The organism is Aedoeadaptatus ivorii, from assembly GCF_030815095.1.
Taxonomy (GTDB): Bacteria; Bacillota; Clostridia; order Tissierellales; family Peptoniphilaceae; genus Aedoeadaptatus; species Aedoeadaptatus ivorii.
The window spans coordinates 172387-228757 of sequence record NZ_JAUSWF010000001.1; the positions used below are offsets into that span (position 1 = coordinate 172387).

The 56371-nt window shown below is 52.8% G+C and carries 63 protein-coding genes (2 of these 63 running past the window's edge); 58 read left to right on the plus strand and 5 right to left on the minus strand.

Annotated features, from left to right (window positions below; all coding sequences use genetic code 11):
- The 6 genes in view from QO008_RS00880 to QO008_RS00905 are tightly spaced (at most 14 nt apart) and all read left to right on the plus strand, a layout consistent with a single transcriptional unit that may run on beyond the window.
- Positions 1–551: the 3' portion of a s-methyl-5-thioribose-1-phosphate isomerase gene (locus QO008_RS00880; protein WP_307383456.1), read on the plus strand. Its footprint begins 508 nt before the window's first position; the window shows 551 of its 1059 coding nt (coding positions 509–1059); the start codon falls outside the window, past its left edge; it ends in the stop codon at positions 549–551.
- 3 nt (positions 552–554) lie between these two features.
- Entirely contained in the window at positions 555–1124 is a 570-nt protein-coding gene (locus QO008_RS00885; protein WP_307383459.1) for an HD domain-containing protein, read from the plus strand.
- Between the two features lie 14 nt (positions 1125–1138).
- Positions 1139–1843, plus strand: a complete 705-nt coding sequence (locus tag QO008_RS00890; RefSeq protein ID WP_126465305.1) for a response regulator transcription factor — start codon at positions 1139–1141, stop codon at positions 1841–1843.
- The gene (locus QO008_RS00895; RefSeq protein ID WP_307383463.1) at positions 1840–3246 is read left to right on the plus strand and encodes an ATP-binding protein; all 1407 of its coding nucleotides are present in this window, start codon (positions 1840–1842) and stop codon (positions 3244–3246) included. The genes QO008_RS00890 and QO008_RS00895 overlap by 4 nt, the downstream gene beginning before the upstream one ends.
- A complete protein-coding gene (locus QO008_RS00900; protein ID WP_307383466.1) occupies positions 3243–3776 on the plus strand; it encodes a hypothetical protein in 534 nt (177 codons plus the stop codon). Before QO008_RS00895 ends, QO008_RS00900 begins: the two co-directional genes overlap by 4 nt.
- 9 nt (positions 3777–3785) lie before the next feature.
- Positions 3786–4139, plus strand: coding sequence for a cytochrome C biosynthesis protein (locus tag QO008_RS00905; RefSeq protein ID WP_126465311.1), 354 nt, complete (start codon positions 3786–3788; stop codon positions 4137–4139).
- Positions 4140–4196: 57 nt separating this feature from the next.
- Here the strand turns inward: QO008_RS00905 and ychF are convergent, their stop codons facing one another.
- Positions 4197–5282, minus strand: a complete 1086-nt coding sequence (ychF, locus tag QO008_RS00910) for a redox-regulated ATPase YchF (protein WP_307383470.1) — start codon at positions 5280–5282, stop codon at positions 4197–4199.
- A gap of 118 nt (positions 5283–5400) precedes the next feature.
- Between ychF and QO008_RS00915 the strand changes: the two genes are divergently transcribed.
- The 31 genes from QO008_RS00915 to QO008_RS01065 all read left to right on the plus strand — a co-directional run bounded on the left by QO008_RS00915 (position 5401) and on the right by QO008_RS01065 (position 32548).
- Positions 5401–6693, plus strand: coding sequence for an ATP-binding cassette domain-containing protein (locus QO008_RS00915; protein ID WP_307383474.1), 1293 nt, complete (start codon positions 5401–5403; stop codon positions 6691–6693).
- Positions 6693–7505 (plus strand): ABC transporter permease subunit, encoded by an 813-nt coding sequence (locus QO008_RS00920; protein ID WP_307383477.1) that lies wholly within the window; start codon positions 6693–6695, stop codon positions 7503–7505. Before QO008_RS00915 ends, QO008_RS00920 begins: the two co-directional genes overlap by 1 nt.
- Positions 7506–7547: 42 nt before the next feature.
- Positions 7548–8384, plus strand: coding sequence for an HAD-IIB family hydrolase (locus QO008_RS00925; protein WP_307383479.1), 837 nt, complete (start codon positions 7548–7550; stop codon positions 8382–8384).
- Entirely contained in the window at positions 8381–9244 is an 864-nt protein-coding gene (gene ylqF, locus QO008_RS00930; RefSeq protein ID WP_307383482.1) for a ribosome biogenesis GTPase YlqF, read from the plus strand. Before QO008_RS00925 ends, ylqF begins: the two co-directional genes overlap by 4 nt.
- A complete protein-coding gene (locus QO008_RS00935; RefSeq protein ID WP_307383486.1) occupies positions 9225–9836 on the plus strand; it encodes a ribonuclease HII in 612 nt (203 codons plus the stop codon). The genes ylqF and QO008_RS00935 overlap by 20 nt, the downstream gene beginning before the upstream one ends.
- Before the next feature lie 83 nt (positions 9837–9919).
- Complete coding sequence (locus QO008_RS00940; protein ID WP_126465324.1) at positions 9920–10294, plus strand: Asp23/Gls24 family envelope stress response protein; 375 nt, start codon at positions 9920–9922, stop codon at positions 10292–10294.
- Positions 10294–10800 (plus strand): transcription antitermination factor NusB, encoded by a 507-nt coding sequence (gene nusB, locus QO008_RS00945; RefSeq protein WP_307383490.1) that lies wholly within the window; start codon positions 10294–10296, stop codon positions 10798–10800. The genes QO008_RS00940 and nusB overlap by 1 nt, the downstream gene beginning before the upstream one ends.
- Positions 10797–12128, plus strand: a complete 1332-nt coding sequence (xseA, locus tag QO008_RS00950; RefSeq protein ID WP_307383494.1) for an exodeoxyribonuclease VII large subunit — start codon at positions 10797–10799, stop codon at positions 12126–12128. Before nusB ends, xseA begins: the two co-directional genes overlap by 4 nt.
- Positions 12118–12324 (plus strand): exodeoxyribonuclease VII small subunit, encoded by a 207-nt coding sequence (gene xseB / locus QO008_RS00955; RefSeq protein WP_197721113.1) that lies wholly within the window; start codon positions 12118–12120, stop codon positions 12322–12324. Before xseA ends, xseB begins: the two co-directional genes overlap by 11 nt.
- Positions 12321–13097, plus strand: a complete 777-nt coding sequence (locus QO008_RS00960; protein ID WP_126465331.1) for a polyprenyl synthetase family protein — start codon at positions 12321–12323, stop codon at positions 13095–13097. The genes xseB and QO008_RS00960 overlap by 4 nt, the downstream gene beginning before the upstream one ends.
- Before the next feature lie 4 nt (positions 13098–13101).
- Positions 13102–13896 (plus strand): TlyA family RNA methyltransferase, encoded by a 795-nt coding sequence (locus QO008_RS00965; RefSeq protein WP_307383498.1) that lies wholly within the window; start codon positions 13102–13104, stop codon positions 13894–13896.
- Entirely contained in the window at positions 13896–15563 is a 1668-nt protein-coding gene (gene recN, locus QO008_RS00970) for a DNA repair protein RecN (RefSeq protein WP_307383501.1), read from the plus strand. The genes QO008_RS00965 and recN overlap by 1 nt, the downstream gene beginning before the upstream one ends.
- Positions 15560–16111: an NUDIX hydrolase gene (locus QO008_RS00975; protein WP_126465337.1), complete on the plus strand. Its 552-nt coding sequence runs from the start codon at positions 15560–15562 to the stop codon at positions 16109–16111. Before recN ends, QO008_RS00975 begins: the two co-directional genes overlap by 4 nt.
- Positions 16095–16892, plus strand: a complete 798-nt coding sequence (locus tag QO008_RS00980) for a purine-nucleoside phosphorylase (RefSeq protein ID WP_307383505.1) — start codon at positions 16095–16097, stop codon at positions 16890–16892. The genes QO008_RS00975 and QO008_RS00980 overlap by 17 nt, the downstream gene beginning before the upstream one ends.
- Positions 16893–18203, plus strand: coding sequence for a thymidine phosphorylase (locus tag QO008_RS00985; protein ID WP_307383508.1), 1311 nt, complete (start codon positions 16893–16895; stop codon positions 18201–18203).
- Positions 18193–18813, plus strand: a complete 621-nt coding sequence (locus tag QO008_RS00990; protein ID WP_307383510.1) for a site-2 protease family protein — start codon at positions 18193–18195, stop codon at positions 18811–18813. The genes QO008_RS00985 and QO008_RS00990 overlap by 11 nt, the downstream gene beginning before the upstream one ends.
- Positions 18797–19534: a segregation and condensation protein A gene (locus tag QO008_RS00995; protein WP_164715209.1), complete on the plus strand. Its 738-nt coding sequence runs from the start codon at positions 18797–18799 to the stop codon at positions 19532–19534. The genes QO008_RS00990 and QO008_RS00995 overlap by 17 nt, the downstream gene beginning before the upstream one ends.
- Positions 19524–20051, plus strand: coding sequence for an SMC-Scp complex subunit ScpB (scpB, locus tag QO008_RS01000; protein ID WP_307383513.1), 528 nt, complete (start codon positions 19524–19526; stop codon positions 20049–20051). Before QO008_RS00995 ends, scpB begins: the two co-directional genes overlap by 11 nt.
- Complete coding sequence (locus QO008_RS01005; RefSeq protein WP_307383515.1) at positions 20048–20758, plus strand: pseudouridine synthase; 711 nt, start codon at positions 20048–20050, stop codon at positions 20756–20758. The genes scpB and QO008_RS01005 overlap by 4 nt, the downstream gene beginning before the upstream one ends.
- Positions 20749–21306 carry a tRNA (mnm(5)s(2)U34)-methyltransferase gene (locus QO008_RS01010; RefSeq protein WP_126465352.1) on the plus strand — a complete coding sequence of 186 codons (558 nt, stop codon included), beginning with the start codon at positions 20749–20751 and terminating at the stop codon, positions 21304–21306. The genes QO008_RS01005 and QO008_RS01010 overlap by 10 nt, the downstream gene beginning before the upstream one ends.
- A gap of 1 nt (position 21307) precedes the next feature.
- On the plus strand, positions 21308–22519 hold the full coding sequence (locus QO008_RS01015; protein ID WP_307383521.1) for a BaiN/RdsA family NAD(P)/FAD-dependent oxidoreductase: 1212 nt from the start codon (positions 21308–21310) through the stop codon (positions 22517–22519).
- Positions 22520–23176 (plus strand): (d)CMP kinase, encoded by a 657-nt coding sequence (cmk, locus tag QO008_RS01020; RefSeq protein WP_307383523.1) that lies wholly within the window; start codon positions 22520–22522, stop codon positions 23174–23176.
- Positions 23166–23753 (plus strand): lysophospholipid acyltransferase family protein, encoded by a 588-nt coding sequence (locus QO008_RS01025; RefSeq protein WP_307383527.1) that lies wholly within the window; start codon positions 23166–23168, stop codon positions 23751–23753. Before cmk ends, QO008_RS01025 begins: the two co-directional genes overlap by 11 nt.
- On the plus strand, positions 23734–25806 hold the full coding sequence (locus QO008_RS01030) for a bifunctional 4-hydroxy-3-methylbut-2-enyl diphosphate reductase/30S ribosomal protein S1 (RefSeq protein WP_126465358.1): 2073 nt from the start codon (positions 23734–23736) through the stop codon (positions 25804–25806). Before QO008_RS01025 ends, QO008_RS01030 begins: the two co-directional genes overlap by 20 nt.
- 52 nt (positions 25807–25858) lie before the next feature.
- A complete protein-coding gene (locus tag QO008_RS01035) occupies positions 25859–26431 on the plus strand; it encodes a DUF5317 family protein (RefSeq protein WP_126465359.1) in 573 nt (190 codons plus the stop codon).
- Entirely contained in the window at positions 26415–27206 is a 792-nt protein-coding gene (gene cdaA, locus QO008_RS01040) for a diadenylate cyclase CdaA (RefSeq protein ID WP_126465360.1), read from the plus strand. Before QO008_RS01035 ends, cdaA begins: the two co-directional genes overlap by 17 nt.
- A 2-nt stretch (positions 27207–27208) precedes the next feature.
- Positions 27209–28408, plus strand: a complete 1200-nt coding sequence (locus QO008_RS01045) for a CdaR family protein (protein WP_307383532.1) — start codon at positions 27209–27211, stop codon at positions 28406–28408.
- Between the two features lie 70 nt (positions 28409–28478).
- On the plus strand, positions 28479–29936 hold the full coding sequence (gene guaB / locus QO008_RS01050; RefSeq protein ID WP_307383534.1) for an IMP dehydrogenase: 1458 nt from the start codon (positions 28479–28481) through the stop codon (positions 29934–29936).
- 85 nt (positions 29937–30021) lie between these two features.
- A complete protein-coding gene (gene purE / locus QO008_RS01055) occupies positions 30022–30540 on the plus strand; it encodes a 5-(carboxyamino)imidazole ribonucleotide mutase (RefSeq protein WP_269471184.1) in 519 nt (172 codons plus the stop codon).
- Position 30541: 1 nt separating this feature from the next.
- Positions 30542–32209: a formate--tetrahydrofolate ligase gene (locus tag QO008_RS01060; RefSeq protein ID WP_307383756.1), complete on the plus strand. Its 1668-nt coding sequence runs from the start codon at positions 30542–30544 to the stop codon at positions 32207–32209.
- A gap of 9 nt (positions 32210–32218) precedes the next feature.
- Positions 32219–32548 carry a YerC/YecD family TrpR-related protein gene (locus QO008_RS01065; protein ID WP_126465364.1) on the plus strand — a complete coding sequence of 110 codons (330 nt, stop codon included), beginning with the start codon at positions 32219–32221 and terminating at the stop codon, positions 32546–32548.
- A gap of 86 nt (positions 32549–32634) precedes the next feature.
- Here QO008_RS01065 and QO008_RS01070 read toward each other — a convergent pair whose 3' ends face one another.
- Complete coding sequence (locus tag QO008_RS01070) at positions 32635–34398, minus strand: Rqc2 family fibronectin-binding protein (RefSeq protein ID WP_307383539.1); 1764 nt, start codon at positions 34396–34398, stop codon at positions 32635–32637.
- Between the two features lie 74 nt (positions 34399–34472).
- Here QO008_RS01070 and QO008_RS01075 point away from each other — a divergent pair, with 74 nt between their 5' ends.
- From QO008_RS01075 to QO008_RS01145, 15 genes are read left to right on the plus strand one after another with little or no spacing between them, the layout of a single operon-like run.
- Complete coding sequence (locus QO008_RS01075) at positions 34473–35336, plus strand: YicC/YloC family endoribonuclease (RefSeq protein ID WP_164715210.1); 864 nt, start codon at positions 34473–34475, stop codon at positions 35334–35336.
- A 20-nt stretch (positions 35337–35356) separates the two neighbouring features.
- Entirely contained in the window at positions 35357–35974 is a 618-nt protein-coding gene (gmk, locus tag QO008_RS01080) for a guanylate kinase (RefSeq protein ID WP_126465367.1), read from the plus strand.
- On the plus strand, positions 35971–36255 hold the full coding sequence (gene rpoZ / locus QO008_RS01085) for a DNA-directed RNA polymerase subunit omega (protein WP_126465368.1): 285 nt from the start codon (positions 35971–35973) through the stop codon (positions 36253–36255). Before gmk ends, rpoZ begins: the two co-directional genes overlap by 4 nt.
- On the plus strand, positions 36242–37441 hold the full coding sequence (coaBC, locus tag QO008_RS01090) for a bifunctional phosphopantothenoylcysteine decarboxylase/phosphopantothenate--cysteine ligase CoaBC (RefSeq protein WP_307383544.1): 1200 nt from the start codon (positions 36242–36244) through the stop codon (positions 37439–37441). Before rpoZ ends, coaBC begins: the two co-directional genes overlap by 14 nt.
- A 42-nt stretch (positions 37442–37483) precedes the next feature.
- Positions 37484–39793 carry a replication restart helicase PriA gene (gene priA, locus QO008_RS01095; RefSeq protein WP_307383546.1) on the plus strand — a complete coding sequence of 770 codons (2310 nt, stop codon included), beginning with the start codon at positions 37484–37486 and terminating at the stop codon, positions 39791–39793.
- A gap of 20 nt (positions 39794–39813) precedes the next feature.
- A complete protein-coding gene (gene def / locus QO008_RS01100) occupies positions 39814–40302 on the plus strand; it encodes a peptide deformylase (RefSeq protein WP_307383548.1) in 489 nt (162 codons plus the stop codon).
- The gene (gene fmt, locus QO008_RS01105) at positions 40302–41216 is read left to right on the plus strand and encodes a methionyl-tRNA formyltransferase (protein ID WP_307383551.1); all 915 of its coding nucleotides are present in this window, start codon (positions 40302–40304) and stop codon (positions 41214–41216) included. Before def ends, fmt begins: the two co-directional genes overlap by 1 nt.
- Positions 41216–41902, plus strand: a complete 687-nt coding sequence (locus tag QO008_RS01110; RefSeq protein ID WP_307383553.1) for a zinc metallopeptidase — start codon at positions 41216–41218, stop codon at positions 41900–41902. Before fmt ends, QO008_RS01110 begins: the two co-directional genes overlap by 1 nt.
- The gene (gene rsmB, locus QO008_RS01115; RefSeq protein ID WP_126465374.1) at positions 41902–43155 is read left to right on the plus strand and encodes a 16S rRNA (cytosine(967)-C(5))-methyltransferase RsmB; all 1254 of its coding nucleotides are present in this window, start codon (positions 41902–41904) and stop codon (positions 43153–43155) included. The genes QO008_RS01110 and rsmB overlap by 1 nt, the downstream gene beginning before the upstream one ends.
- Positions 43156–43157: 2 nt before the next feature.
- Positions 43158–44183 (plus strand): 23S rRNA (adenine(2503)-C(2))-methyltransferase RlmN, encoded by a 1026-nt coding sequence (rlmN, locus tag QO008_RS01120; protein ID WP_126465375.1) that lies wholly within the window; start codon positions 43158–43160, stop codon positions 44181–44183.
- Between the two features lie 4 nt (positions 44184–44187).
- Complete coding sequence (locus tag QO008_RS01125) at positions 44188–44892, plus strand: Stp1/IreP family PP2C-type Ser/Thr phosphatase (protein ID WP_307383557.1); 705 nt, start codon at positions 44188–44190, stop codon at positions 44890–44892.
- Positions 44893–44905: 13 nt separating this feature from the next.
- Positions 44906–46873, plus strand: coding sequence for a Stk1 family PASTA domain-containing Ser/Thr kinase (gene pknB, locus QO008_RS01130; RefSeq protein WP_164715211.1), 1968 nt, complete (start codon positions 44906–44908; stop codon positions 46871–46873).
- Positions 46874–46878: 5 nt separating this feature from the next.
- A complete protein-coding gene (rsgA, locus tag QO008_RS01135; protein ID WP_126465378.1) occupies positions 46879–47757 on the plus strand; it encodes a ribosome small subunit-dependent GTPase A in 879 nt (292 codons plus the stop codon).
- Positions 47748–48389 (plus strand): ribulose-phosphate 3-epimerase, encoded by a 642-nt coding sequence (gene rpe, locus QO008_RS01140; RefSeq protein WP_307383562.1) that lies wholly within the window; start codon positions 47748–47750, stop codon positions 48387–48389. The genes rsgA and rpe overlap by 10 nt, the downstream gene beginning before the upstream one ends.
- Positions 48386–49018 carry a thiamine diphosphokinase gene (locus tag QO008_RS01145; RefSeq protein WP_307383565.1) on the plus strand — a complete coding sequence of 211 codons (633 nt, stop codon included), beginning with the start codon at positions 48386–48388 and terminating at the stop codon, positions 49016–49018. The genes rpe and QO008_RS01145 overlap by 4 nt, the downstream gene beginning before the upstream one ends.
- A gap of 83 nt (positions 49019–49101) precedes the next feature.
- Here the strand turns inward: QO008_RS01145 and QO008_RS01150 are convergent, their stop codons facing one another.
- Entirely contained in the window at positions 49102–50049 is a 948-nt protein-coding gene (locus QO008_RS01150; protein ID WP_126465381.1) for an NAD(P)-dependent oxidoreductase, read from the minus strand.
- A 61-nt stretch (positions 50050–50110) separates the two neighbouring features.
- Positions 50111–50302 carry a 50S ribosomal protein L28 gene (rpmB, locus tag QO008_RS01155; protein WP_126465382.1) on the minus strand — a complete coding sequence of 64 codons (192 nt, stop codon included), beginning with the start codon at positions 50300–50302 and terminating at the stop codon, positions 50111–50113.
- Positions 50303–50445: 143 nt separating this feature from the next.
- Here rpmB and QO008_RS01160 point away from each other — a divergent pair, with 143 nt between their 5' ends.
- Genes QO008_RS01160 through QO008_RS01185 form a run of 6 tightly spaced genes read left to right on the plus strand, consistent with a single transcriptional unit; the run spans position 50446 to position 56044 of the window.
- Complete coding sequence (locus tag QO008_RS01160; protein ID WP_126465383.1) at positions 50446–50799, plus strand: Asp23/Gls24 family envelope stress response protein; 354 nt, start codon at positions 50446–50448, stop codon at positions 50797–50799.
- 9 nt (positions 50800–50808) lie between these two features.
- Positions 50809–52446, plus strand: a complete 1638-nt coding sequence (locus QO008_RS01165; RefSeq protein ID WP_307383572.1) for a DAK2 domain-containing protein — start codon at positions 50809–50811, stop codon at positions 52444–52446.
- Between the two features lie 38 nt (positions 52447–52484).
- Positions 52485–54515, plus strand: a complete 2031-nt coding sequence (recG, locus tag QO008_RS01170) for an ATP-dependent DNA helicase RecG (RefSeq protein WP_307383575.1) — start codon at positions 52485–52487, stop codon at positions 54513–54515.
- A gap of 48 nt (positions 54516–54563) precedes the next feature.
- Positions 54564–55118 (plus strand): 16S rRNA (guanine(966)-N(2))-methyltransferase RsmD, encoded by a 555-nt coding sequence (rsmD, locus tag QO008_RS01175; protein WP_126465386.1) that lies wholly within the window; start codon positions 54564–54566, stop codon positions 55116–55118.
- A gap of 3 nt (positions 55119–55121) precedes the next feature.
- Positions 55122–55601 (plus strand): pantetheine-phosphate adenylyltransferase, encoded by a 480-nt coding sequence (gene coaD, locus QO008_RS01180; protein WP_126465387.1) that lies wholly within the window; start codon positions 55122–55124, stop codon positions 55599–55601.
- A gap of 2 nt (positions 55602–55603) precedes the next feature.
- A complete protein-coding gene (locus QO008_RS01185) occupies positions 55604–56044 on the plus strand; it encodes an ATP synthase subunit B family protein (RefSeq protein WP_126465388.1) in 441 nt (146 codons plus the stop codon).
- Between the two features lie 32 nt (positions 56045–56076).
- Here the strand turns inward: QO008_RS01185 and QO008_RS01190 are convergent, their stop codons facing one another.
- Positions 56077–56371, minus strand: the end of a protein-coding gene (locus QO008_RS01190; protein WP_307383579.1) for a nucleotidyltransferase family protein. 854 nt of this gene lie beyond the right edge of the window; the window shows 295 of its 1149 coding nt (coding positions 855–1149); the start codon falls outside the window, past its right edge; the stop codon is at positions 56077–56079.

Genomic DNA, 56371 nt, shown 5'->3' on the forward strand with positions numbered 1-56371 from the left:
CGATTATCGGCATGTTGGCGCGCGAGATTCGAAAGCGCGGAAAGGACATCTCGTTTGTCTGCCCCGAAACCCGGCCCTTTTTGCAGGGTGCGCGGTTTACCGCTTCGGTGCTTCAGGACATGGGCATCGACGTTACGGTCATCACCGACAATATGGTCTGCGCCTATATGGAAAATGTCGGCGTTGATATCTTCACCTCGGCCGCCGATTCCATCTGTATGGACGGCAGCATCGTAAACAAGGTGGGCACCCACCAGATCGCCATCGTGGCAAAGCACTTCGGCGTGCCCTATTATGCGACGGGCATTCCCGATATGGACATTGAAAATGCCGATGCGGTGACGATCGAGATGCGCGATCCCGAAGAGAGCCTAAGCTGCCACGGCATAAAGCATACGCTCGACGGGGTAAAGGGATGGTACCCGGCTTTTGACATCACGCCGCCGGAGGCGGTAACGGGCATCGTCACCGATTTGGGCATCTACGCCCCCGAAGATCTACAGCGCTATAAGGAAAGAAAGGGAGAGGGCGATTTTTATTTCGCCGTGTAGAGAATGAAAGATACACAGTTAGAAGAGAAGATCGAATTTATATATACGCTGGAACGGATGAAAAACGTCTATCGCCGCACGAAACTCTTGCACGAGGCGCGCTACGAAAACGACGCGGAACACAGCTTTCACATCGCCGCCATGGCGCATATTCTACGCGACTTTGCGCCGGAAGACGTGGATTTTGAGCGCGTGCTCCTATTGCTCTTGTACCACGATGTGGTGGAGATCGAGGCGGGAGACACCTTCGCCTACGATGCCGAGGGCAACAAGTCGAAATTGGAGCGGGAAATTCGCGCGGCGGACAACCTATTCGGCATCTTGCCGGAGGCGTCGGCGCGCAAGACGCGGGCGCTTTGGGACGAATTCGAAGCCCAAGAGACGCCCGAGTCCCATTTCGCCTTGGCGATGGACCGCATGCAGCCGATCCTTTTAAATGTCGCCACCGGCGGAAATTCCTGGAACGAACACGCCGTCAAGATGGAAGATGTACTCGTTCGCATGGAGCCCATTAAGCGGTATCCGGCGCTGTACGACTATATGTACGAGAAGGTATCCGCATTTTTCGAATAAAGGGGGCACAGAATATGACCAAAATTTTGTTGGTGGAGGACGAGACCTCTATCCGCAAATTTATTAAAATCAATTTGGAACGGGAAGACTATACGGTCTTCGAAGCGGCAAGCGGCGAAGACGGCTTAGAGATTGCAGAGCAAGAAAAGCCCGATATCGTGCTCTTGGATATTATGCTTCCGGGGATCGACGGCTTTGAGGTCTGCGACCGGCTCCGCAAATCCTTTCCCAATCTGGGAATCATTATGTTGACCGCAAAAGCAGAGGACTACGACAAGATCATGGGCCTGCAAAGCGGCACCGACGACTATTTGACCAAGCCCTTTAACCCCACCGAGCTTACGCTCCGCATAAAGAGCTTGGAACGCCGCCTTATCGGCGATGCCGTCGACGAAAAGGAAGAGCGCTTTATCGAAAGCGGAATCTTTCGCGTCGACGTCTACGGACATAAATTTTATCGCGACAAGACGGAAATCGAGCTCACGCCGACGGAACACGAAATCGTAAAGCTCTTTATGAACAATGTAAATCGCGCCTTAAGCCGCGACGAAATCTTAAATGCGGTGTGGGGCGAGGAATTTTTGGGCGACAGCAAAATCGTCGATGTGAACATCCGCCGCCTCCGCTCAAAAATCGAAGACGATGCGGCACACCCACGCTATATCGAGACCGTCTGGGGGGTCGGTTACCGCTGGAAGAGTTTTGAAGAGGAGCAATGAAACATTCCATTCGAAAGACCATGACGCGAAATTTCGTGCTCTTGGTGCTCCTTACGGTCACGCTGTTGGATTTGGCGTTGATATTTGGATTTCGCCAGTACACCTATAACGGATTAAAATATTTTTTGGATCAACAACTCAACAGCTCGATGTATACCTATTCGAAATATTTCAAAAATATGACCCCCGAAAAGTTGATCGAGCGGGACTATGAAATGTTGTTCAATCAATTTGAAGGCCAGGTGCAATTGGTCGATGCAGGCGGCGGGCTGATATATGACTCCATCGGCGGGATCAACGATCCCGTACGGGAATACACCGACGTGCAGACGGCGCAAAAGGGGAAGAAGGGCGTGCGCATCGGCAAAGTCCCCTTCTCCGACACCTCGGTGATGTCCGTCTCCCGCCCGCTCGTTTCCGATGACGGGAAGGTACTCGGCGTCTTGCGCTTTACCTCTTCTTTGGGACCGGCGCAGCGATCCGTCTTAAAGCTCAGCCGCTACCTTTTGCTCTTGACCGCCATCGTCGCGGCGATTGCCACCTTGATCAGCCGCCTGCTCGCCAAGACCATCACCCAACCCATCGAAGAAATCCAGTCCATCGCCATTCAACTCGCCGACGGACAGTATAAAAAGCGGATCGAGATCGATCGGGACGACGAATTGGGGCGCCTGGCGCGCTCGATCAATACCCTGGCGGCGGAGATTCTGCGAAAGGAGCAGGTCAAAAACGACTTTATCTCCTCTATATCCCACGAGCTGCGTACGCCCCTGACTTCGATCAAAGGCTGGGCGGCGATCCTTGAAGACACGGAAAAGACCGACGAGGTCGTACTAAAAGAAGGGCTCGAAATCATCGAGGGGGAGGCGGATCGGCTGTCGAAAATGGTCGAAGAGCTCCTGGATTTTTCGCGCTATATTTCCGGTCGCATTACGCTTAAAAAAGACCAATTCGACATCACCTCCACCTGTACCGAAGTGCTTCGGCAGATGAAGCCCCGGGCGGCCAACGAAGAGATTCGCCTGATGGATGAGATCAACGACGAAGTCGTCGTCGTAACCGGCGACGAGGACCGCTTGCGTCAGGTGCTGATCAATCTGATCGACAATGCGATCAAATTTACAGAGGCCGGCGGTTGGGTCGTGCTCGAGGCGCGCAAAAACTTTCCGTATTATGAGATGCTCGTCTCGGACAACGGCGTCGGCATGGACGAAGAGGAATTAAAGCTCGCCAAAGAGAAGTTCTACAAGGGCAAACACTCCAATTCCCATTCCGGCCTGGGCCTTTCCATCGCCGAAGAAATTATCAAACTCCACGACGGAGAAATCCGCATCACGTCGGAAAAAGGGACGGGAACCACCATACGCGTGCGCATTCCCCTGGAAAAAGAGGTGCAAGGATGAAGAAATTCTGGGTACTCCTATTGTTGTTTCTCGTCGCCTGCAGCCCCGCCAAAGAAGAGAATTACCAGACCATAGAAAAACCCGAAATGAATCGCGCGCCGCTGCAGGGCCGCTGGATCGTCACCAATGTCCAGTATTTGGCGGATGACTCCAAAGATCCGGCCGCGATTGTCGGCTCGGACGCGTTTTTTTCCTCGAATGTCGCGTTGTTTCACGATCAAAGGACCGACTATCCGAGCTATACGGTGCGAAAAGGCAGCACTGACTATTTTATGAAATTGCGATATAATATGACGAAAGAACAGGTGGGGATCACCGCCGAAAAACTGTTCGTCATCGATGTATACGACGGGGATACGCTCTTGTTCACCGTATTTCGGGAAAAAGAAGACATAGCCTATATCGACCTGTACGGCAATTTGATGCAGCTGGTAAAGACCAAAAAGAGCTTGGACGATCGGCAGGTCGAGGATCTGCTGGACGGCGCCGTGCCGGAAAAGAAATACTATTCCAGCAATCCCGGCAAGTAGGAGGAAGCAATGGTACAAAAAATTTCAAACAGTTTAAACGGAAACCTGCAGTATATCGGCATACTCTTGATCGCCGTCGTCGTGGCGTTGATCATTACCTTTATCATGAATATGATGGGAAAACGCATGAAATTCCTGCGCTACATTCCCGGTCTCGTGCTGGTCTTTGTCGGCATGTTTTCTCTGATCATGGTCCTGAATCGACTGTTTGAGCGCGCGAGTTTAAACAATATTTTTATCTCTTTGGTTTGCATCACCGCAGGCATTTGCTCGCTTCTGTGCGCCCTGTGCATCGGCATCTACAACAAAGATCGCTATCCCGCACCGCGTCCGCAAGACGAGCGCCGACGAAGAGAATCCTAATCCATACAATAAAAAACGGCTATACACCGCACGATGCGGGTATAGCCGTTTTTGTATTTACACATTGAACTTAAAATTGACGACGTCGCCGTCTTGGATTACATAGTCCTTGCCTTCGCTGCGGATCAGTCCCTTGTCGCGCGCTTTGGCGACGGACCCCGCTTCGACGAGGTCTTCATAGGCGATGGTGTCGGCCTTTATAAAGCCGCGCTGTATGTCGCTGTGGATTTTTCCGGCAGCCTCCGGGGCCTTAGAACCCGCCTTGACGGTCCAGGCGCGGGATTCCATTTCGCCGGTGGTCAAAAAGCTGATCAGCCCCAGTAGGCTATAGGAAGCCTTGACGAGTCGATCGAGTCCGGAGTCGCGAAGCCCCAGCGCCTCGAGAAATTCCGGCTTGCTTTCCTCGTCCAAAGCCGCGATTTCCTCCTCGATGGCCGCGGAGATGACAATGGTTTCGTCTCCTTCGGCGTCGGCATACGCGCGCACCGAATCGACATAGCGATTGCCGTCTGCCACGTCTTCTTCGGAGACATTGGCGGCGTAGATAACGGGTTTCATGGTCAGTAAGCTGAACGAGGACAAGAGCTTTCGCTCGTCTTCGGTATAGTCCAAAGATCTCGCCGGTTTCTCTGCGTGTAATGCGTCGAGGATGCGTTCGATCAGCTCTTTTTCCGGCAGGAGGCTCTTATCGCCTTTTAACTGTTTTTTGACTTTCTCCAGGCGTTTTTCCAGCACTTCGAGGTCCGAGAAGATCAGCTCCAATGTGATCGTCTCGATGTCTCGAAGGGGATCGATACCGCCGTCTACGTGGATGATGTTTGAATCTTCGAAGCAGCGGACGACGTGGATCAATGCGTCGACTTCTCGGATATGAGAAAGAAACTGGTTGCCGAGACCCTCGCCCTTGCTCGCGCCCTTGACGAGTCCCGCGATATCGGCGAATTCGATGGTGGCATAGACGATGCGCTCAGAATGGCTCATTTCGCTCAGTACGCTGAGGCGCGGGTCCTTGACCGTGACCATGCCCACATTGGGCTCGATGGTGGCGAAGGGATAATTGGCGGCTTCGGCACCGGCCTGTGTAATGGCGTTAAATAATGTGGACTTGCCGACATTGGGCAGTCCGATAATTCCTAATTTCATAAACTCTCCCCTTTACGATTTCCCGGCTATTATATCATAGTTTTACGGGGCGTTTTCGTCCATAGATTCCATTTTATCAGGCGATCATGTATAATGGTAAAGTAAAGCGAGGTGAATCATGAGTGCTATTGTAGTGCGGGAACTCTCTAAAAAATATCGAAAAAATGTAGTTTTAGACGGTGTAAATTTAGAGGTTTTCGACGGAGAAATTTTTTCTTTAATGGGCTTAAAAGATTCCGGTAAGACCACTTTGGCTCGGATTCTCTTTAAGTTCTTAAAACCGACCGCGGGCAGCGTATCCATTTTTGACATGGACGCCCAAAAAGAAGATCGGTCCGTAAAAGAATTTACGGGATATGTACCGGAAGATGTTTGGATTTACGATAACCTGAAGCCGATGGCGATTTTTAAGACCACCTTGGGTTTTCACGGTTTAAAAAATACCGACGAGATTCAATCGTTAATGGATTATTTCGAATTGGACAATCGGCATAAATTCGTCGACTTGACGGATTCTCAGCGCAAACGCGTTGCCATTATCAACGCTCTGATTCCGAAACCGAAGCTGATCGTAATCGACGATCCGACCAAGGACCTCAGTCCGCCGATGATCGAGAAATTGTTTACTCATCTGAAGCGACTGCAGCAAGCGGAAGGCCTTTCGGTCTTGTTGCTTACCGACAATCTTTCCGTAGGGCAGCGCTACGGCGACCGTGGCGCCTATCTTGCCGACGGCAGGATCGTGGGCATGGAGTACTTAAAGGAAAAGTATACCAACGACAAGGTGCTCCGCATTTTCGACGAAGTGATTTCTGTACGCGCCTTTGAAGAGATCGGCGCGCGCTTAATCCGCGACGAAGCGGGGAATGTAGAGTTCTTCTACGACGGCTATTTGCCGACTTTGACGACGGTGCTGCACCAAGAAAAGGTAAAAAATTATATCTTGGAAGACGCCCTGCTCGAAAACAAGATCGACGCTTTCGAATCGGGCTATGACGGCACGAGCGCATCCTATGCGCCGGATACGACGGTCACCTTCGACCGGGCCAATGTCGCCGGCGTTTCGACAGAAGGGGAAGAGGATACGATCCTCGCCTACGACAAGGACGAGCTCGAGATCGCCGAACGCGGCGACGATGCGATCACCGCACCGTACGCCCCGGCAGCGCCGAGGGATGCGCTCGATCCGGCCGAAGAGGTGACGCCTATCGAAACGCAATCCGACGAGCTGATCGCGCTCCAAAAGACGCCGGACGAAGGCACTTTGCCGGCGCCGGAGGAAGGCGAGGCGGCGGACGGCGCCATCGAAGTCGAAGCGCCCGAGGATACGGAAAAGATCCGTCCCGCCGACGATTACGGCAGGATCAATCCGTCCAAGTACAATTTTGACATCGGAAAGGAGGAAGAATAATGGTATTCGGTCTTGAGTTAAAGAGCAATCGCGCTAAGGCCATTTCCTGGTTCTTCGTTCTGGGGATTTTAGCCGTATTGATGCTGGCATTTTTCCCGCTCCTGCAGGATGACAATATGCTTTCGTTGGCGAACGGATTCCGCGAAGGATTTTCCGAACGCTTTCGCATGGTTTTGGGCATGGGTTACGATGTGCAGTTCGATAAATTTACGGAGTATCTGCCCTTTATGTTCCAATACCTGGGCATTCTCTTTGCCATTTTTGGCGTACAGTTGGGTGCGAGAAGCCTTTCTAAGGAGCAGAGCGCAGGTACCATCGAATATCTCTACGCCAATCCCGTCTCCCGTATGGAGATTTACAGCGGAAAGTTCAGCGCCGATTTGTTGCTTTACGGTCTGGTGCTCGTCGCGGTTCTCGCGGTGAGCTTTGTGGCCGCCTATCTGTTCGGCATTCACGACCTGCGCGCCTTGGCATTGGTGCTTTTGCAGATCTTTATCTGTCTGCTGTTGTTGGGTTTTATATTTTTGAGCCTGGGATTTTTCTATTCCGCCCTGTCTTCTCGCTCCTCGCACGCGGAAGGCGGCTCTCTCCTCTTGCTCATACTGCTGTTTATCGTATGGGCGGTACTGATCGCATTGGGCAGTGGCGCCGCGACCATCGCGGGCTATTTTCCCTTTACCGTGTTCAATCCCCTGGCCATGGCCACCGGGGCGGGCTTTCAGTGGTTGGGCATCGCCATCGACCTCGTTCTCGCCGTGATTTTGTGGCTTTTGGGCAGTGTCGTATATACCCGTAAGGAATTAAAATTTTAGGATCGAGCGACTCTAGCAGTCGCTCATTTTTTCGAGGAGAATATGATTCGATTAATTGCTTTGGATTTCGACGGAACTGTGGCGGGCAGGGGCCAAAAATTTGACGCCACCATGGAAAACTACATCCGAAGATGGTTGCAACAGGGCATCGGCACGGTAATTTGCAGCGGCAGACCGTATCGTTCCCTAAAGCGGGAACTCGAGCCCTTACAGCTGAACATTCCCATTATCTCCAATAACGGCAATCTGATTCGCTATAAGGATTCCGAGGAGACGGTTTATAAACACGTATTCCCGAGGGCGCTCGCGAAGACCGTGATCGAAGAGATGGAAAAAGTGAACATCCATCCCATCCTTCACGTGGACCGCTACTACGACGGCTACGATCTCGTAACCCTGCACGATATGACTGAACGGGAATCCATCTATGTCCAGATGTACGAAAATCTATATCGCAGAATGGAACCGGAGGAGGCGGCGAAAGAAGATATCCTCGCCATTGCGGGCTTTACTACCCCCGCGGATTACTATCGTCTGATTGAAGTCGATGCCATCAAAAATAGCGGCCTGATCAGCCATCTCCTAAAGAGTTACGATCCCAAACTGTCGCTGTTTGAGTGCATCGGCATCAGCACCAATAAGTGGCGGGGTCTGTCTTCGTATGCGATTTATTCGGGCCTTACGCCGCAAAATATCCTCGCCGTCGGAGACGACACCAACGATATTGCCATGATTGAAGGGGCGGCCATCGGCATTGCCATGGATTCCGCACCCGATGCGGTCAAAGAGGCGGCCAATATGGTCTGCGATATACCGCCGGAAGAATACGGCGCATTTCGAAAAGTGGACGAAGTCCTTAGAAACAGGAGTCTATTATGAATATAAATTGGTATCCGGGCCATATGAAAAAGACCATCGAGTCCCTAAAGAAAATGAAGTCTATGGTCGATACCGCCGTGGTCTTACTGGATGCCCGCATTCCCGAGAGCAGCTACAATCCGCTCTTGGGTGAAATTCTCGGCGACTTGCCAACGGTCTATCTCTTAAGTAAGTCGGACTTGGCGAATCCCTCGGCCACAGAGGCCTGGATTCGCCAAATCCGTTCGGAGGAAGGAAAGTGGGCGCTCGCCTGGACCGCGTCCAAAAAGCCCGCAATTGCCGATCTGACGGCGGCGCTGGAAAAGAGCGTATCCAAAATGCGCGCCAAGGAAGCGGCGAAGGGCATGCAAAAACGCAAAATCAAAGTGATGGTCACCGGCATTCCCAATGTGGGAAAATCCACCTTTATCAATCAAATCGCCGGCAAAAAATCCGCCGCCATCGGGAATCGTCCGGGCATCACCAAGAGCAATCAGTGGATTCGCCACAACCCGAATTTCGATATGTTGGATACCCCGGGGGTCTTATGGCCCAAATTGGATCCGCCCATACGCGGTCGGCATCTTGCCTTTACCGGCTCCATCAAAGAAGAGATCGTCGATACCGAGACGCTCGCCTTTGAACTGGTTAAAGAGGCGGTGGCGTCGTTTCCGGAACACTTGCGCGGCCGCTATGGGCTTTCTGAGGATCTTAGCGATCCCGTGGAGATTATGGACGCGGTGGGAAAGAAGCGCGGCGCCCTCTTGCGGGGCGGCTTGATCGATTATACAAAGGTCTCCCGGATTCTATTGGACGAGTTCCGCAACGGCGTCTGGGGACGAATCACACTGGAGCATGCCGATGACCGGTCTAGCTTATGATCTCAGCCGCCTCGAAGAAGGCTACGACTATATCGCGGGGGTAGACGAGGTCGGGCGCGGTTGTCTATTCGGCGATGTGGTGGCCGCCTGTGTCGTTATGCCGACGGATGCTGCGATCGAAGGGATATCGGATTCCAAGAAGCTGTCTCCGAAGCGGCGCGCCGCACTGGAAGCAGAGATCCTTTCCGCGAATATCGCCTACGGCATCGGAAGGGAGAACGCGGATACCATCGATGCGATCAATATCAAACAGGCGACGCGACGCGCCATGAAAGAAGCAGTGGAAAATATGCTCGATGTCTTGGGGCGCGATCAGAAGGTCTTGTTTCTCGTCGACGCCGAGACCATCGACATGCCCTATCCGCAGACGGCGCTGATTCGCGGCGACAGTCTTTCCTATGCCGTCGCCGCGGCGTCGATCCTCGCCAAAGAATATCGAGATCGCCTATGCCTCGACTGGGATGCGAGTTTTCCCGGCTACGGCATTAAAAAACACAAGGGCTACGGGACAAAGTTCCACAGAGAGGCGATTCTATCGATGGGGCCGTCTGCGCTGCACCGAAAGAGCTTCTTAAAAAAATTGCTAAAATAGAGAGCACGGCTCTCTATTTTTATGGGAATCGTTCGATTTTTCCGCCCGCGCTTTATGGTATAATGATGCAATAGGAGGCAAATATGGTAGAAAAATATTTTGTTGACCCGGCGGGAAGCACCAATGTGAAGATCGCCGAGGATGTCATTACGAGGATTGCACAAGAGGCGGCCACCCGCGTCGACGGCGTATACAACAGCTTTACATCGACACGGGAAAATATCGGAGATCTTCTGAGCGGCAGAACCGTGGGCAAGACGAAAGTATTTGCCGATGAAGAGAAAAGCGCAGTGGATATTTCGATCGTCGTAGAATACGGAAAGAATGTCGTAGAAATCGCCGAAGAAGTACAGGATGCCGTTAAGGAAAGCCTGGAAAATATGACCGATCTGGATATTACGGCGGTCAATGTGCACGTACACGGCGTACGCATACGCCAAGAAGGAGAAACCGTCTGATGGCCGGTAACTTCACCGTCAGCAGAAGACTTGTGCGAATCGGTTTGGTACAGATATTCTTTGCCATGGAAAACCGGGGAGAATATTCCGCCGACGTGGCGGAATATTTTTTCACCGTGGAACGAGACGAAGAAGAAGCGGATCTCTTGTATTCCCTCTTGTTTTCCGAAAAAGCACAGCGCCTGCGCGATAAGAGCACGACGCTACCTTTTAACGAAGACGAAGTCGAATATATGCGCGAGGCGGTGGCGATCTATCTCGACCATAAGGACGAAATCGACGGGCGCATTGCCGAAAATCTCAGGGAATGGACGCTGTCCAGATTGGCGACGGTGGATCTTTCGATTTTGCGCGTCGCGGTATTCGAGATCCTCTACCAAGATGATATCGACCCGGCGATCTCGATCAACGAAGCCGTAAACATCGCAAAAATTTACAGCACCGAAGACAGCGCCCGATTTATCAACGGGATCTTGGGCTCCGTGGTACGAGAAGGCAAAGCATGAAACCCATCGGAGTCGGCGAACTGTTGGAGTACACCAAAAAACTCTACCAATCGGATTATATCCTCCGAAAGGTATGTGTGCGGGGAGAAGTGGCAGAGGTAACGACGGCGCATAGCGGCCATGTGTATTTCACCATAAAAGACCGCGACGCGCGCCTCAACTGTGTCCTTTTTCGAGACGATGCCGAACGGCTTTCTTCTCCCTTACAGACCGGATTCGATATCGAGGTGATCGGCAGGCTGGACATCTACGCGCCGGCAGGTCGATTGCAGTTTTTGGCGAAAGAGATCGAATTTTCGGGCGAGGGTGCGCTCTATAAATTGTTTTTACAACGTCGAGACCTTCTCGAGAGAGAAGGTCTATTTGATATGGATAAAAAGAAGCCGCTTCCCGAAAACATTCGGACCGTCGGCGTCGTCACGAGCACTGCCGGCGCAGCACAGCACGATTTTTTGGAGGTGGCGCGCAAGCGAAACCCCGCCGTTTCCGTCCTCCTTTCCCCGACACGCGTACAGGGAAAAGACGCCGGCGCGGAAATCGCCGCGGCGTTTTTGCGGCTCGACCAAAGGGATGATGTCGACGTTATCGTCCTTGCGCGGGGCGGCGGTTCGATGGAAGATTTGTTCTGCTTTAACGACGAAGCGCTGATTCGCACCCTGGCACAGCGCGTGCACCCGGTGGTCTCGGCGGTGGGACACGAGGTAGACACGACACTCAGCGATTTTGTGGCAGATCTTCGGGCTGCGACGCCCACCCATGCCGCCGAGCTGATCGTAGAGGATCGGGATCTGATTCTTCAGCGGGCGCGGGCATATCTTTTGCGCATAGAGCGCCTGGCGGAGGGACGCATAGACCGAATGCGCGCGGAATCCGACGCTCTGCGCCACCGTCTGGAGCATATCGTCTCGCCCGACGCCGTAGAAAACAAAAAGCTGCATATCGCGCGGCTGAAAGAGCGCATGACCGGCGAAGTGGCGTATGCGCTGGGTTTACGGCGCGAGGGCTTAAAAAACCTGAGACGCTCGCTGGATCCCCGTCGAATGGACCGCTACATAGCCGAAGAGCGAGGAGGCTTCTCGGCACATAGAAAGGCGCTGTCTGTCGCGCTCCGAAGCAGCTGCCTGCGAGAACGCAAGCATCTCGACCTGATGCAGACGCGGATCGGCGTCTTGGGCAGACAGAGGACCGGTCCGCGGGTGTATGTCGGCGGACGGGTGGCGGATTCGGCGGCGCAACTACGTTCCGGAGATCGCTTGACGATCGCGTTTAGAGACGGATCGGTCGCGGCGGAGATAACGGAAATCGAAAGGAATGACGATGAACTATAAAGAAAAATCGGATCGCCTGGCGACCATCGTAGAGACCATGGAAAACGAGGACCTCAGTTTGGAGGAAATGGTGCAGCTCTATGAGGAAGGGATAGCCCTATACCGCGCGCTGGACGAAGAGCTATCGAAACTGGAACAAAAGGTACGGATTCTGACCGAAGACGGACTCGAAGAAAAGGGGGAGGCGCTAGAATGAATTTCGACGAACGGCTGAAGTCCTATTACGCTTCGCTTCCGATTGCGGGCGAAGAATTGAAAGAGGCGATGCTATACTCCCTCTTCGGAGGCGGCAAGCGCGTGCGGCCGATGCTCTTTTTTACGGTGCTCGAGGATTTGGGATATATCGGCGCGGCCGATTTTTATTTTGCCGCCGCCATGGAATCGATCCACACCTATAGCCTGATCCACGACGATTTGCCCGCCATGGACGACGACGACTTTCGGCGGGGACGCCCGTCCAACCACCGGCAGTTTTCCGAGGCGATCGCGATTTTGGCGGGGGACGGCCTTTTGAACCAGGCGGCGGAACTCGCAGCCGAGGGCGCTTCGATCGAACCGCGGGGCGGCCTTCTGGCCATGCGGTATCTGTTTCGCGCAGCTGGCACCACGGGGATGGTGGACGGGCAAATTCTGGATATACGCATCGGCGCGTCTTCCGGCGACGAATTGATCTACCGCAAAAAAACCGGCGCGCTTCTGGGCGCCTGCTTTGCCATGGCGGGTGCCTTGGCCGAGCGCGAGGAGGCGTTTTGCGATAGGCTGTTTCACGTGGGAGAGACCTTGGGGCTCAGCTATCAATTTCAAGACGATCTCTTCGATTTGGAAGAAGACGGCGTAGAGGCGGATCGGTCCTATTTTACGGAAAAAGCGGAGCGATACACCGCCGATTGTTTAGAGACCTTGCGCACATTGGGCGCGTTTGCCCGAACGGAGGCGCTGATCGAGAAGATCTTGAATCGCAAGAGGTGAGAATATGAAAGAGCGAGCGGACGTACTCCTGCACAACAAAAACCTCGCGCCTTCCCGGGAAAAGGCGAAGAAAATGATTATGGCCGGCGAAGTCTTTATCGGAACGGAGCGCATCGAAAAGCCGGGCCAGATGATCGATGTATCGGAAGAGATTCGGGTGAAGGGCCACAGCTTAAAATACGTATCGCGCGGCGGCTTCAAGCTCGAAAAGATCATACAGATGCATCGCATCGATTTGAACGGAAAGGTGTGCATGGACATCGGCTCCTCGACCGGCGGCTTTACCGATTGCATGTTGCAAAACGGGGCAAAAAAGGTCTATGCGGTGGACGTGGGTTATAATCAGCTGGACTATCAACTGCGCACCGACCCGCGGGTCGTGGTGATGGAACGCACCAATATCCGCCATTTGCCGAAAGAAGCCGTTCCCGATGCCGTCGATTTTGTGAGCATCGACGTGTCTTTTATCTCGTTGGAACTGGTTTTGCCGCGTGCCGTGCTTTTCTTAAAAGAAGATGCCAAAATCGCCGCCTTGATCAAGCCGCAATTCGAGGCGGGGAAGGAAAAGGTCGGAAAAGGCGGTATTGTTACCGATCCGAAAGTACATCGCGAGGTATTGGAAAAAATCGTTCAATTGGTTTCTGACTGTGGTATGTATATAGAGAGTCTGACCCATTCGCCGATTCAGGGTTCGTCGGGCAATACGGAGTTTTTAATGCTCCTATCCGCCGATCCGCGCGCCGAGACGGCGGCAGATATCGATTCGGTGATACGTGCATCTTGGGAGGAATTTCGCTGATGTTTCTGCGTCTTCAGATCGACAATTTTGCCATTATCGAACATTCCCGCATCGAATTTCAAGAAGGATTTTCGGTTCTTACCGGCGAGACGGGGGCGGGAAAGTCGATTATTATGGACGCCGTCGGCCTATTGCTCGGCGGCCGGGCACAAAAGCATATGATTCGAACGGGCGCCGATTCGGCGTCGATTCAGGGCGTGTTTTTTACGAAAAACGAGAAGGCGCTGAATTTTTTGCGTGCCTCGCATATTCCCTTCGAAGACGTCATTATCGTCGAGCGTACCCTTTACGAAGATCGCCCTTCGATCTCGGAGATCAACGGGAAAGTCGTCACCAATGCGGTCCTTCGGGAATTCGGTGCGACCATCGCCTTCTCTTCCTTTCAGGGCGAGACGGGACTACTGTTTAAGCCGCGCTACCAACTGGAAGTCCTGGACAAGTTCTGCGGCGGCGAGCAGGCCCGGGACCTGCGCCTTTTATCGGAGGTCTTGGCGAAGTTCAAAACGCTCGAAACATCGCTCAAGGAGGGAGAGAAGGATCCCGCGACGCTCGCACGCGAGAAAGATCTTTTGCGCTATCAAATCACCGAGATCTCGGATCTCGCTCTCGAAGAGAACGAAGACGAGGAATTGGAAGCGGAATTTCGCGCGCAGAGCAATAGTTCTTTGATCGCGGATTCTTTTGCCGAAATGCGCGCCTTGGCCTATGAAGACGGCGGCATTCGCGATCTGATGGATCGCTTTGGCGCAGGGCTGGAACGCGTGCGGGAATACGACGAGCGCTATGGCGACCTGCAAGGGGAATTCGACGATATCCGCTACGGCTTTCAGGGCATCGCCGCCCGCGTCCGAGACGCCGAAGGCCAAGCGGAAGAGGATCCCGAGCGTCTGGAAGAACTCAGAAATCGGCTCGACGAGATCAACCGCGCCAAGCGCAAATACGGCAACTCCATCGAAGAGATATTCGCCTTTCTGGCACAGAGCGAAAAACGCATGCAAGAGCTCGACGCCTACGACGAATTGCGAGAAAATAGGATGAAAGAAGCCGAAGCCCTAAAAGAGGAAGCGGTAAAAATTTCGAAACAACTCCGCGCACGACGCTTAAAGATGGCAAAAGTGGTAGAGGCGCGGATGGAAGAAGAAATGGCCGATCTCGATATTCGCGGGGCAAAATTTCGGATCGATTTTTTCGAGACAGAGCTCTCGACTACGGGTCTGGACGGCATACGGTTTATGGCCGCCACCAACGAAGGCGAGTCCATGGAGCCGCTGGCGGATATCGCATCCGGCGGCGAAATGAGTCGGATTTTGTTGGCTTTTGTGGGTATTTTTACGGATATGGACGAAAGGGAAATCTTGATACTCGACGAGATCGACACCGGCATGAGCGGTAAGACCGCAAAAGTCGTGTCGAAAAAGATGGCCGAATTGGCGAAGAAACGACAGCTTATCGTCGTCAGTCACTTACCGCAGGTCGTGGCCGGTGCGGACAATCAATACCGCATCCGAAAAATTACAGAAGACGGCCGGACGGTTTCGGTCGTAGAGAGCTTGGATTATAAAGAACGCATTGGCGCCCTGGCGATGATGATCAGCGGCGAAGATACGATGCAGACTAGAGAAACGGCCCGCGAAATGATGGAAGCCCGTATAAAGGAGGAGCAATGATTTCCGAAGAACGAGTCATACGGACAGAAAAAATTTACGAAGGCAAAGTCGTAACCCTTCGGTGCAGTACGGTAGAATTGGAAGGGCAGCGTTACGGCAAGCGCGAGATCGTAGAGCACGCCGGCGGCGCCTGTATGGTGGCGCTCTGCGAAGACGAAAAGATCCCCTTCGTAAAACAGTACCGGATCGCCGTAAAAAAAGAATTGCTGGAATTGCCCGCGGGCTTGATCGGTCACAACGAAAACCCTATGGACGCGGCGATTCGCGAGCTCTCGGAAGAGACGGGCTTAATCGCCGACTCTGCGGAGTTTTTGCTGGAGGCCTACACCTCTCCCGGATTTACCAATGAAAAGATCCACATTTTTTACTGTGAAAATCCGAAGCAAGGTGAAATGCACCTAGACGAGACCGAAGACCTGGAAGTGGTATATCTGGATCTCGACGAAGCCATGCGAAAAATCAAATTGGGAGAGATTATAGACGCAAAAACCGTGATCGGCATCTGTTTTGTAAAGGAAATGAGAGAAAAACATGCAAAAAACGATTGAATATATCCGTTCGAAAACCGACACAAACCCGCAGATCGGGATAATTTTGGGAAGCGGTTTGGGGGATTTCGCCGATACGCTCGAGGATGCGGTCCGCATTCCCTATGGCGAGATTCCGGGCTTTACGGAATCGACGGTACAAGGGCATTCGGGCGAGTTGATTTTCGGAACCCTCTGTGGAAAAGAGATCGTCGCCATGAAAGGGCGCATTCACTTTTATGAGGGCGTCGATATCAAAGAGGTGGTGTTTCCCACCAAGATCCTATGCGAGCTCGGCGTGGAGACGCTGATCGTTACCAATGCCGCCGGCGGGGTCAACGAAGACTTTTCCCCCGGCGATTTGATGATTATACGCGATCACATCAATTTTAACGGAAAGAATCCGCTGATCGGCCCCAATGACGGCAAGGGCGAGCGCTTCCCCGATATGTCCTGCGCTTACGATACAAAACTTGCGGATTTGGTTGATACCATCGCGACGCGCGAAGGCATCGCCCATCAAAACGGGGTGTATCTCTATATGACCGGACCCAGTTACGAGACGTCGGCGGAAGTCCGCATGGCGCGCTTACTCGGCGCCGACGCCGTGGGCATGAGCACGGTGCCGGAAGTGATTATCGCCCGGCACAGAGGCGTGCGGGTAATGGGGATTTCCTGCATCACCAATATGGCGGCGGGTATTTTGGATCAACCCTTGGAGCACGAAGAGGTGATCGAGGTATCTGCCCGGGTCGCAGACGATTTTAAGAAATTGGTAACCATGGCGATCGAGGAGTTATAAATGAGTATATTGGATGTAATTGAAAAGAAAAAACACGGCGTGCGCCTTACCGACGAAGAGATTCGAAAGACGATCGAAGACTATGTAGACGGCGCGGTCAAAGACTATCAGATGAGCGCGCTTTTGATGGCGATCTACTTTCAGGGAATGGACCGCCGCGAGACGTTTTCGCTGACCCGTTCCATGATCGACTCCGGCGATACGGTGGATCTAAACGCGATCGAAGGCCCCGTACTCGACAAGCACTCCACCGGCGGGGTAGGGGATACGACGACGTTGATTATCGGCCCGCTCCTTTCCGCCTACGGCCTGCCCTTCGGCAAGATGAGCGGCAGGGGGCTCGGCCATACCGGCGGGACGTTGGATAAGCTCGAGGCCATTCCCGGGTTTTCGGTGGATCTTTCCGTCGAAGGCATTATCGAAGCCACCAACACAGCGGGCATCGCCGTGGCAGGGCAGACGGCGAATATCACCCCGGCGGACAAGAAGCTCTATGCCCTGCGCGATGCGACGGGCACGGTCGATGCAATCCCTCTTATCGCATCGAGTATTATGAGTAAGAAGCTCGCGATCCTCGGTGACTGCCTGCTTTTGGACGTCAAGGTTGGCGACGGCGCCTTTATGAAGGACGAAAAAGAGGCGCATGCCCTCGCCGATGTACTCGTAGATATCGGCGAGAACTTCGGCCGAAAGACCATCGCCGTACTCACGCGCATGGAAGAGCCCTTGGGCCGTGCCGTAGGAAACGGCATCGAAATCCTAGAAGCCATAGAGATCCTGCGGGGCGAAGGGCCAGAAGATTTAACAGAGCTTTGCCTGCATCTCGCCACCAAACTGATTCTCCTCGCCGAAGGCGGAGAAGAGGCGAAGATCCGTGCACGGCTCGAAAGCCTGCTGCACGACGGCACGGCGCTTCAAAAATTCCGCGATTTCGTGGAAAATCAGGGAGGCGACGGCCGCGTGGTCGAAGATTTTTCGATCTTGCCCCGGGCCCAAGAAACGCTCGAGGTGGTATCGGACCGTGCGGGGTATATTCAGGCGCTTCCGGCCTCGGAAATCGGGATCCTCTCCCGGGATTTGGGCGCAGGCAGAATCACCATGGAAGATGCGCTGGATCTCGGAAGCGGCATATATCTTACGAAGAAGGTCGGCGATGCCGTACGAGAAGGCGATGTGCTCGCCGTCTTATACGGAAAGCCGGGCGTCGATATGAAGGCCATCGAACAGAGGTATTTGAAGACGGTGCGGATCGGCGAGGAGAAGTCGAAAGCGCTGCCTTTGATTATCGACGAGGTCGTATATGGACATTAGTGTTTGGATTTGGTCGATTCCCGCCCTCGTCATCGCCATCGTCGGCCACGAGGTGGGACACGGGTATGTGTCTTATCTCTTGGGAGATGAGACGGCAAAACGCGACGGCCGGTTGAGTCTGAACCCGCTCGATCACATCGACCCCATGGGCCTATTGTTTATGATCGTGTTTCGCTTCGGCTGGGCAAAGGCGGTCCCCATCGATCCTTCCCGATACAAAAACCGCAGACAGGGCATGATCCTGGTCTCTTTGGCGGGGGTCGGCGTAAACTTTGTCTTTGCCTTGATCAGTGCCGTATTTTTGTGGTGGACGTCCCGTGCGGGGTATGCGATCAGCAATTTCTTCTTCCATTCCCTGTGGTACAACACCATGCTCGGCGTATTCAATCTGGTGCCCCTCCCGCCCCTAGACGGATCCAAAGTTTTGGCGTCGCTTTTGCCGCGGGATATGGAATACGCCTTTTACCGCTACGAGCGATACTTCTATATTTTGCTCTTTGTCGGGGTCATCACTGGCGTGATCTCTCGCGTCATCGGGCCCATTATTTACGCCTTAATGGATGTATTTCTCCGCTTCGGGGAGAGTATCGGCAGTGTCTTTTTGTATTGAGTACGGCTCCTTTTCGGGGCCCATGGAAGTTTTGATCGAGCTGATTCGTAATCGCGAGATGAACATTTATGACATTCAAATCCATATTCTGGTCGACGATTTTATGGCGTATATCGACGGCATGGACGGCTTGGATATGGAGTCGGTCGCCGATTTTCTCGCCATGGCGAGCTATTTGCTTGCGATCAAAAGTCGCATGCTCCTTCCCAAGCGCGTCGCCCCGAACGAAGCGGAAGAGGAGGAAGAAGACCCGAGAAAAGAGCTGGCGGAGAGGATCGTGGAGTATCAGAAGGTAAAGGCACAGGCGGAAGTGCTCGGGCGAATGGCGGAGGCGGAAAGCGGTGCGATATACCGTAAGCAGGCGGACTTTTCGCGCTTCGATTCCAAGAATCTCTTAAAGGACGAAAGCAGCGACAAGCTGATGGTCGCGTATCGAGAAGTGATGCGCCGATTTCGGGTGCACGAACGCGCCCAAAACGCCCTGGAGAAGATTCCGGCGGCGGAGTATAGCTTTCGCCAGGCGCGCCATAAGATCGCCGAAGCGTTCCGAAAGTGGCAAGAACCGCGATTTTTCGATATGGTAGAAGATGCACAGTCGAGGATCGAAGTGGTGACAATTTTTCTGACGATGTTAGAATTGATCAAAAACCAAAAGATCGTATGCACGCAGGCGGGTCGCGACATTATTCTTATGCGAAAGGAGACAGAACATGCATCCTAAGGCGAGACTGGAGGCCTTGCTGTTCGCCTGGGGCGATCCTCTGACCGAAGGCGAGATTGCCGATGCGCTTTCTTTAAGAAAAGAGGAAGTTCGGTCCCTTCTCGGCGAATACGCGCGAGAGTTGGAAGCAGAAGAAAGCGGACTGCGTCTGGTTCGTACCGAAAATAGCTACCAGCTCTCCACAAAGCCGCAACTGTTTTCGGAGATCTCCGATTACGCGCAAAAGACGCGAGAAAAACACCTCACCAATGCGGCGCTCGAGACGCTTTCGATCGTCGCCTATCGCCAACCCGTCTTAAAGGCCGAGATCGAGGAGATTCGCGGCGTTCGCTGCGATCAGGTGCTGAAGAACTTGCAGGAGGCGGATCTGGTGCGGATACTGGGAAAGCGAGAGATCGTCGGCAGGCCCAATGTGTACGGCACCACCGAGTTTTTTCTGAAAAAATTCGGCCTCGAGAGTTTGGAAGATCTGCCGAAAGAAGGCACAGAAGAACAGAATTTCCTGGGGGAAGTATGAGATTACAGAAGTTTATGGCCCATGCCGGCGTGGACAGTCGCAGAAATTGCGAGGAAATCATCGCGGCGGGCAGGGTCAGCGTCAACGGAACGATTGTCGACACCCAAGGCCACCAAGTGGAGCCGGGCGATATTGTGCGGGTAGACGGAAAGCGCATATTTTTGCCGAGTGCCCATACCTATGTGCTGCTCAACAAACCCCGCGGTGTGGTTTCGACCGTTAAGGACAACAAAGGAAGAAAGACCGTCTTGGATATTGTAGAAGGATTCGGCAATGCGCGTTTGTATCCCGTCGGCCGCTTAGACATGGACTCCTCGGGATTGTTGCTCTTAACCGACGACGGCACCTTGACCCAGCGTCTTTTGCACCCGAAATACGGCATCAAAAAGACCTATTTGGTTACCGTGCGGGGAAAGATCGACGAAAAGACGGCGCATACCCTTTCTGCGGGCGTTACGCTTTCCGACGGACCGACCGCGCCGGCAGAATTCGTCATTTTGGAAGATCGTGGCGAAAAGACGCGGCTGAAGGTCACCATCTCCGAGGGAAGAAACCGCCAAATTCGCCGCATGTTTGAAGCGGTGGGTGCGGAAGTCGTCACCCTGGAGCGCACAGAATTCGGGCCCTTGCGTTTGGGGCGCTTGGGCAAGGGAGAATACCGGCCCTTAAAGCGGCATGAAGTGGAGAAGCTGAAAGCATGGCGCTAGTTCCTTCGGGCGCGGTGGCGTGGTCCCATTTTTTTCTCGAGACGTTTTTGCGACCCGAGCATATTGTGGCGGACCTTACCGCCGGAAACGGAAAAGATACCGTCTTTTGCGCGGCGCGGGCAAAAAAAGTCTTCGCCTTCGACATCCAAGAGCAGGCGCTCGAGAAAACCGCCGACAGATTGGAGAAGGCGGGGATTTTGAATGCGGAATTGATCTTGGATTCTCACGCGCAGATCGAGGCGCATTTGCAGATCGAAGATATCGATGTATTTGTCATGAACTTGGGGTATCTGCCTGGCGGCGACAAGGCGATCACCACGATGTGGAAAAGCACGAAGCGCGCCCTATCCGTCGTGACGAAAAAGATGAAGCCGAAGGCCATCATCAGTCTTTGCGTATACCCCGGACACGAAGAGGGGAAGAGAGAATACGAGGGAACCTACGCGTTTTTGCGCGGTCTTTCCCAACAGAAATTTCACATCAGCTGCGTGGGCTTTCCCAATCAGGCAAACGACCCGCCGCAGTGGATTTTGATCGAGAGGTATTAATGTGATCGTCGTCGTAGGAGCGGGTCCCGCTGGGATGATGGCCGCCATCGCCGCATCGGGCCGTGAACCGGTGCTCTTATTGGATCGAAATGAGAAGGTAGGAAAGAAGCTGTTTATTACGGGGAAAGGCCGTTGCAATCTGTGCAACGACTGTGCGGATGCGCTATTTTTTGAGCGATTGCACAGAAACGCGTCTTTTATGTATTCGTCGTATTACGGCTTTTCTACATATGCGCTACAGAGTTTTTTTACCGAAAGAAAGGTGCCGCTTAAAGTGGAAAGGGGCGAACGCGTTTTTCCCGTATCCGACAAATCGTCGGATATCATTCGCTGTCTAGAGCGGGAAATAGAGAAGCGCTCGGTGGAAGTACGGCTCCACTGTGCCGTCACAGATATACAGCCCGACGGCCCAAAATTTATCGTTCAGACCGAGCAAGGCGCAATCTCTGCCGATAAAGTGATCCTCGCCACCGGCGGCATGACCTATCCCAAGACGGGGTCCAGAGGCGACGGCTACGAATTTGCAAAAAAGCTCGGCCACAGTGTGATCGCCCCGTTGCCGGGCCTGGTGGGCCTGCGAACCGAACATGCCGATCGCGAATCGCTCACGGGTTTGTCGCTAAAAAACGTGCGGCTTTATGCCGAGGCGGAGGGGCGTATATTTGAAGAATTCGGGGAAATGCTGTTTACCCATTACGGCATCAGCGGGCCGATTGTCCTAAGCCTCTCGTCCAAAATCAACCGGTTGCCTGGGGTGCGTCTGTATTTTGATCTGAAACCGTCGCTTTCCGAGCAGACTTTAGATGCGCGCATACTCCGAGAGATCGCGGGGGCACCGAATAAGGAGGCGGCGACGCTCCTTGCCACCATGCTGCCCAAGGCGCTGGTGGATCCGCTGCTTGCACATACCGGCATCGATCGCCACTTACCGTCGCATCAAATTACAAGAGAAATGCGCGCGCGGATCCTCCATTTCTTGAAGGCATATCCACTGGAATACCGCGGCCTATTCGATGCCGATACGGGGATCGTGACCACCGGGGGCGTAGAGGTACGGGAGGTCGATCCGTCGACAATGGAATCCAAACGCCACCGGGGATTGTATTTTGCCGGCGAGTTGTTGGATGTCGACGGCCCCACCGGCGGGTACAATCTACAGATCGCGTTTTCGACGGGCCATCTCGCGGGAACGAGCGCAGCACAGGAGGTATAAATGAAGATCAACATTGCCATAGACGGACCTTCGGGCGCGGGCAAAAGCGCCATCGCCAAGGCGCTGGCGGGGCGCCTGGGCTACGAATATATCGACACCGGATCGCTCTACCGCTCCATCGCCTATATCGCCGATCGGGCGCATACGACGGAGGATATCGAGGCACTGATCCAAGTCCTTGAGGAACACGAAATCGACTACCGCGCGGGAAGCGCGTACGTCGACGGACGCGCCGTCGGCGATGAGATTCGAACCGAGCGCATCTCATCGCTTACCTCCACGCTGTCGAAAGAGCCGGAAGTGCGCGCGTATCTGTTGGCGCTGCAGCGCCGTTTGGCGAATCGCGGCGGTACGGTTATGGAAGGCAGGGATATCGGAACGGTCGTGCTTCCGGATGCCGAACTCAAGTTCTTTTTGACGGCGACCGAAGAAGAACGCGCAAGACGCAGGTATCTGCAGCGCAAGGAATCGGGGGAATCGGTTTCTATGGAAAAAATTCGCGCGGACCTGCACAACAGAGATCTTCAAGATTCGGCGCGCGCCGTGGCGCCCTTGGTACAGGCGGAGGATGCGATTCTCGTCGATTCCACTTCGCTTTCGCCCGAAGAGGTCGTAGAGCGAATGGCGACCTATGCGGAGGATGCGGATGTTTTATAATTTCGTCAAATACGTCGTCGGCTTTTTTTTAAAGCTGATCTACCCCTATCGTGTAGAAAATTTTCCGAAACTGGAAGACGGAGCCTATATCGTCGTCGCGAACCATAAAAGCTATTTGGATCCCTTGATTCTATCGATCCTCTTTCCCCGGCAGATCCATTGGATGGCAAAGAGGGAACTGTTCGACAATCCGATTTTAAGGGCCATCTTAAACGGCGTCGGCGCAATTCCCGTCGACAGAGAAAACAACGACGCCAAGAGCGTCATGCGCGCCATGCGCATACTCAAAGAGGGAAATGTGCTGGGGATCTTTCCGGAGGGCACACGGGTAAAAGAGGCGAATTACGGCGCCGGAAAGAAAGGAACCGTGCTATTGGCTTCCCGCACCGGAACGGAAATCCTGCCGATCTATATCCGGGATGCGTACAAGCCCTTTCGCCGGCAGGTCTTTGTATTTCGCGATCCCGTGGTTTTCGAAAAAAAGAAATTGACCGACGAAGAATACGAACACATGGGACGTGCCTTGTTGCACACCATCTACGAAGGAGGAAGTTATATTGGAAATCTTGCTGAGTGAGTCTTACGGTTTTTGCGGCGGCGTAAAGCGCGCTGTAAATCTCGCCTTTGAGACCGCTCGGGAATACGAGAATGTAAAGATCTTGGGCGAGCTGGTTCACAATGCCGCCGTCAACGAAAAACTACGCGACGCAGGGGTCGAGGAGATCGACACCGAGCGCTTGCCCGAAAATGCGACGGTGATCACCAGAAGCCACGGCATCCCGAAGGAACTGAAAGCGCAGCTCGTCGAAAGGGGAAACGAAGTGGTCGATACGACCTGTCCCTTTGTGGCGCGGATCTACCGCATAGCGGAAGATATACAAGAGTCGTCGATTCCGGTGGTCTTGGTGGGCGATCCCAATCATCCCGAGATTCAGGGCATCGTAAGTTACGGCGAAGAGATCTATGTCGTTACAAAGCCGGAAGAGGTGGATGCGCTGCCCCTCGAGGGAAAAAGTAAGATCGCGCTGATTTCTCAGACGACAAACCCCCGAAAAAACGTAGATATGGTGGAAGATCGCCTAAAAGGTGTTTTCACAGGCGAGATTTTAAGGTATAATACCATATGTGAAGCCACAAACGACCGCCAAAAGGCGTGTCGGAATTTGGCTAAAAATGTGGATTGTATGCTCGTTATAGGTGGTAAGAATAGTGCGAATACGATAAAGCTTGCAAAAATTGCGGCCGAACATTGTAAAAATGTCTATCACATTCAAACCATAAATCAACTCGATCTACGTCCATTTAAAAAATTTAATAAAATTGGTATTACCGCCGGGGCATCCACTCCGGATTCGGTAATCAAGGAGGCTGTTAGTAGAATGGATAACTTTAGCAGGGATGAAATGAACAATGAAATGATGGAGGCCATCGAGAACTCCTTTACGCGCGTACGTCGCGGCGAGATCGTCGATGGAGAAGTCCTCTACGTAACCGACAACGAAGTCATGGTCAACATCGGTTACCGTGCGGACGGCATTATCTCCAGAGATGAATTGTCCAACGATCCCAATGTGAAACCCGAAGAGCTCTTCCAACAAGGAGACGAAATTCAGGTTTATGTTATGAAAATGGACGATGGAGACGGTAATGTAGTTTTGTCCTATAAGCGTGTGGAAAACATGAAGGTATGGGACGAAATGGAAGAAAAATTCGAAAACGGTGAGATCGTTACGGCGCACGTTACCAACGTCGTCAAGGGCGGACTCACCTGCGAAGTCGACGGACTGAACGGTTTTATTCCCGCATCTCACGCATCGGTTCGCTTCCAAAGAGATCTCAGCAAGTATGTAGATCAGGATTTGGAATGCGAAATCATCGATTTCGACAAGGGCAGAAGAAAATTCGTCCTTTCCCGTAAAAACGTCGAAGCAAAGGAAATCGAAGAAAAGCGCAAGGAAGTTTACAGCACTTTGGAAGAAGGCGAATTTATCGAAGGTACCGTCCAAAGACTGACCAACTTCGGCGCATTCGTCGACGTCGGCGGCGTAGACGGTTTGATTCACATCTCCGAACTTTCCTGGAACCGCGTCAAGCACCCCAGCGACGTGGTCAGCCCCGGAGAAAAGGTAAAGGTTTTGGTCCTCAAGATCGACGAAGAGAAAAACCGCATTGCCTTGGGTCTGAAACAAACCACCAAAAAGCCCTGGGATGAGTTTATCGAAACCGTAAGCGTCGGCGACGACGTGAAGGGTACCGTCGTCAACATTCTCGACTTTGGCGCGTTCGTTCGACTCGAATCCGGCGTAGACGGTTTGCTGCACGTGTCTCAAATCTCCAGACAACACGTGGAAAAACCCTCCGACGTCTTGGAAATCGGACAAGAAATCGAAGTCCGCGTTACCGACATCAACTACGACGACAAGAAGATCTCCCTGTCTATGAAGGCATTGCAACCGGGTGGCGAAGACGAACCCGCAGGCGGCCAAAGACCCAAAAGAGATCAAAAGCCCCGTCGCAAAGACCGTCCGCAAGCGGAAAGTAAACCGGAAGAAGAAAACTTCTCCATGGCCATTGGAGATCTTATCAACTTCGACGAACTGGAAGCCTCGGAAGATCATAGCGAAGAATAATCTGGAACTGAGTGCGCTTTCTGTAGAGAGCGCATTTTTTTATAGGTGAAACATGATTTCTGAAGCAATTACACTCGCCGTCGTAGGCGGATTGCTATTGGCTTGGCGGAATCGGACCTTCTTGTCGCCGCCGGGTTTTCGAAATCTCGCCGTAGCTGCGGCGGGGGCGCTGTTGTTTTTGCTTTCTCTGTACGTCTTGCCCGGGTGGGGAATCACTCGAGAGACCTTCGGGTTTTTGCACGCATTGAGCCTTTTTGTGATGGCGGCGGGCTTTTTCTGGGGCAAGCATATGGGCTATAAGATCGTCGGTACGGGATTTCTCTTAAACGGGCTGATCATCCTTTTAAACGGCCATATGCCCGTAGAGAGGACGGCACTGATCGCTGCGAACGACGAGCGCGCCTTGGGCCTTTTGGAGGCGAATAAGGTGCTTACCCACGCACTCGCGGACGGCGCTACGCGCCTTTCATTCTTAGACGACCGCATTCCGTTTGCATCGCCGATCACATCGCCGCGGGTGATCAGCATCGGCGACATCTGCATTGCGATCGGCCTGTTTATTCTCGTGTCCTCGGCCGTGACCTACATTTTCAGGAGGCAACATCGCCATGAAATGGATCGCTGAATCCTTTTCGATTTTACGAATTCAAGACATTATCGATATCGCCGTGGTGGCCATTATCGTCTATTGGCTCTTCAAGCTTCTCAGGGGCACGCGCGCGGAGCAGTTGAGTAAGGGGATTATCGTCCTCTTAATCCTCACAAAAGTAAGCGAAGTGCTCCAAATCTATACGATAAATTATCTGCTGAAAAATATGCTGACGCTGGGATTTCTGGGCCTGTTTATCGTATTCCAGCCGGAATTGCGCCGCGGATTGGAATTTATCGGAAGAAGCAGTTCTATCCGCAAGGGGTTTTTGTTCACAACCACTCGCGACCACTCATCGGTCGACGAGTTGGTGAGCGCCGTGGCTTCCCTTTCCAGGCAGAAGATCGGCGCGCTCTTGGTGATTGAACGGCAAACCGGGCTGAACGAAATCGTCGAGACCGGTACGCGCGTGTACGGAGAACTTACATCGGCGCTGTTGATCAATATTTTTATACCGAATACGCCGCTGCACGACGGAGCGGTGATTATTAAAGGGGATACCATCGTATCCGCCGCCTGTTTTTTGCCGCTTACCGAAGAAAAGGGGCTCAGCAAAGAACTGGGCACGCGGCACCGCGCCGCCATCGGCATCAGCGAAAAAAGCGACGCCTTCGCCATCGTCGTCAGCGAAGAGACGGGGTCGGTCTCGGTGGCCGAACACGGCACTTTGAGTCGGCATTTGGATATCGCCAATCTAGAGCAGCAGCTGAACAGTATCTATTATCCGAGCAAAACGGAAGTTGAGGAGTAGATATGCGCGAAAAATATCTGAATTTCATTACGAAATACCGAGATACGCTGACCAAAGTTCTCTCTGTCGTCATCGCGATATTATTGTGGTACTACGTCATTACCGAGGTAGATCCCAAGATCACCAAGGATTTTTCCGGCGTAGAGGTAGAGCTGCGCAATCAGTCGATTATGCGAGATGCCGGGCTGGAACTGTTGAAGGACGAAAAGTTTACCGTAGACGTACAGGTGATCGGCAACCGTAGTGCCATCGTCGACCTGCAGGAAGGGGATATCTCCGCCTATGTGGATTTGGGCGAAGTGGCGCCGGGTTCCCAACGCCTGCCCATTCATTTGCGCATCGCCGACGATACGGTCTCGGTAGAAAAGTCCAGTCCCAAGGCGATCAGCATCGCGGCCGACGAGATCATCTCGAAGGTGATGCCTGTCGAAATTACATCCACCGGCAAGCCCAAAGACGGCTATGTGCTGGAAAACATCACCGCCGGGCAAGAAGAGGTCAAGGTGAAGGGACCCAAGACCTATCTCGATAAGGTGCGGTTTATTCGCGGGTACGTGCCCTTAAACGGAGCCACCGAGTCGGTGCTCGCATCGGTGGATTTGGTCGCATTGGACCAAAACCGGAACCCCATACGGGGCCTGGAATTTGAACCCAAGAGCATTAGTTCCCAGGCGATCATTACCAAGGCGGTCACCGTGCCCATCGAAGTGCAGTACACCAATGCGGATGCGGAGGGATTTTCCGAAGAGCGGGCGATTCTTACGCCGCAGAACGTCACCATTTCCGGAGACGGCAATGTCATCGACAATGTCGGTTCAGTTCTTACCGAACCGGTCGATGTCAAAGAGCTGATGAATGTATACACCATGCCCGTAAATCTCCGGCTCCCCGAGGGGGTTCGCTTGGTAAATCCCGACGAAACCACCTTGCTGCGCTATATGAAAAAGGAGAGTGCGACCAAGTCGCTGGATATCTCGACGAAAGACATCGCCGGCGAGAAGGATTCCGGTATATCGCCCGCCGACTTCCGCATTCCCGAGACGATCAAGGTGGAAATCTACGGCGAGAAGAACTTGCTAGAAGCCATCCGCGACGAAGACATTCTTCTTACCGTCGGTGAAAACGGCCGCATTCGCGCCGAAGTTCCCAAAGACGTCGAAGTGATTAAGCTGACGCCGAAGCATGTACCTGCCGCCACTTGATCGGCGGGTTGGAGTTTGCTAGAATAAAGTTCTATCGTTGAGGAACGAAACTAACGCGAGGAGGATATTGATGAAATTTTTTGGAGAAGGCCTTACCTTCGACGACGTTCTGTTGATGCCCGGTTATTCCGAAGTATTGCCCAATGAGGTGGACCTCGGAACCCAGATCACGGAAAAAATTCACCTGAACATTCCGATTATGAGTGCGGGAATGGACACGGTTACCGAATCCCAAATGGCGATCGCCATGGCGCGAGAAGGCGGAATAGGGATTATTCATAAAAATATGTCCAAGGAAGCCCAGGCGAAGGAAGTCGATCGCGTAAAGCGTAGCGAACACGGCGTCATCACCGATCCCTTCTCCCTCTCCAAAGACCACCCCGTCAAAGATGCGACGGATCTGATGCGCCATTACCGCATCAGCGGCGTGCCCATCGTCACAAAAGACGGCATTTTGGAAGGGATCATTACCAATCGGGACATTCGGTTTGAAGACGATTTGGGGCAAAAGATCGCCGATGTCATGACGAGTGAAAATCTCATCACCGGTCGCGAGGGCATCACTATGGACGAAGCCCTGCAAGTTATGAAAAAATACAAAATCGAAAAATTGCCCTTAATCGACGACGATCACTATCTCAAGGGTCTGATCACGATTAAGGACATCGAAAAGGCGATCCAATATCCCAATTCCGCGAGGGACGAAGGCGGGCGTCTTTTGGTCGGGGCCGCCATCGGCGTTACCCAAGACGTCTACGAGCGGGTAGAAATCCTTCGCGCCGCCGGTGCGGACCTGTTCGTCATCGACACGGCGCATGGCCAATCCAAGGGCGTATTGGAAACCATTCGAAATATTAAAAAATCTTTCCCCGACCTCCAACTCGTCGCGGGCAATGTCGCCACCTATCGCGGAACTATCGATTTGATCGACGCCGGTGCGGATTGCGTAAAGGTGGGCATCGGGCCGGGATCGATCTGTACCACCCGCGTGGTAACCGGGATCGGCGTGCCTCAAGTTACGGCGATCTTAAACTGCTCCGAAGCGGGTCGCGAGCGCAATATCCCCATTATCGGCGACGGCGGGATCAAATTCTCGGGCGATGTCACCAAAGCCATTGCCGCCGGCTCCGATGTGGTTATGATGGGCTCTCTTTTTGCAGGCACCGAAGAAAGTCCCGGCGAAGAGATCTATGTCGAAGGTCGTCGCTATAAGACCTATCGCGGTATGGGATCCCTCGGCGCCATGAGCAGCGGATCCAGCGACCGCTATTTCCAATCCGAGACCAAAAAATATGTGCCGGAAGGCGTAGAGGGCCGCGTTCCCTATAAGGGAAAAGTCGGCGAAGTCGTCTATCAACTGATCGGCGGCCTAAAATCCGGTATGGGATATGTGGGCGCAAAGAATATTCAGGAATTGAAGGACAATTCTCAATTTATCAAGATTACCCCGGCGACCTTGCAGGAAAATCATCCCCACAATATCACCATCACCCGCGAAAGCCCCAACTATATCAGCAGCCAATATTAAGCAGAAGTCCGACTTCGGTCGGATTTCTTTTTTTGCCGCGGCGACATTCTTTATCGTATTGACTTGTAAATACGAGATTGATACCATGTTAAAGAGAAAAAAGGAGGACAAAATGAGAGTTTCCATCGTAATGGGCAGTTATAGTGACAAGGAAGTGGCATTCGACGTGATCGAATTGCTGAAGGAATTCGAAATCGAATACGATGTCGTGGTCTACAGCGCACACAGAACGCCGCACGAAGTGGTAAATTATGTAAAAGACGCGGAAGAAAAGGGCGCGGAAGTGTTTATTTCCATCGCCGGAAAGGCCGCGCACCTGGGCGGCGTAATCGCATCGCATACCACCAAGCCGGTGATCGGGGTGCCGGTCAAGACCTCCATCGGCGGCGGCATCGATTCCCTCTTGTCTACCGTGCAAATGCCTTCGGGCGTGCCCGTGGCTTCGGTTGCGATCCAAGGGGGCAAGAATGCCGGCATTTTGGCTGCACAAATTCTTTCGGTGGGCGATCCCGCTATGACCGAACGATTGCTCCGCTACAAAGAAAAGCTACATGCGGACGTCGACGAAATGAACCGCAAATTAAAGGAGGACCTGCGTGGATAAAATGAAATCCGACGTAGAGATTGCAAAAGAAGCGCATCTTCGAAGAATCGAAGAAGTTGCCGATCGCCTCGGCATGACCGGGGACGATATCAAGCCATACGGCCGGTATATGGCCAAAATCGAGCGCGCGTATCTTCGGAAATTGAAGGACCGTAAAAAGGGAAAATTGATCCTCGTGACGGCGATCAACCCGACGCCGGCGGGGGAAGGGAAGACGACGACGAATATCGGTCTTTCTATGGCCCTCGAAAAGCTGGGAAAATCCGCGATTTGTACGCTGAGAGAGCCGAGCCTCGGACCGGTTTTCGGTATTAAGGGCGGCGCCGCCGGCGGCGGATATGCGCAGGTGCTCCCCATGGAAGACATCAATCTCCATTTTACCGGGGATTTTCACGCCATCACGAGCGCCAACAATCTGATCAGCGCGGCCATCGACAACCACATCCATCAGGGAAATGCCCTGGGGATCGATCCGAAAAATATCACATTTAAGCGGGTACTCGATATGAACGACCGGGCACTGCGCCAAGTGATCGTCGCCATGGGACCGAAGAAAAACGGCGTGATGCGCGAAGACGGCTTCGACATCACCGTCGCATCGGAAATTATGGCGATCCTATGCCTCTCTCGCGATTTGAAGGACTTCGAAGAGCGCGTGGGCCGCATGATCGTCGCCTATAGCTTCGACGATCGACCGGTCTATGTAAAGGATCTGGAGGTAGAGGGAGCGGTCACCATGTTGATGAAAGACGCCCTCCTTCCCAACCTGGTGCAGACCATCGAAAATACGCCGGCGATCATCCACGGCGGTCCCTTTGCCAATATCGCACACGGTTGCAACTCTATTATCGCCACCGACACCGCCCTTCGCCTCGCGGAATACACGGTGACAGAATCGGGATTCGGGGCGGATTTGGGTGCCGAAAAATTCTTGGATATCGCGGCCCCCATGGGCGAATTCGACCCCGACTGCGTGGTCTTGGTCGCCACCGTTCGCGCGCTGAAATACAATGGCGATGTCCCCGCGAAGGATTTAGGGACAGAAAACCTCGATGCGCTGCGAAGGGGATTTCCCAATCTCAAGAGACATATCGACAATATGAAGAAGTTCGGCATTCCGGTCATCGTCGCCGTAAATCGATTCCCGACGGATACGGAGGCGGAAATCGCTTTATTGCGTGAAAGCATAGAAGAATTGGGTATAGAAGTATCACTGTCGGAAGTATTTGAAAACGGCTCGGCCGGTGCTATGGATCTGGCAGAAAAAGTTGTGGCGCTATGCGACGCGCCTTCGGCGTACACGCCGTTATACGATCGATTCGGCTCTATCGAAAGCAAAATCGAGACGATTTCGAAGGAAATCTACGGAGCCGCAGAGGTCGTATATTCGCAGGAAGCGCGGAAAATGATCGAACGGATCGAGGCGCTGGGCAGAAAAGACTTGCCCATCTGCATGGCAAAGACGCCGGCGTCGTTTACCGACGACCCCGCCCAATTGGGCGCGCCGAAAGGGTTTACGATTCATATTCGCGAGATTCGCATTTCCAACGGGGCCGATTTTATCGTCGCCTTGACCGGCGCGGTTATGACCATGCCGGGTCTGCCCAAGGTACCTGCAGCGAATCACATGCATATCGACGGTGAGGGGAATATCACCGGTCTGTCATAAGGAGGTTGTATGCGTTATTCTTCAAAAATCGAAGACAAAAATATGGACGAATTGTTTGAAGCCATTTTAGCCCTGAAAAATAAAGAGGAGTGCTATCGTTTCTTCGAGGATATTTGTACGGTAAAAGAACTCAAAGCCATTTCTCAACGGCTTGAAGTGGTCAAGCTATTGGTCCAAGACCATACCTACCAAAAAATCGAGCAAGAGACCGGCGCATCTACCGCCACCATCAGCCGCATCAACCGCGCCCTACATTACGGTGCGGACGGATATAATTTGATCCTAAAGCGTTTGGGCTACCTAAACGACAAGAAAAAAGGCGAATCGGAAGACAAATAGTCCGATTGCTTGCCAATATCCAAATAAAAAGACCCTCGTCGCCGAACTTACTTCGGTAGCGGGGGTCTTTGTATGCTGGAAACGGTTTATGCATCGGATGCAGGCATTCGAAGCGCTTCTACGGATTTTTTGTTCGGCGTAACCCGCACCGAAGAAAAGTCCGTATACAGCACCAATCCCGGTTGATTCGACGGATGCCGGCGGATATGGGCGCGGCGCGTATAATCCACCTCTACATTGGCGGAATGGCGACTGCGGCTATAATAGGCGGCGAGCAGCGCACATTCGGCGATTGCCTCGGGGGATGGGTTCTCTCCCGGATCCCTTAGAATCACGTGGCTGCCCGGGCCCGATTTGACGTGGAACCATAAATCGCTTTTGGCGGCGAATTTAAGCGTAAGCTCCTGATTTTGTCGATTGTTTCGGCCCACATAGACATCTTTTCCGTCGCTGGTGCGAAAGCGCAGGTAGCCGGGCTGTTTGGCGGCCTTTTTCTTCTTGTCGCGGTGGCCCTTGTACTTCTTCTTCAAAAAGTCTTCGCGGAACTCCTCCTGAATGCCGTCGACTTCTTCTACATTTTCCGCATCTTCTAAGTTGTAAAGCATAGAATCCAGATAGCGAATGGTGCTGCGATTTCTTTCGATTCGCGCGGTCAATGCCGCCTCGGCGTGTTTTAATTTGGCATAACGCTTATAGTAGCGGGCGGCATTTTGGATAGCGTCTTTGGTCGGGTCCAGAGGAATGCGAAGGGGCGCCATATTGTCGTAAAAGTTTTCCAGTTCGACTTCCTGCAGCCCCCGTTCCACTTGCCAGGCATTAGATGAGAGCACGTCGGCATAGACCTTATACTTTTTCCGGTCTTTGGCGTCTCGAAGCTCGAATTCCATCTTTTCCTGCTTGTGGAGCGCCCGTTCCAAATGATTCTTGATCTGTCGGTTTAGATTCTGACTTTTTTGTCGCACGCGGTCTTCTTCGACGCGATCGGTAAACGTCGTATCCAAAAGTTCCGAGGGGCTTTCGTAGAAGGTCTTTCTCTCTTCGGGATACTGGGTAAGGTTTACGACACTGTACGCGAGGACCTTAGTGCCGTCGGAGACGCTTTGGGGACTAAAATCTTTTGATTTGACTTCGGATACGACGCTGAAAAATGCACGTTTGAATGCATCGGGGTCTACATTTTTTACGGGCACCTTTTCGGAAGTCCCCGCGCGATAGCAGATTTCTCTTGCGATTAAGGGCGAGATGCCGAGATAGTTGCGGATCAAGAAGTTTTTGGCAGACATCGCCTCTTCTCGCGCCCATTTTTCGGCAAAACCCATCGCATCTTCTGTGAGGGGATTGTCCCTGTCGATAATATTTTCGAGGGAATAGGGTTCTCCGGGCAGAACTTGTCGCACCCGGCTGATATGGATGCCGATGCGTTTTATGGCATCGATCACATCACCATTTTCATTCAATAGAATGATATTGGAGTGGCGGCCCATCATCTCGATCATAAGAGTTTTTTCTACCGGATCGAAGAGTTCGTCGATGCCGCGGACCTTGATAGCCAATATACGGTCCATCTCGATTTGTGTAATCGATAGGATGGTCGAAGATTCCAAATGCTTGCGCAGAAGCATACAAAAAGCAGGCGGCGTTTGGGGATTTTTGAATTTCTTTTTTGTGATGTAGGCACAAGGATTGTTGGCCGCTGCGGAAAGCAACAAGCTCCCGCGGTCTTTTCCCGCCCGCAAATTAAAAAGCAATACGTCTTTCTCGGGTTGGTATATTTTATCGATCTTGCCGCCGGAAAATCGCGTATTTAATTCTTCGGAAACGGCTGCGGTCATAATACCGTCATAACTCAAACTGCATAACCTCCTTCGAGGAGCGATTGTCGCCTCCCCGTTCTTTTATGTATAATACCATAGAGGAGGCTTTTATGAACAGTATGACGGGCTTCGGAACGGCGGAGGTACATGGCGATCGCGGTTCCGTTCGGGTTTCTATAAAATCCGTAAACCACAAGGGTTTGGACATTCGAATTCGGGGGCTGGGGGAGATCCCCGAGGCGGAAGCCGATATGAAAAACATCCTTCGGCGCCATATCAAGCGCGGCCATGTGGAAGTGCAATACCGCTGTGAGAGAGTAGCCGGCGATGCATTGACATTCGACGAAGGGGCGTTTGAAGCCTATCGAAATCTCTTGCACAAGACCGGTGCCACGAAAGAAGGGGACGATGTCGACGTGTACTGGATCCTCGATAAGCCCGGCGTCGTACAGACGGAATTCGACGCGTCCGATACGTTTTTAGAAAAAGAATTCGAGGAAGCGGCGGCGCTGGCGATCGCGGATCTGGTTTCGATGCGGCGAGCGGAAGGGGCGAATGTCTTTCGCGAAATAAAGGCCGATCTCGGAAGGCTAAAGGGCATCGTCGAGGAGATGGAGCGCGAGTCCGAAGCGGAAAAAGAGATTCGCCGGGTGGCGTTCGAAGAGCGCGTGCGGGCGTTTATGCGCGAATTCGAGGCCGATCCCGCGCGTTTTTCTACGGAACTTGCGCTCTTGTACGATAAGATGTCTGTCGAAGAAGAAATCACACGTCTATACTCTCATATCGATCAGTTTGATGATATAATGAATGGTAACGGTCCGGTGGGAAGAAAGCTGGACTTTCTTCTTCAGGAGATGCACAGAGAGGCGAACACGATCAGTTCCAAGTCCAAAAGCGTGGCCGTCCTCCACGACATCGTCGAAGTCAAATCTTTGATCGAAGATATGAGAGAACAGATCGCCAATATAGAGTAGAGGAAAAAGGCTGGTGTTACGTGTCTAAAGGTTTTTTATTGGTTTTATCGGGCCCTTCCGGAAGCGGAAAGGGAACGGTTAGCGAAGCGCTGATGAAACAAAATGACGAAGTCAAGTTTTCGACCTCGGTTACGACGAGAAAGCCGAGGCCTTCGGAAGTCGACGGAGAGAACTATTTTTTTAAGACCACCGAAGAATTTGAACAGATGGTGGAAAACGACGAATTGTTGGAATACGCCCATGTGCATACCAACTATTACGGAACGCCGAAGGAATTCGTGTTTGATGAAATCGAAAAAGGCGAGATCGTGCTCTTAGAAATCGACGTACAAGGCGCTTTGCAGATCAAGAAAAAATACCACGAAGCCGTATTTATTTTCCTGCTGCCGCCGACCATGGATGAATTAAAACAGCGCATTATCGGACGCGGCACCGAAAGCGAACAGGACATAGAGACGAGATTTGCCAACGCATTTAAGGAACTGGATTTCGTCGGCGAATACGACTTTTTCGTCGTCAACGACGAGGTGGACAGGGCCGTTTCGGATATCGAAAATATTATCGCGGCCGAGAAGCTGCGGGTAAAACGGTATGAAAATATTAAAGAAGATATGGTAGAGAGGAGGGCGATACGATGAATATTCTATCTTTTGGAGAGATTTCCAAGATTACGACCAGTCGATACGCTTTGGCGAGTTTGGTCTCCAAGCGCGCCAGAGAAATCGTCGCGGGAGAGGACGCTTTGATCGATACGGAACTGGAAAACCCCGTATCCATCGCCATGCAGGAAGTGGCGGAAGGCGCCGTCGATTTTACGACGAAGGAACGATACGAAGAAATTCTCGAAGAAAAGCGGATTCGCCGCGAGGCGCTCGAAGCAGAAAAAAGTGAAGAGGAGGAGGAACTTGCTGCAGAATAAACGCATTCTCCTCGGCGTGTGCGGGGGGATCAGTGCGTATAAGTCGGTAGATTTGGCAAGCCGTCTTAAAAAAGCGGGCGCGGAGGTTCAGGTCGTTATGACCGAAGCCGCGACACATTTTGTGACCCCGCTGACCTTTCAAACTATGAGCAACAATGTGGTCCATGTGGAGATGTTCAATCAGCTTTCCAATATGAATGTGGAACATATCTCTTTGGCGAAATGGGCCGATTGCATCGTTATCGCACCGGCCACTGCCAACACCATGGCGAAGCTCGCATACGGGATCGCGGACAATATGCTGAGTACCGTAGCGCTTGCGGCCCGCTCTCCGATTCTGTTGGCCCCCGCGATGAATACGGGTATGCTGCGTGCAGAAGCGACGCAGAAGTCGCTTGCCATTTTAAGTGCGCGAAGCGGCGTAGAAATCCTGCCCACCGGATCGGGCCTGTTGGCCTGTCAAGACGTGGGAGAGGGAAAGATGGCAGAGCCGAAAGAGATCCTCAGCTATATTGACCGCGCCCTTACAAAAAAAACATTACAGGACGTAGAGATCACCATCACGGCGGGTCCGACTTTAGAGAGGATCGACCCGGTGCGCTTCGTCTCCAACCACAGTTCCGGAAAGATGGGCTACGCCCTGGCGAAGGCGGCGGCCGACCGCGGTGCAAAGGTCCATTTGATCAGCGGACCGTCGCGGCTTGAGGCGCCTGTGGGCGTCGACTTTATCCCGGTCGAATCCACCGAAGAAATGTTTCGCGCCGTCGAGTCGCTATTTTCGCGCACGCGCGTGTTGATCAAAGCCGCGGCTCCATCGGATTTTAAGCCGGCGCACTATACCGAAGAGAAGATCAAAAAGCGGGAGAGCGGAGAAATGGCCATCGCCTTACGTCCCAATCCTGACATCGCCAAGCATTTCGGCGCCATTAAAGGCGATCGGGTGATCGTGGGATTCGCCGCGGAAAGCCACAATATGCGCACCTACGCCGAAAAGAAATTGAAGGAAAAGAATTTCAACTTTATCGTCGCCAATAACATCACCGAAAAGGATGCCGGTTTCCGCGCTGATACGAATCGGGTAGAAATATTTTTCTCCGACGGAAAGGCCGAATCGCTTCCGATTATGGACAAGAGCGCGTTGGCAGAGATTATACTGAATAAAGTGGAACAGGAACTGGAAAGCTAGAGGGATCTAGCTTTTTTGCATTGTTTGGAGTGTTTGGCTCGTATGATTGTGCATGTGTATATAGAAAAATCGCTGCCCCAAATCGATCAGCTGTATAGCTATCGCTGGGAACAGGGCGGAAGCGATCCGATCGGTAAACGCGTGGTGGTGCCATTTGGACGGGGGAATCGACGCGAGGTGGCGGTGGTTCTGACGGCTGAAGAAGGGACGGGGGAAGATTTAAAGGCGGTGATTTCCGTGCCGGATCACCGGTCGATTCTCTCCCGTCACGCCATAGAGTTGGGGCGTCGCATGCGGGAAGTATTTTTGACTTCTTATGTGCAGTCTTTTCAGCCCCTCTTGCCGAAATACGTGAGCGGCACCATAAAAGAGGCTCTGTATCTCGCCGAGGAAGACGAGGCGCTCGCGTCCCTTTTCGGGGAAAAAGACGCGATATTCCTAGAGGATTTAAACGAAAAGGAGACGGCGGCAATCGATGCCGGTATTCGCCGGGGGACGGTAAAACCCCGATTTGTCTCCACCGGTGCCGTTCAAAAAAGAAAGCGGCGCGTATTCGCGGCGGTGCGCACAGAAGCAGGCGATCTGCCGGAAAAACAGCGCTGTGTCTACGAACTCTTACTGGCCGAAGGGCCCCTTAGTAAAAAGGTGGTCCGCGAAAAGACGGGATTTTCCGACAGTCCCCTTACGTCATTGCAAGAAAAGGGATTGGTGAAAGAGGAGAATGCTCCGCTGCCTCTCCCCGAAGAAGGACCGGTGCTCCGCGAAGAGCAGGCCCGGGCGATCGACGCCATTCGATCGGCGCACGGCCAAAACCATCTATTGTTCGGCGAGACGGGAAGCGGTAAGACCGAGGTGTATATGCGCCTCTGTCAGGAGGCGATAAAGGACGGCAAAGACGCGATCGTCATCGTGCCGGAAATCGGACTCGCCACCCAGACGGTACACCGATTTCGGGCGCGCTTTCCGGGAAAGGTGGAGGTGCTCCACTCGGGCTTAAGCGCCGGAGAGAAGGCGGCGGCTTGGCTGCGCATCCGCGAGCGTCCGGGTACCATCGTCGTGGGCGCGCGTTCGGCAATCTTTGCGCCGACAAACCATCTTTCGTATATTTGTATCGACGAAGAACAGGAAGAGAGCTACGACTATCAAGAGGGGCTCCGGTACGACGTGCGGGAAGTGGCGGAGATTCGCGCCCGCATCGACCATGCTAAGGTGATCTACGGCTCCGCCACCCCTTCGGTGAAGACCTATGCGCGAAAGGACAAAGACCTTACCGTGCATCGCTTGGTACAGACGGCCACCGGTTCGACGGCGCGGGCGCCGATTCGCGTGGTGGATATGCGGGAAGAATTGATGCGCGGCAATGTGGAGATCCTCTCCGGCGAAATGATGGTGGGCATTGCGGATGCCCTTCAGCGCAAAAAACAGGCGATTCTTTTTATCAACCGCCGAGGGTATAGCCATTTTGTAAGTTGCAGGAGCTGCGGTTACGTATTGGAATGCGACGCTTGCGACATTGCCATGGTCTATCACAAAAATACCGATCGGCTGCACTGTCATTACTGTGGCCTGACCAAAATCTTACCCAAGACCTGCCCGGAATGCGGCAGCCCCTACCTTAAACAATTCGGGATCGGCACGGAGCACGTATCGGAGTGGATACGCAAAAAATTTCCGAAGGCGCGCGTTTTGCGCATGGACAAGGACACAATGGCGCAAAAGGGAAACTACGCCGCGGTCTACAAGAAGATGCAAGACAAGGAAGTCGATATCCTGGTGGGTACGCAGATGCTCGCCAAGGGATTCGACTTTCCCGACGTGGTCTTTGTCGGCGTCGTAGCGGCGGATCTCTCTTTGTATATTTCCGATTATCGGGCGCAGGAAAAGACCTTTCAGCTCTTGACGCAGGTGTCGGGCCGTGCCGGGAGGGGACAGGCGGCGGGAAAAGTCGTCATACAGACCTATAATCCGGACAATTACAGCATCGTCTTTTCGAAAGATCGGGCGTACGAGCGCTTCTTCCACCGGGAGATGCAAGCGCGCAAACAGTACGGCTATCCGCCCTATGTCCATTTGCTCCGCATCCATATACGCGGCAAAGGAGATCTGCGGCCGTATGGCGAGAATTGGAAGCGGACCCTCGAGGCGATCGGACGCCACAACCATTTGGATGCGATCGTATTGGATCCGGTGGAGCAGCCGCGGATCAAAAATCGCGAACACTTTACCGTTACGGCAAAGATCTATCCCGAGGACTACCGGGTCTATATGCAGGCTTTAAAACGGGTATTAAATCATTATTATAGAAATATAGCAGAGAAAAATATCGCCGTCGGCATATCCATAGACGGCTGAAAAATACAGAAAGGAAATCTATGGCGAAATTACAAATTCGAACGGACGGAGATCCCATCCTTCGCAAAAAATCCCGCGCTGTCGAGCAATTTGACGATGCGCTCCACACATTGATCGAAGATATGTACGAGACCATGTATGCCACCGAAGGGGTAGGACTGGCCGCAGTACAGATCGGAAAATTAAAGCGCCTACTTGTGATCGACGATTACGAAGGCCATAAGCTGGTCTTAATCAATCCCGAAATCGTCGAAAAATCGGGCGCGGAATCGGGCATCGAAGCCTGTCTGAGCGTTCCCGAACGAGCGGGCGAGGTAGAGCGGGCGACCCATATCGTCGTTTCCTATAAAGACGCCCGGGGCGAAGCGCGCACCCTCGAGGCGGACGCCTTTCTTGCGCGGATCGTGCAACACGAGATGGACCATCTGGAGGGCATCTTGTTTACCGATCGCGCCGAAGAAATGTACGTACTGGAGCCCAAGGAAGAGAAGAAAGCCGAGGCGAAGTAATGCGCAGTGTATTCTTCGGGACGCCGGAGTTTTCCGTGCCGGCGCTTCGCGCCTTACATGCGGTTTCCGATGTTGTGATGGTCGTGACCCGAGAAGACAAACAGACCGGCCGCGGTAAAAAAGTGCGTCCTACGCCCGTCAAGGTAGAAGCGGGAAAATTGGGGATACCGGTATTCCAGCCGAAAAACAGTAACGACGAGGCGGCATTGGACGTATTACGAAGACAAGATGCCGATCTCTTCGTCGTGGTGGCGTACGGACAGATTCTACACGCGGAACTTTTGGAGATTCCCAAAAAATATACCGTGAATATTCACAGTTCCTTGCTCCCCCGATTCCGCGGCGCGGCACCGATGCAGTGGGCGATCCTCGAAGGGGACGCCGAGACGGGCGTCAGCCTGATGCAGATCGAGGAGGGATTGGATTCCGGGCCTGTTTGGGAGATGCGAAAGACCCCCGTCGACGGGAAGGACTTCGGCGACATTCACGACGAACTGGCGTCGCTCGGTGCCGAACTGTTGACGGATTTCGTCGAGGCAGTTCGTAAGGGGCCGGTAACGTTTTGCGAGCAGGAACACGAAAAGGCGACCTATGCCGAAAAAATCGACGATTGCGTGACACAGATCGACGTGTATTGGGAGAGCGCCGAGGAGATCGAGCGCAAGGTGCGGGCATTTTCTCCGATGCCCGGTGCATATCTCGAATTTCGCGGCGAGCGGATTAAGATATTTGCCGCAGAAGTGCAGAGTGAGAATCTGGCCCCGGGTATCTTTAGGGCGGGCAAAAAGTTTCTGCGTCTGGGAACGCGCGAAGGGTCTCTACTCGTAAAGGAAATTCAGCGTCCGGGTAAAAAACGCATGGACATCGTGTCGTTTCTCGCCGGTGTCTCTTTGCCCGAGGAGGGGGAAATCTGATGATGGGACTTTACTATTGGGACATGAAGTATTGGCTATATATCCTGCCGGGCCTTTTGCTCGCCATGTATGCCCAGGGAAAGATTCGCGAAAATTTCGAACACTATTCCAAGGTCTACAATCGCCACCAATTGACGGGGCGTAGCCTTGCGGAGCGCATTCTGAAAAAATATGGCATGTACGATGTGAAAATCGAGCGGATCCGCGGAAATCTCACCGACCACTACGATCCGTCCGCCATGACCCTGCGGCTCAGCGAAGGCGTATACGATTCGACTTCGATCGCCGCTTTGGGGATCGCCGCCCACGAAGTGGGACATGCCATCCAGCACGAAGAATCCTATGGTCCGCTCCGCTTTCGAAACGCATTGGTGCCCTTGGCGGGATTGGGTTCCAATCTGTCGTACTTTTTGATATTTATCGGCCTGATGTTTTACGGGCCCCTTCTAAGACTTGGGATCGCACTTTTTGCGATTACGGTGCTCTTTCAGCTGCTCACCTTGCCGGTGGAATACGACGCGAGCCATCGCGCCAAAGTCCTCTTGCGAGACGGCGTGCTGGATGCGTCGGAGATGGTCGGCGTCGAAAAGATCCTATCCGCCGCGGCGCTCACCTATGTCGCGAGCCTACTCACGGCGGCGGGCACCTTGCTGCGCCTACTTTCTTTGGGAAGGAGAAATGACTGATGGCGGGCCCAAGATTGCGGGCGGCCTTTGCACTGGAAAAGATCTACGACGGCATCTACATCAAAGATGCGTTGCAATTCGACGGCCTTTCGCCAAAGGACGCCAGATTGATGGAGCAGATTGTATACGGCTGTGTACGACACCGTAGCTATCTCGATTCTATCGTCAATCGTTATGTGCGAAATCACAAGCGCCTCGAGACCATGATCCGCTATATTCTGCAGATCGGCCTCTATCAAATTCGCTTTCTGGACCGCGTGCCGGCCCATGCCGCCGTCGACGAAGCGGTGCGATCGGCGAAAAAAATCGCCAATGTCGGCGCCGCCGGTTTGGTAAACGGCGTGCTACGCGCGATTTTACGAGAAAAAGAGAAGGCATTTCGCATCGTAGAGAAGGATCCCGTGCGTCGCCTTTCGATTCAATATAGTTTTCCCGAGGAATGGGTGCGCCATTTTCAGCCGATCCTAAAAGAAGAGACGGAAGCATTTTTCCGCGCGCTTTCCAAGCCGGCGCCGCTTACCGTGCGCCCGGTGGGAATCGACCGAGATACACTGGCCCATATGCTGGAAGCGGTGGGATATTCTTCCAAGCCGTCTCCGGCATCGGATATCGCCCTCGATATCGCCGATCCCTGGGGACTTTTTTCCGGCGACGCTTTTCGAAGCGGCGCCTTCTATGTGCAAGATGCGGCATCGATGCACGTGGTGGAGCTGTTTACGCCCGATCGCGACGCCCGCGCATTGGATCTCTGTGCCGCCCCCGGCGGAAAGAGCTTTCAAATGGCGGAAATCTTCGCTTCGGTAGACGCATTTGACGTATCGCCTGCGCGTCTTGCGATTATGAATGAAAATATAGAGCGCCTACAGATTCAAAATGTGCACACACAAGTCAATAACGCCTTAAAACCCGTGAGGGATACAAGCTACGACCGCATTCTTTTGGACGCGCCCTGTTCCGGATTCGGCCTGATTCGTCGAAAACCCGAGATCAAGTGGCGCGTTCGCACGGAAGATCTTAAAGATTTGGCAAGGGTACAGCGAAAAATGCTTGAAAATGCCTATGGCGCACTTTCTCGCGGCGGCGAACTCGTGTATAGTACTTGCACGGTTACCTTAGAAGAAAATGAAGGGGTGCTGCAATCCTTCTTATCGGATCATCCCGAGTGTACGCTCAAGGGCGGCGGAGAGCGATTCTGGCCCCATAAGCGGCATACGGACGGTTTTTCGATGGCCTGTATCGTCAGAAAGGAATGAATATGCACTGGACAGAGATGTATCCCGAAGAGTTAAAAGAATGTATGGCGGAAGCGGGAGAGAAACCCTTTCGCGGGGTGCAGCTCTTTGAAGGGCACCACGGAAAGCGAAAAGCGCTTGAAGAGATGAGTAATATCCCCGATCGCCTGGCAAAGAAATTGGGCGATGCGCCCTATGCGGTGCGCATCGTGAAGCGATTGGCTTCCAAACTCGATGAGACGAAGAAGTATTTGTATCGACTGCACGACGGCGAGATCGTAGAGGGGGTGTTGATGCGCTATCATCACGGCTATAGCCTCTGCGTATCCTCTCAAGTCGGCTGCAAGATGGGTTGTCGCTTTTGTGTTTCCACCCGCGGCGGCCTGATCCGCAATCTACGGCCCTATGAAATGCTCGATCAGGTGTATGCGGTAGAAGCGCGGGAGGGAATTTCGATTTCCAATGTTATTCTGATGGGAAGCGGCGAACCCCTCGACAATTACGATCACGTCCTCCGATTTTTGCGCCTTCTGCACGATCCGAAGGGGAAGAATATGAGTTATCGCAATATGACCATATCCACCTCCGGCGTCGTGGAGGGAATCGATCGATTGGCCGAAGAAGATATTCCCGTCAATCTCGCCGTGAGTTTGCACGAGACCGATCAATCGGCGCGGAAAAAGATTATGCCGATCGCCGCGCGGTACCCCCTGGAAGAACTGATGCGCGCACTGCGTCGGTACGCCGATCGAACGGGGCAGCGTATCACCTTTGAATATACATTGATTCGGGGAAAAAATGACGGCGAACGCAATATTCGCGAGATGCAGTCGCTCCTTCGGGGCCTGCCGGCACATATCAATTTGATTCCTTTGAATCCCACGGACCATTATGACGAAAGTCGACCGGCGCGCGAGGAGATCCTCCGGTTTCAAAGGGAGTTGTCGCAAAAAGGCTTATCGTGTACAATACGAAGAGAATTAGGCAGTGATATTCAGGCGAGTTGCGGACAACTGAAAGCCGGATGCGAGGCCGAAGAGACAAGGTGATTATATGAATATATCTGCGTATACCGATATCGGTGGCAGAGAGAATAACGAAGACAGCTATTATATCGATCCCCGGCACCGTTTCGCCATTTTGGCAGACGGGATGGGCGGACATGCCGCCGGAGAGACGGCGAGTTCCATCGCGGTAAGCACGCTCCGCAAGATGCTGTCGGTACCCATCGAGAACGAAAAACAGCTGACCGACCTCCTAAACCGCGGGGTGCAGGAGGCGAATCGAGAGATTTTTCGTCAGTCGGAGGAGAATTTCAAACTGCGGGGCATGGGAACGACCTTAAGTCTGGTCTACATCCTGGGCAAGAAGCTGTATTATGTCAATGTCGGCGATTCCCGCATTTACGGCTATCGGGAGGCGTTGTTTCAAATCTCAAAGGACGACAGTTTCGTCAACTATCTTTTGGAAATGGGCGACATTTCCGAAGAAGAAGCGCGCGTCCACCCGAAGAAAAACGTATTGACCAAGGCATTGGGAACGGCGAAGGGGATCAACTTCGAGATTCGAACCCTGCCCCTGGATATGTCCTATATCATTCTGTGCTCCGACGGCCTGTCGGATGTTGCGGATATCGAAGAGATCGAGAAGACCCTGTTGGCAGATAAGAAAGACGTGGCAAAGAGACTCGTACGATTGGCATTGGACGCCGGCGGCAAGGACAATATTACCGTGATCGTCTTTGATAAGAGTAGGTGAGGATATGCGAGGAATGATTTTAGCGGATCGGTACGAATGTCTCGACAAGATCGGCAGCGGAGGCATGGGCGATGTCTATAAAGCCCACGATCGACGGCTGGACCGTATCGTCGCTATAAAAGTTTTAAAAAGTGAATACAACGAGGACGACAATTTTATCCGCAAGTTCAGAAGGGAATCTTTGGCGGCCGCGAGTATCTCGCATCCCAATATCGTAAGCATTTACGACGTCGGAATGGAGACCATCGACGGCGACGACGTGTATTATATCGTCATGGAATATATCGACGGCAAGACCCTAAAAGAACTGGTGCGGGAAGAAGGAATGCTTCCGCAGAACCAGGCGCTGAATTACCTGATCCAGATCGCCGAAGCGCTAAAAATCGCCCATAGCAAAAACATCATCCACCGGGACATCAAGTCCCAAAACATTATGGTGACCCGGGACAATCGGGTAAAAGTCACGGATTTCGGCATCGCGCGCATGGCGGGCAATGCCACAGTAACCGTAACCAATGCGGTGATGGGAAGCGTCCACTATTTTTCCCCCGAACAGGCACGGGGCCAAAAGGTCGATGCCCGAAGCGACATTTATTCCATGGGGATCGTCCTCTTTGAGATGTTGACGGGCGATGTGCCTTTCGATTCCGAAAATCCCATCACCGTCGCATTGATGCATGTGCAGAACAAGATCCCCCTTCCCTCGGAGCGCAACCCCCGCGTCAGTGCGGAGGTCGATCAGGTATTCGCCCATATGACCGAGAAGAAGCCTTCCGACCGATACGACAATGTCGGTTTGATCATAGAAGATGTAAAGGCAATCCTTTTGGGCAAGGTGTACGGCAGCTCTCGTCCCGTAGAACCGACGCGGACCACCGTAGTGATTCCTCCCGAGCGGCAGAAAGCGCCGGGAAATACGGCGCCGATCCAAGCCGCAGAAAACGAAGAGCAAAACGCTGCGAAAAAGCCGAAAAAGAAGCAGTCCAATCCCGTCGCCATGGTGGCGGGTGTATTGCTCGCCCTCTTATTGCTGTTTGGCGTGGCATTTGGCGGCAGTAAGATCAAAGACATTCTGACGACCAATCAGGAAATGAGTGCGGTCGAAATGGTGGATTTGATCGGAAAAGACGTATCCGAAGCGAAGGACTTCGCGGCTTCAAACGATTTGGATTTGGGCATCGAAGAAAAAGAATCCGACGAGGGATTAAAACCCGGTACGATTCTCGCGCAATCGGTAGAGGCCGGTCAAGTTCTCAAAAAAGGCGACCGTTTCTCGGTAACCATCGCCAAGGACATCGAAAAAATCGTCGTGCCCGATTTAGAGAATATGACCATTTCCGAGGCACAATCCGCCCTCAGGAATTTGGGGCTCAAGCTTGTCGTCGACAAGACCGAGTACAATGACCAGGTTCCCTCGGAGCGAATTATTCGCCAAAAACCCGACGCCGAAACGGAAATCGAAAAGAACGCCTCCGTACACGTGGTGATCAGCAAGGGACAGGATGCGAAAATGACCGTCGTTCCCAATCTGAAAGGCGTCACCTTGGATAAGGCGAAGGCGCTGCTTGCGGAACAGGGTTTGAAGCTCGGCAATGTGGAAGAGCGCGAAGACATTACCGTCGGACCCGGCGAGGTCGTATGGCAGCAATACAACAGCGGCAATCAAATTCCCGCCGGTTCCCGCGTGGATATTATCTTAAGCAAACGACCCGAACCCGAGGAGCCGGAAGAAGAGCCGACAGAAGACGACAATTCCGGCGAAAACACCGGCGTAACGGAAAAGACGCTTTCGGCGCAGGTGCCCGCAGACGGAAACACCCACAAAATCGAAGTGATCATTCACTCGAAGGGCACAGACCGCGTCATTCAGAAGGAAGAAGTAATGGGAGGCTCGTCGATCTCGTATCCGGTAAAGGGCGCGACCGGCGATCGGGCCTCGATCCGCATCGACGGTTCTACCGTGCAGACGGTTAACTTTTAGTGACTATGCGGGGTAGAATTACAAAACTCCTCGGCGGTTTCTATTATGTCTACGCCGAGGACCACAATACCTACGAGACGCGCGCCAGGGGCATTTTTCGCCACCGCAATATGAAGCCGGTGGTGGGGGATTTCGTGACCCTGACTTTGGACGAGGGGGATCGCTTAAACTCGGTAGAAGAAATCCTTCCGCGCAAAAACGTCGTACTGCGACCGCCGGTGGCGAATGTCGATCAGATGTTGGTCTTTATCCCGGTGGCGAGCCCAAAGTACAATTTGTATTTGGTCGATAAATTGATCGCCTACTATGAATACAAGGAGATCGAGATTTACCCGGTCGTCTCAAAATTCGATTTGGATCCGGAGGAGGCGCGCCGCGTCGCCGCGATCTATGAACAAAGCGGCTACCGGGTGTTTCTCCTCTCGGAAGATGCGGAAGCCTCCGTTCAGGCCCTCGAGAGCGTGCTGCACCACAAGACGACCGCCTTGAGCGGGGTTTCGGGTGCGGGAAAATCGACATTTTTGAATCGCACGTTGGGTCTCGATCTCGAGACGAGCGCGGTGAGCGATAAAAACAGTCGGGGACGCCATACGACGCGACACACAGAAATTTTCGCCGGCGAGGAAGGGATGTACCTCTTCGATACTCCGGGTTTTTCCAGTATAGAACTCTCGGAGATCCCGTCGGAAGAATTGGCGGATGCCTTTCGCGAATTCCGCGACGTTATGGGGCAATGCAAGTTTCAAAACTGCGTTCATATCAACGAGCCCGGTTGCGCGGTCAAAGCTGCTGTCGAGGCGAAGAAAATCCCCGAATCCCGCTACGAAAACTATGTAAAGATTTATGAAGAACTATCGGAAAAGGAGAACACAAAATGGCGTTAGTGGCACCGTCGATTCTATCGGCCGACTTCTCCGCCTTGGGAGAAGCCATCGATTTTTTGGACAAAGAGGCCGTTGACTATATCCATATCGACGTAATGGACGGATTGTATGTACCGAACCTCACCTTCGGGCCGTCGGTGATTCGCTCGATTCGCAGTCGCACCGAAATCCCCTTCGATGTACATCTGATGATCGATCGGCCGGAACATTCTGTGGATCAATACATCGCAGCGGGCGCGGACCGAATTACTTTCCATACCGATGCGACCATCCATAGCCACCGTCTCGTGTATGCGATCAAAGAAGCCGGTGTGCGGGCGGGCATCAGCCTGAACCCGGGACAGAGCCCCGAGAGCATTCGGTATCTCTTGGACGACTTGGACCTGATTCTCGTGATGAGCGTAAATCCGGGTTTCGGCGGCCAAAAGTTTATCGAATCTTCGGTGGAAAAGGTGCGTGAAATCCGCAAAATGCTCCGGGGAAGAGATGTAGAAATTATGGTCGACGGCGGGGTCAACGAACATACTGGAAAGCGCCTCGTCGAGGCGGGGGCGCGCAGCTTGGTAGCGGGTTCGTATATTTTCGGACACGAGGACCCGTCTTCGGCGATACGAGCGCTTCGATCGTTATGAAGCGGGGACTGATCATCACCGGGGGCACGCCGCCTTCTAAGGAACTTTTGGAAAGAGAAATCGAAGCGGCCGACGGCATCATCTGTGCCGATCACGGTTTCGACGCATTGGGCGCGATCCCGGAGAAACTTTTGCTCGTCGTGGGCGATTTTGACAGTGCGGTTCGCACGCAAGAGATCCAAAGACCGGAGATTCCCGCGGAGATCCTCTCGCCGATGAAGGATGAAACGGACACCGAGATGGCGCTTTTGCGCATGCTCGAATACAAGCCCGAGGAAATTCGCATCCTCGGCGGCACCGGCTCGAGAATCGATCACAGCCTGGCGACGATTTTTTCTCTAGAGGCCTATGTAGATGGAGAAACGCGGATTCTCCTCGTGGACGATTCCAATCGCCTCGAGATTTTGGGCGAGGGGCGCTATACTTTTTCGAAGGACGGCTATACCTATATCAGCCTCTTGCCCCTTACGGATTCCGCCATCGTCTCGACGGAAGGCATGAAATATGAAATTTCTGCCCTGTCCCTGATGCGCAAGCGTACGCGTGGCGTAAGCAACGAGATCCTAGACAATACCGGTACGATCACCATTCACAAAGGGCGCGTGGTCGTGGTCCAATCCTCGGATTGAACAAACGATGCTTGCCTACATACGCGCAATAAAAAACAGAACCGACATAGCTTTTGTCGGTTCTGTTTTTGTTTGCTGTCGGATCAGTTGACTTGGTTTCTGGGTTTTTCGCCGCGCATAAAATCTTCGAGATTGTCCACACAGGCGTTTCCCATTTCGAGTCTCGCTTCGACGGTGGCATTTCCCAAATGCGGGGCGAGGGTAACATTGTCCATGTCGAGTAAGGCTTCGGTGACCTTCGGTTCGAATTCATAGACATCCAAGGCGGCGCCGGCGATTTCGCCCTTTTCGAGTGCATCGGCCAAGGCCGCTTCGTCGATCAACGGTCCCCTTGCGGCATTGATAAAGACGGCGGTCTTTTTCATGGCGGCAAAGGCATCCGCATCAAAGCGGTGCTTCAATTCAGGGGCGAAGGCGGAATGGAGACTGATATAATCGGATTCGGCGAGGAGGGCGTCAAAATCTACATATCGCGCGCCCAATTGCTCGATATCGTCCTTTCGATGGCGGGAGTGATAGATGACGTCCATTTCAAAAGCCAAGGCGCGTTTGGCCAGGTTTTTGCCGATATTGCCCATGCCGAAAATTCCCAACGTCTTACCGCGGAGTTCGCGTCCCAAGAAATAGGTGGGCCTCCAACCGCGGAAGCCGCCAGACTTCAAATCTTTTTCCGCTTCGAGCAGTCGACGAGATTGCGCGAGCATCAGCAAAAAGGTCAGCTCCGCCGTAGACACGGCAGAGGAGGGAGCGGGGGCATTGCAGACGACGATGCCTTTTTCTTTGGCGTAGTCGATGTCGATATTGTCAAAGCCCGCGCCGTAATTCAAGATGATCTTAAGATCCGAAGCGCGATCCATGATTTCGGCGTCGATTTTATCGGAAAGGGGACAGATCAACGCTTCTTTGCCCGAAAGCCTTTCGATGATCTCTTCTTTTGTCAAGGGAATGTCGCTATCGTGATAGCTGTAGTCGTAGCCTTTTAGGCGTTCGAGCACCGATTCGGGAATGCGACTTGCAATATACAATTTCATAGACTCCTCCTTTTGCCAAATTCAATACAAAAAAAGCCGATTCATCGAATCGACTTATTTCTTACAGGGCCCGTTGGACCTTACCGGAACGCAAACAGCGCGTGCATACATAAATTCGTTTGTTGGATCCGTTTACTTTTGCCAAGACTCTCTGTAAATTCGGAGACCAAGTTCTGTTTCCCCTTCTGTGGGAGAAGGAAATAGAATTCCCATATTGCTTTTGTTTTCCGCAAACTTCACATCTTTTAGACATTTTTACACCTCCTCCGACGCTTTACAATACGAGATATTTTACCATAGGAAAAATAAAATTGCAATTCGGGCATCTATGTTTTTCCCGCTATCAAGTATGATATAATGGTGGAAATTCCGATCATCGGAAAGGAGGCATATAGAATGCAAGTAACGATTCCGACGAATAAAGGAAATATTACGATCGACAATCAAGTGATCGCCACCATCGCCGGCATCTCCGCCATGGAAAGCTACGGCATCGTGGGCATGGCGTCGAAGAATGCGGCAGACGGCATCTTTCAATTGTTGAAATTTGAAAACCTGACGAAGGGAATTTCCGTAAACTCGGAGAACGAGCGGATACGGATACAACTTCACGTAATCATAGAGTTCGGCATTCGTATTTCTACTGTGGGACAGAACGTCATCGACCGGGTGCGATTCAATGTAGAATCTCTGACGGGTCTCGAAGTAGAGGATATCGAGGTCTTGGTCGAAGGCATTCGGATGGACTAGAGGTAGCAAATGGAGCATATATCTGCGAAAGCATTTCGTGAAGCGCTGATCAGTGCTTCCAATTTTTTAGAGCAAAACAAAACGACGGTCAACGACTTAAACGTGTTTCCCGTTCCCGACGGCGATACCGGTACCAATATGTCGATGACGATAAAGAGCGCCGTTCGGCAGGTGGAATCCTCAGAAGCCGAGGACGTCGCCGGATTGGCATCGGAAATGAGCCGCGGGGCGCTTATGGGCGCGCGGGGAAATAGCGGGGTCATTCTTTCCCAGCTGTTCCGCGGATTCGCCGAAGGGCTGAAGGACAAAGAGGTCCTAAATATTCAGAACTTGGCGGTCGCCCTGAAGAAGGCATCGGAAATGACATATCTTGCGGTAATGAAGCCCACCGAAGGCACGATACTTACCGTAGGGAGAGAAAGCGCGGACTTTGCCATAAAAAATGCGAAGAAGTATTCCGATCTGATCGAATTCGCCGAAGCCGTTCTCTCGCGCGCGAAAGAATCTTTGGCGAATACGCCGAATCTATTGCCCGTCTTAAAAGAAGCCGGTGTCGTCGATGCCGGGGGACAGGGCCTGGTGACGATTATGGAAGGCGCGCTTTTGTCCTTAAAGGGTATGCCCGTCACGGGAGAGGCGGTGCACGATGCGGTGGTGGAAAAGGCGGAACGCAAACGCATTTCTACCGACGACATTCAATTCGGCTACTGTACGGAATTTATCGTAAATACCGAAGAGGACCACGTGGAGGATCTCAAGGCGAAGCTCATCGAACGGGGCGACAGCCTTTTGGTCGTGGGCGACGATAGGATGATCAAGGTCCACGTGCATACCAACGATCCCGGTCTCGCCCTGCAAAGCGGATTGGAATACGGGTTCTTGAAAGACATAAAGATCGACAATATGCGCATACAGCACTCCGAACGCCTATTTAGCGAAACGCAGGTACAAAAGGTGCAGCAAGAAGAGAAGGCCGCGCCCGTCGAAGAAAAATCGGACGGTTTTGTCGCGATTTGCGCGGGAAAAGGCCTAGAATCCATCTTTAAGGAAGCCGGCGCGGACTATATCGTAACCGGCGGACAGACGATGAACCCCAGTACGGAAGATATACTGGCGGGGATTGAGAAGGTTTCGGCAAAACGCGTATTCGTACTTCCCAACAACGGCAATATTTTTATGGCGGCGAAGGCGGCGGCCGAGATCTCCGAAAAAGAAGTCGTCGTACTGGAGACCCGTACCATCCCCGAGGGGATCAATGCTTGCATTCACTTCCTGCCCGATGCCTCTTTAGAAGAGAATTTAGAGAATATGAATGCCGCCATCGACGATGTCCGCTCCGCCCAGATCACCTATGCGGTGCGGGATACGGAAATGAACGGCATCGAAATCCATAAGGACGACATCATCGGCATTTCCGATAAAAAAATCCTCGCCAGAGGCGAAACGGTACACGACACCACCCTCGCCGTATTGGAAGAAATGATCGACGACGATACATCGTATGTCTCCCTCTACGCCGGAGAAGACGTGGATGCATCGGCGACGGAGGCCATGGAAGAGGCCATTTCTTCGGCGCATCCCGATCTGGATTTTGAAATCCTTCGCGGCGACCAGCCGATCTACTACTACTTGATTTCTGTCGAATAAACAGCAGGCGAAAGCCTGCTTTTTCATTGGAGGAATCTATGGAACTCTACGACCCCATTGAGAAGATTCGGGGGATTGGCAAAAAAACCGCCGAACGGCTCCATGCGCTCGGCAAAAAAACCGCCGAAGACCTGCTATATACCATGCCTACGCGCTACGAAGACGGCAGTCGATTGCATTCTCTAAATAAGCCGGATTTTTCAGAGAAACAGACTTATCGAGTTCGGGTCATTGAAAAATCGCCCGTGCGCTATATGAAAAAAGGCCTGAAAATGCAGACGTTCACCGTCGAAGACGGCGGCAGAGAAGCAGATCTGACCCTTTTTAATATGCCCTTTATGGACAAAAAATTGCAAATCGGCGGGGAGTACTATATCTTCGGAAAGCCGAAACTGTTTCAGAATCGCCTGCAGTTTTCTGCCGTTAAACTCTTTAATGCGGCTGAACGGGAGGAGGCGCTCTCCATCGAGCCGATCTATCCCCTCGGTGCGGGGATTGGGCAGAAGGCGATGGGAAGATTTATCGAAGAAGCGCTCGAAAATACGGCGATGCCGCCGGTGGTGCCCGATTATTTGCGCAAGCGTTACGGGATTTTGTCAGAGGGGGATGCCCTCCAAGCCGTGCATCGGCCCCGGAGAATCGAGGATGCGATGCTGGGACGGCAATCCCTGGTGTTTTCCGAATTTCTTTTGTTCCAGGCGGCCTTGGGAAGATTTCACGAGGAGAGATCCGAAGCGGGTTTTTCGATGGAACACGAGGATCTCGCGGAGAGGCTGCTCACCTCCTTGCCCTTTTCTCTAACTGACGACCAGGCGGCGGCGTGGGCGGATATTCGCCGCGATATGGCGAGCGCCGAGCGGATGGAGCGTTTGATTCAGGGAGATGTGGGGAGCGGAAAGACGGTACTCGCATTTCTGGCCATGGCGGTGGCGGTGGCATCCGGCTACCAGGCGATGATGATGGCGCCGACGGAGATCCTCGCCGCCCAACATTATCGACAGGCACAGGAATTATTTTTTCCCTTAGGGGTAAAGACCGAACTATTGACGGGATCTATGAAGGCGAAAGAGAAGCGCGATGTTCTCGAAAACTTTTCCGTCGGAAATTGCGATATCTTAATCGGCACCCATGCGCTGTTTCAAGAAGATGTAAAAAGCGACCGACTGGGCCTTACGATCACCGACGAACAGCATCGATTCGGCGTGCTCCAACGAGAAAAGCTACAGGAAAAGGTCTCGGCCAGCGACCGATTGATTATGACGGCGACGCCGATTCCCAGAAGTCTCGGGATCGTGATGTACGGCAGCGGAAAGATCTCGTCTATTCGCACCATGCCGGCGGGCAGAAAGCCCATAGAAACCGCCGTCGTGGGAGGACAAGACCTCGAGAGCGCTTATGGATTTATGGAATCTTTTTTGAAGAGCGGCCAGCAAATCTATGTGGTATGCCCGCTGATTGAGGGAGACGACAAGAATCCTCTGCACGATGCACAGAGCGTTTACCAATACTTTTCTCGGGAGCGGTTTTCAAATTATGGCGTACGCTGTCTCCACGGGCGCCTATCTGCGGAAGAAAAAAATGCGATTATGCAGGACTTCCAGGAAAACCGCGTGCAGATCTTGATTTCGACGACGGTAATCGAAGTGGGCGTCAATGTGCCTAATGCCAACCTCCTTTTCGTATTCGATGCCGATCGCTTCGGCCTCTCCACCTTGCATCAGCTCCGGGGAAGGGTGGGCCGCGGCGATCAAAAGGCCTATTGTATTTTGCACTCCGACAGCGACAAACCGGCGGCGCGGCAACGACTGCAAATCCTCGTTCGCTCGACAGACGGGTTTTATATCGCAGAAGAAGACCTTAAAATGCGCGGCGGCGGCGATTTTTTCGGCACACAGCAGTCGGGGGCTATCCATTTCCGCATCGGCGATTTGATCGAGGATATGGACATTATGCGCTATGCGAAAATTGAAGCCGATGCGATTCTTTCGGGCGGGCATTTGAATCCGAGGGAACAGGCGGATCTGTATCGTGCGGTCATCGCCTATGAAAACCGCATCCGCGGGATCTAGAGAATTGTCAGGAAAACGGAGCTATGCTACACTTTAGGGGGAGAAATTATGCGGATAATAGCGGGGGAAAAGCGCGGTAGAAAACTCAAGACCCCAAAGGGCGATCGCATTCGTCCGACCGAAGACCGCATTAAAGAGAGTATATTCAATGTCCTCTTTGGTCCTTTTTCGGATGTAAATGCGCTGGATCTTTTTGCCGGCACCGGCGGAATCGGAATCGAATTTCTGAGCCGCGGCGCAGCTATGGTATGGTTCTGCGACAAGCATCCGGACAGTTTGCGACTTATTCGTGAAAATTTGAACCTTACGGGGTATAATAGCAAGAGCAGAGTGTTCGAAGGATCTTACGAGCAATGCCTTTCGGAAGCAGCAGATCGCGGCATGCGATTCGATTACATATATCTCGACCCGCCCTATGCGGAACGAGCGTATTATTCGGAGGCAATTCGAGCGGTCGTAGCGTCCGACCTACTGAAAGAGCAAGGCCGCTTGATTCTCGAAGCGCCTCGGGAGTACGAATTCGAAGACGTCACAGGCCTTCGGCTCGCTCGCTTAAAGAAGTACGGAAATAAGAAAATATGGATCTACGAAAGTTGTGATTAGGATTTGAAAGTCATTTATGCCGGCAGTTTTGACCCCGTGACCCACGGTCATCTGGATATTATCTTTCGCGCCAGAAAGATTTTCGGCGAGGTCATCGTAGCCGTCTTAAACAATAAAAACAAGGCGGGACTTTTTTCGACGGAAGAAAGACTCCACTTGTTACGGGAAGTTTTAAAGGACGAGAAGGGGATCGAGGTCGACAGTTTCGAAGGATTATTGGTGGATTATGCTCAGGAAAAAGGCATCTCTACCGTCGTCCGCGGACTCCGGTCCAATACCGACTACGAAAGCGAGTATATGCTCGCCATGGCCAATAAGAATTATGGCACGGGTCTGGAGACGGTCTTTTTGCTTTCCGACCAGAATCAGTTGTTTGTCAGTTCGTCTCTCGCCAAAGAGGTCGCGATGTTCGACGGAGACACCTCTCTGTTCGTTCCCGCCGTGGTAGGAGAAGCGATGAAGAAGAAAATGAGAGGAAGGTAGTAATGGACGTTATTCGATTAATTGAAGATTTAAGAGATCTTCTGGAAGTCAGCAGCACCATTCCCCTTACGGGAAAGACCATGGTGGACAAGGACGAGATCAACCATATCTTGGACCAGATTCAATCGCAAATTCCCCAAGATATTTCCGAGGCGAAAAACATCAAAGAACGCAAGGATGAGATCTTTGAAGAAGCCAATCTGCACGCCAAGCAAATCGTACAGGCGGCCCATGTAGAAGCGCAAAAGCTGGTCGACGAAGACGAGATCACCGTGACCGCACAAAATCAGGCGAGAGAAATCATGCGCCGCGCCGAAGAAGAGAGCGAACAGATGCGTATCTCGGCCAAGCGCTATGTAGACGGTCTATTGGAACAGACCCAGGTGCAACTTTCCGATATGATCAAACTCATCAATGAAAACCGCAAAGAATTAGGAGAATAGCCCCTATAAAAAAGACTCGGAGACCATCCGAGTCATTTTTTGTATGTCGTGATCACGGGGTGGCGTAGATAATCCTCGCCCATTTGCGCCTTTGTAAGGACCGACCAGAGATCGGTGGCCTTCGATTCCCAAATGAGTTGTAAAGATTCGTCGGGATCCCCATCGTGCAATTGTTTGAAGTTTGTAAGGAGGCGACATTCTCCGTTTTTCGCAAAAGAGAGGATCTCTCTGCCCCGCTCGTTAAAGCCGAGAACCTGAAGGCTTCGACTGTTTTGGACGCTTGTCTGCGTCTCCTTTTTGGAGATGTCGAGATAGGCGGATAGAAGC

Bases quoted from the DNA above. Each gene is read 5' to 3' on its own strand.
- QO008_RS00925 (WP_307383479.1), top strand. From the start codon at position 7,548: ATGATTCGATTAATTGCTTTGGATTTCGACGGAACTGTGGCGGGCAGG.
- cdaA (WP_126465360.1), top strand. From the start codon at position 26,415: ATGAAATGGATCGCTGAATCCTTTTCGATTTTACGAATTCAAGACATT.
- QO008_RS01060 (WP_307383756.1), top strand. From the start codon at position 30,542: ATGAAATCCGACGTAGAGATTGCAAAAGAAGCGCATCTTCGAAGAATC.
- QO008_RS00890 (WP_126465305.1), top strand. From the start codon at position 1,139: ATGACCAAAATTTTGTTGGTGGAGGACGAGACCTCTATCCGCAAATTT.
- QO008_RS01065 (WP_126465364.1), top strand. From the start codon at position 32,219: ATGCGTTATTCTTCAAAAATCGAAGACAAAAATATGGACGAATTGTTT.
- QO008_RS00990 (WP_307383510.1), top strand. From the start codon at position 18,193: ATGGACATTAGTGTTTGGATTTGGTCGATTCCCGCCCTCGTCATCGCC.
- rpoZ (WP_126465368.1), top strand. From the start codon at position 35,971: ATGAATATTCTATCTTTTGGAGAGATTTCCAAGATTACGACCAGTCGA.
- purE (WP_269471184.1), top strand. From the start codon at position 30,022: ATGTTAAAGAGAAAAAAGGAGGACAAAATGAGAGTTTCCATCGTAATG.
- QO008_RS01025 (WP_307383527.1), top strand. From the start codon at position 23,166: ATGTTTTATAATTTCGTCAAATACGTCGTCGGCTTTTTTTTAAAGCTG.
- QO008_RS00965 (WP_307383498.1), top strand. From the start codon at position 13,102: ATGAAAGAGCGAGCGGACGTACTCCTGCACAACAAAAACCTCGCGCCT.
- QO008_RS00980 (WP_307383505.1), top strand. From the start codon at position 16,095: ATGCAAAAAACGATTGAATATATCCGTTCGAAAACCGACACAAACCCG.
- xseB (WP_197721113.1), top strand. From the start codon at position 12,118: ATGAACTATAAAGAAAAATCGGATCGCCTGGCGACCATCGTAGAGACC.
- QO008_RS00975 (WP_126465337.1), top strand. From the start codon at position 15,560: ATGATTTCCGAAGAACGAGTCATACGGACAGAAAAAATTTACGAAGGC.
- QO008_RS00920 (WP_307383477.1), top strand. From the start codon at position 6,693: ATGGTATTCGGTCTTGAGTTAAAGAGCAATCGCGCTAAGGCCATTTCC.
- QO008_RS00985 (WP_307383508.1), top strand. From the start codon at position 16,893: ATGAGTATATTGGATGTAATTGAAAAGAAAAAACACGGCGTGCGCCTT.
- nusB (WP_307383490.1), top strand. From the start codon at position 10,294: ATGGCCGGTAACTTCACCGTCAGCAGAAGACTTGTGCGAATCGGTTTG.
- rsgA (WP_126465378.1), top strand. From the start codon at position 46,879: ATGCGGGGTAGAATTACAAAACTCCTCGGCGGTTTCTATTATGTCTAC.
- recG (WP_307383575.1), top strand. From the start codon at position 52,485: ATGGAACTCTACGACCCCATTGAGAAGATTCGGGGGATTGGCAAAAAA.
- QO008_RS00935 (WP_307383486.1), top strand. From the start codon at position 9,225: ATGACCGGTCTAGCTTATGATCTCAGCCGCCTCGAAGAAGGCTACGAC.
- recN (WP_307383501.1), top strand. From the start codon at position 13,896: ATGTTTCTGCGTCTTCAGATCGACAATTTTGCCATTATCGAACATTCC.
- QO008_RS01150 (WP_126465381.1), bottom strand. From the start codon at position 50,049: ATGAAATTGTATATTGCAAGTCGCATTCCCGAATCGGTGCTCGAACGC.
- pknB (WP_164715211.1), top strand. From the start codon at position 44,906: ATGATTTTAGCGGATCGGTACGAATGTCTCGACAAGATCGGCAGCGGA.
- guaB (WP_307383534.1), top strand. From the start codon at position 28,479: ATGAAATTTTTTGGAGAAGGCCTTACCTTCGACGACGTTCTGTTGATG.
- QO008_RS00940 (WP_126465324.1), top strand. From the start codon at position 9,920: ATGGTAGAAAAATATTTTGTTGACCCGGCGGGAAGCACCAATGTGAAG.
- QO008_RS01145 (WP_307383565.1), top strand. From the start codon at position 48,386: ATGAAGCGGGGACTGATCATCACCGGGGGCACGCCGCCTTCTAAGGAA.
- xseA (WP_307383494.1), top strand. From the start codon at position 10,797: ATGAAACCCATCGGAGTCGGCGAACTGTTGGAGTACACCAAAAAACTC.
- QO008_RS01185 (WP_126465388.1), top strand. From the start codon at position 55,604: ATGGACGTTATTCGATTAATTGAAGATTTAAGAGATCTTCTGGAAGTC.
- def (WP_307383548.1), top strand. From the start codon at position 39,814: ATGGCGAAATTACAAATTCGAACGGACGGAGATCCCATCCTTCGCAAA.
- fmt (WP_307383551.1), top strand. From the start codon at position 40,302: ATGCGCAGTGTATTCTTCGGGACGCCGGAGTTTTCCGTGCCGGCGCTT.
- QO008_RS01125 (WP_307383557.1), top strand. From the start codon at position 44,188: ATGAATATATCTGCGTATACCGATATCGGTGGCAGAGAGAATAACGAA.
- priA (WP_307383546.1), top strand. From the start codon at position 37,484: ATGATTGTGCATGTGTATATAGAAAAATCGCTGCCCCAAATCGATCAG.
- QO008_RS00900 (WP_307383466.1), top strand. From the start codon at position 3,243: ATGAAGAAATTCTGGGTACTCCTATTGTTGTTTCTCGTCGCCTGCAGC.
- rsmB (WP_126465374.1), top strand. From the start codon at position 41,902: ATGGCGGGCCCAAGATTGCGGGCGGCCTTTGCACTGGAAAAGATCTAC.
- QO008_RS01005 (WP_307383515.1), top strand. From the start codon at position 20,048: ATGAGATTACAGAAGTTTATGGCCCATGCCGGCGTGGACAGTCGCAGA.
- QO008_RS01160 (WP_126465383.1), top strand. From the start codon at position 50,446: ATGCAAGTAACGATTCCGACGAATAAAGGAAATATTACGATCGACAAT.
- QO008_RS00895 (WP_307383463.1), top strand. From the start codon at position 1,840: ATGAAACATTCCATTCGAAAGACCATGACGCGAAATTTCGTGCTCTTG.
- QO008_RS00960 (WP_126465331.1), top strand. From the start codon at position 12,321: ATGAATTTCGACGAACGGCTGAAGTCCTATTACGCTTCGCTTCCGATT.
- cmk (WP_307383523.1), top strand. From the start codon at position 22,520: ATGAAGATCAACATTGCCATAGACGGACCTTCGGGCGCGGGCAAAAGC.
- QO008_RS00905 (WP_126465311.1), top strand. From the start codon at position 3,786: ATGGTACAAAAAATTTCAAACAGTTTAAACGGAAACCTGCAGTATATC.
- rlmN (WP_126465375.1), top strand. From the start codon at position 43,158: ATGCACTGGACAGAGATGTATCCCGAAGAGTTAAAAGAATGTATGGCG.
- rpmB (WP_126465382.1), bottom strand. From the start codon at position 50,302: ATGTCTAAAAGATGTGAAGTTTGCGGAAAACAAAAGCAATATGGGAAT.
- scpB (WP_307383513.1), top strand. From the start codon at position 19,524: ATGCATCCTAAGGCGAGACTGGAGGCCTTGCTGTTCGCCTGGGGCGAT.
- ylqF (WP_307383482.1), top strand. From the start codon at position 8,381: ATGAATATAAATTGGTATCCGGGCCATATGAAAAAGACCATCGAGTCC.
- ychF (WP_307383470.1), bottom strand. From the start codon at position 5,282: ATGAAATTAGGAATTATCGGACTGCCCAATGTCGGCAAGTCCACATTA.
- rsmD (WP_126465386.1), top strand. From the start codon at position 54,564: ATGCGGATAATAGCGGGGGAAAAGCGCGGTAGAAAACTCAAGACCCCA.
- rpe (WP_307383562.1), top strand. From the start codon at position 47,748: ATGGCGTTAGTGGCACCGTCGATTCTATCGGCCGACTTCTCCGCCTTG.
- QO008_RS00915 (WP_307383474.1), top strand. From the start codon at position 5,401: ATGAGTGCTATTGTAGTGCGGGAACTCTCTAAAAAATATCGAAAAAAT.
- QO008_RS00885 (WP_307383459.1), top strand. From the start codon at position 555: ATGAAAGATACACAGTTAGAAGAGAAGATCGAATTTATATATACGCTG.
- QO008_RS01110 (WP_307383553.1), top strand. From the start codon at position 41,216: ATGATGGGACTTTACTATTGGGACATGAAGTATTGGCTATATATCCTG.
- QO008_RS01035 (WP_126465359.1), top strand. From the start codon at position 25,859: ATGATTTCTGAAGCAATTACACTCGCCGTCGTAGGCGGATTGCTATTG.
- QO008_RS01045 (WP_307383532.1), top strand. From the start codon at position 27,209: ATGCGCGAAAAATATCTGAATTTCATTACGAAATACCGAGATACGCTG.
- QO008_RS01165 (WP_307383572.1), top strand. From the start codon at position 50,809: ATGGAGCATATATCTGCGAAAGCATTTCGTGAAGCGCTGATCAGTGCT.
- QO008_RS01075 (WP_164715210.1), top strand. From the start codon at position 34,473: ATGAACAGTATGACGGGCTTCGGAACGGCGGAGGTACATGGCGATCGC.
- QO008_RS01010 (WP_126465352.1), top strand. From the start codon at position 20,749: ATGGCGCTAGTTCCTTCGGGCGCGGTGGCGTGGTCCCATTTTTTTCTC.